The organism is Enterococcus silesiacus (assembly GCF_001886225.1).
GTDB lineage: Bacteria > Bacillota > Bacilli > Lactobacillales > Enterococcaceae > Enterococcus_L > Enterococcus_L silesiacus.
On the sequence record NZ_JXLC01000027.1, the window covers coordinates 1 to 57,671 of the forward strand.

56 protein-coding genes, 1 CRISPR repeat array and 1 other annotated feature (1 of these 58 running past the window's edge) are annotated in these 57,671 nt (G+C 35.6%); of the genes, 45 read left to right on the forward strand and 11 right to left on the reverse strand.

Features of this window, described 5'->3' with window-relative positions:
- Nucleotides 1-169: 169 nt before the first annotated feature.
- Together RV15_RS15120 and murB are read left to right on the forward strand one after the other, a co-directional pair.
- Nucleotides 170-1,084: a Gfo/Idh/MocA family protein gene (locus RV15_RS15120; RefSeq protein WP_071878851.1), complete on the forward strand. Its 915-nt coding sequence runs from the start codon at nucleotides 170-172 to the stop codon at nucleotides 1,082-1,084.
- Nucleotides 1,085-1,155: 71 nt separating this feature from the next.
- A complete protein-coding gene (murB, locus tag RV15_RS15125; protein WP_071878852.1) occupies nucleotides 1,156-2,058 on the forward strand; it encodes a UDP-N-acetylmuramate dehydrogenase in 903 nt (300 codons plus the stop codon).
- A gap of 42 nt (nucleotides 2,059-2,100) precedes the next feature.
- Here murB and cbpA read toward each other — a convergent pair whose 3' ends face one another.
- Nucleotides 2,101-2,745 (reverse strand): cyclic di-AMP binding protein CbpA, encoded by a 645-nt coding sequence (gene cbpA, locus RV15_RS15130; RefSeq protein ID WP_069654322.1) that lies wholly within the window; start codon nucleotides 2,743-2,745, stop codon nucleotides 2,101-2,103.
- Between the two features lie 148 nt (nucleotides 2,746-2,893).
- Here cbpA and rpmG point away from each other — a divergent pair, with 148 nt between their 5' ends.
- The 11 genes from rpmG (at nucleotide 2,894) to RV15_RS15185 (ending at nucleotide 11,395) form a co-directional block, all read left to right on the forward strand.
- Entirely contained in the window at nucleotides 2,894-3,046 is a 153-nt protein-coding gene (rpmG, locus tag RV15_RS15135) for a 50S ribosomal protein L33 (RefSeq protein ID WP_010760564.1), read from the forward strand.
- Nucleotides 3,047-3,063: 17 nt separating this feature from the next.
- Entirely contained in the window at nucleotides 3,064-3,234 is a 171-nt protein-coding gene (gene secE / locus RV15_RS15140; protein WP_010760565.1) for a preprotein translocase subunit SecE, read from the forward strand.
- Nucleotides 3,235-3,408: 174 nt separating this feature from the next.
- A complete protein-coding gene (nusG, locus tag RV15_RS15145; RefSeq protein ID WP_071878853.1) occupies nucleotides 3,409-3,954 on the forward strand; it encodes a transcription termination/antitermination protein NusG in 546 nt (181 codons plus the stop codon).
- Between the two features lie 88 nt (nucleotides 3,955-4,042).
- A complete protein-coding gene (locus RV15_RS15150) occupies nucleotides 4,043-4,909 on the forward strand; it encodes an alpha/beta fold hydrolase (RefSeq protein ID WP_071878854.1) in 867 nt (288 codons plus the stop codon).
- A gap of 36 nt (nucleotides 4,910-4,945) precedes the next feature.
- Nucleotides 4,946-5,962 carry a LacI family DNA-binding transcriptional regulator gene (locus tag RV15_RS15155; RefSeq protein ID WP_071878855.1) on the forward strand — a complete coding sequence of 339 codons (1,017 nt, stop codon included), beginning with the start codon at nucleotides 4,946-4,948 and terminating at the stop codon, nucleotides 5,960-5,962.
- 143 nt (nucleotides 5,963-6,105) lie between these two features.
- Nucleotides 6,106-7,026 carry a ribonucleoside hydrolase RihC gene (rihC, locus tag RV15_RS15160; protein WP_071878856.1) on the forward strand — a complete coding sequence of 307 codons (921 nt, stop codon included), beginning with the start codon at nucleotides 6,106-6,108 and terminating at the stop codon, nucleotides 7,024-7,026.
- A 15-nt stretch (nucleotides 7,027-7,041) separates the two neighbouring features.
- The gene (dcuC, locus tag RV15_RS15165; RefSeq protein ID WP_071878857.1) at nucleotides 7,042-8,415 is read left to right on the forward strand and encodes a C4-dicarboxylate transporter DcuC; all 1,374 of its coding nucleotides are present in this window, start codon (nucleotides 7,042-7,044) and stop codon (nucleotides 8,413-8,415) included.
- 38 nt (nucleotides 8,416-8,453) lie between these two features.
- The gene (locus RV15_RS15170) at nucleotides 8,454-8,921 is read left to right on the forward strand and encodes a GNAT family N-acetyltransferase (RefSeq protein WP_071878858.1); all 468 of its coding nucleotides are present in this window, start codon (nucleotides 8,454-8,456) and stop codon (nucleotides 8,919-8,921) included.
- A 16-nt stretch (nucleotides 8,922-8,937) separates the two neighbouring features.
- Nucleotides 8,938-9,837 carry a ribokinase gene (rbsK, locus tag RV15_RS15175; RefSeq protein ID WP_071878859.1) on the forward strand — a complete coding sequence of 300 codons (900 nt, stop codon included), beginning with the start codon at nucleotides 8,938-8,940 and terminating at the stop codon, nucleotides 9,835-9,837.
- 176 nt (nucleotides 9,838-10,013) lie between these two features.
- Entirely contained in the window at nucleotides 10,014-10,874 is an 861-nt protein-coding gene (locus tag RV15_RS15180) for a sigma-70 family RNA polymerase sigma factor (RefSeq protein WP_071878860.1), read from the forward strand.
- A 74-nt stretch (nucleotides 10,875-10,948) separates the two neighbouring features.
- Complete coding sequence (locus RV15_RS15185; protein ID WP_071878861.1) at nucleotides 10,949-11,395, forward strand: carboxymuconolactone decarboxylase family protein; 447 nt, start codon at nucleotides 10,949-10,951, stop codon at nucleotides 11,393-11,395.
- A 185-nt stretch (nucleotides 11,396-11,580) separates the two neighbouring features.
- Here RV15_RS15185 and sdaAA read toward each other — a convergent pair whose 3' ends face one another.
- Nucleotides 11,581-12,468, reverse strand: coding sequence for an L-serine ammonia-lyase, iron-sulfur-dependent, subunit alpha (gene sdaAA, locus RV15_RS15190; protein WP_071878862.1), 888 nt, complete (start codon nucleotides 12,466-12,468; stop codon nucleotides 11,581-11,583).
- A gap of 25 nt (nucleotides 12,469-12,493) precedes the next feature.
- Nucleotides 12,494-13,162, reverse strand: a complete 669-nt coding sequence (gene sdaAB / locus RV15_RS15195) for an L-serine ammonia-lyase, iron-sulfur-dependent subunit beta (RefSeq protein ID WP_010760575.1) — start codon at nucleotides 13,160-13,162, stop codon at nucleotides 12,494-12,496.
- Nucleotides 13,163-13,462: 300 nt separating this feature from the next.
- Here sdaAB and rplK point away from each other — a divergent pair, with 300 nt between their 5' ends.
- The 12 genes from rplK (at nucleotide 13,463) to RV15_RS15260 (ending at nucleotide 25,428) form a co-directional block, all read left to right on the forward strand.
- A complete protein-coding gene (rplK, locus tag RV15_RS15205; protein ID WP_025872839.1) occupies nucleotides 13,463-13,885 on the forward strand; it encodes a 50S ribosomal protein L11 in 423 nt (140 codons plus the stop codon).
- Nucleotides 13,886-13,996: 111 nt separating this feature from the next.
- Nucleotides 13,997-14,686: a 50S ribosomal protein L1 gene (gene rplA, locus RV15_RS15210; RefSeq protein ID WP_071878863.1), complete on the forward strand. Its 690-nt coding sequence runs from the start codon at nucleotides 13,997-13,999 to the stop codon at nucleotides 14,684-14,686.
- A gap of 188 nt (nucleotides 14,687-14,874) precedes the next feature.
- Nucleotides 14,875-15,002: a sequence feature (ribosomal protein L10 leader region), on the forward strand.
- A gap of 142 nt (nucleotides 15,003-15,144) precedes the next feature.
- Nucleotides 15,145-15,645 (forward strand): 50S ribosomal protein L10, encoded by a 501-nt coding sequence (rplJ, locus tag RV15_RS15215; RefSeq protein ID WP_071878864.1) that lies wholly within the window; start codon nucleotides 15,145-15,147, stop codon nucleotides 15,643-15,645.
- 61 nt (nucleotides 15,646-15,706) lie between these two features.
- Complete coding sequence (gene rplL, locus RV15_RS15220) at nucleotides 15,707-16,072, forward strand: 50S ribosomal protein L7/L12 (RefSeq protein ID WP_025872833.1); 366 nt, start codon at nucleotides 15,707-15,709, stop codon at nucleotides 16,070-16,072.
- A 900-nt stretch (nucleotides 16,073-16,972) separates the two neighbouring features.
- Nucleotides 16,973-17,716 (forward strand): signal peptidase I, encoded by a 744-nt coding sequence (locus tag RV15_RS15225; protein ID WP_071878865.1) that lies wholly within the window; start codon nucleotides 16,973-16,975, stop codon nucleotides 17,714-17,716.
- Nucleotides 17,717-17,779: 63 nt separating this feature from the next.
- Nucleotides 17,780-18,985, forward strand: a complete 1,206-nt coding sequence (locus tag RV15_RS15230) for a hypothetical protein (RefSeq protein ID WP_071878866.1) — start codon at nucleotides 17,780-17,782, stop codon at nucleotides 18,983-18,985.
- Nucleotides 18,986-19,007: 22 nt separating this feature from the next.
- Entirely contained in the window at nucleotides 19,008-19,760 is a 753-nt protein-coding gene (locus RV15_RS15235) for a hypothetical protein (RefSeq protein WP_071878867.1), read from the forward strand.
- 15 nt (nucleotides 19,761-19,775) lie between these two features.
- The gene (locus RV15_RS15240) at nucleotides 19,776-20,597 is read left to right on the forward strand and encodes a hypothetical protein (RefSeq protein WP_071878868.1); all 822 of its coding nucleotides are present in this window, start codon (nucleotides 19,776-19,778) and stop codon (nucleotides 20,595-20,597) included.
- Between the two features lie 15 nt (nucleotides 20,598-20,612).
- A complete protein-coding gene (locus RV15_RS15245; RefSeq protein ID WP_071878869.1) occupies nucleotides 20,613-21,194 on the forward strand; it encodes a hypothetical protein in 582 nt (193 codons plus the stop codon).
- A 13-nt stretch (nucleotides 21,195-21,207) separates the two neighbouring features.
- Nucleotides 21,208-24,276 carry a hypothetical protein gene (locus tag RV15_RS15250; RefSeq protein WP_071878870.1) on the forward strand — a complete coding sequence of 1,023 codons (3,069 nt, stop codon included), beginning with the start codon at nucleotides 21,208-21,210 and terminating at the stop codon, nucleotides 24,274-24,276.
- 514 nt (nucleotides 24,277-24,790) lie between these two features.
- On the forward strand, nucleotides 24,791-25,054 hold the full coding sequence (locus tag RV15_RS15255) for a hypothetical protein (protein WP_071878871.1): 264 nt from the start codon (nucleotides 24,791-24,793) through the stop codon (nucleotides 25,052-25,054).
- A 131-nt stretch (nucleotides 25,055-25,185) separates the two neighbouring features.
- On the forward strand, nucleotides 25,186-25,428 hold the full coding sequence (locus RV15_RS15260) for a GlsB/YeaQ/YmgE family stress response membrane protein (protein ID WP_071878872.1): 243 nt from the start codon (nucleotides 25,186-25,188) through the stop codon (nucleotides 25,426-25,428).
- 70 nt (nucleotides 25,429-25,498) lie between these two features.
- On the opposite strand, the gene RV15_RS15265 is transcribed toward RV15_RS15260, so the two are convergent.
- Nucleotides 25,499-27,397 (reverse strand): BglG family transcription antiterminator, encoded by a 1,899-nt coding sequence (locus RV15_RS15265; RefSeq protein ID WP_071878873.1) that lies wholly within the window; start codon nucleotides 27,395-27,397, stop codon nucleotides 25,499-25,501.
- A gap of 192 nt (nucleotides 27,398-27,589) precedes the next feature.
- Between RV15_RS15265 and RV15_RS15270 the strand changes: the two genes are divergently transcribed.
- Genes RV15_RS15270 through RV15_RS15285 form a run of 4 tightly spaced genes read left to right on the forward strand, consistent with a single transcriptional unit; the run spans nucleotide 27,590 to nucleotide 30,977 of the window.
- Nucleotides 27,590-27,910 (forward strand): PTS sugar transporter subunit IIB, encoded by a 321-nt coding sequence (locus tag RV15_RS15270; RefSeq protein ID WP_071878874.1) that lies wholly within the window; start codon nucleotides 27,590-27,592, stop codon nucleotides 27,908-27,910.
- A 21-nt stretch (nucleotides 27,911-27,931) separates the two neighbouring features.
- A complete protein-coding gene (locus RV15_RS15275) occupies nucleotides 27,932-29,185 on the forward strand; it encodes a PTS sugar transporter subunit IIC (RefSeq protein ID WP_071878875.1) in 1,254 nt (417 codons plus the stop codon).
- 4 nt (nucleotides 29,186-29,189) lie between these two features.
- Complete coding sequence (locus tag RV15_RS15280) at nucleotides 29,190-29,534, forward strand: PTS lactose/cellobiose transporter subunit IIA (RefSeq protein WP_071878876.1); 345 nt, start codon at nucleotides 29,190-29,192, stop codon at nucleotides 29,532-29,534.
- A gap of 18 nt (nucleotides 29,535-29,552) precedes the next feature.
- Nucleotides 29,553-30,977, forward strand: a complete 1,425-nt coding sequence (locus RV15_RS15285; RefSeq protein ID WP_071878877.1) for a glycoside hydrolase family 1 protein — start codon at nucleotides 29,553-29,555, stop codon at nucleotides 30,975-30,977.
- A 64-nt stretch (nucleotides 30,978-31,041) separates the two neighbouring features.
- On the opposite strand, the gene rlmD is transcribed toward RV15_RS15285, so the two are convergent.
- Nucleotides 31,042-32,412, reverse strand: a complete 1,371-nt coding sequence (rlmD, locus tag RV15_RS15290; protein ID WP_071878878.1) for a 23S rRNA (uracil(1939)-C(5))-methyltransferase RlmD — start codon at nucleotides 32,410-32,412, stop codon at nucleotides 31,042-31,044.
- 137 nt (nucleotides 32,413-32,549) lie between these two features.
- Here rlmD and recX point away from each other — a divergent pair, with 137 nt between their 5' ends.
- The 3 genes from recX to bph all read left to right on the forward strand — a co-directional run bounded on the left by recX (nucleotide 32,550) and on the right by bph (nucleotide 37,535).
- Nucleotides 32,550-33,350, forward strand: coding sequence for a recombination regulator RecX (gene recX / locus RV15_RS15295; protein ID WP_071878879.1), 801 nt, complete (start codon nucleotides 32,550-32,552; stop codon nucleotides 33,348-33,350).
- Nucleotides 33,340-34,515: an A/G-specific adenine glycosylase gene (mutY, locus tag RV15_RS15300; RefSeq protein ID WP_071878880.1), complete on the forward strand. Its 1,176-nt coding sequence runs from the start codon at nucleotides 33,340-33,342 to the stop codon at nucleotides 34,513-34,515. The genes recX and mutY overlap by 11 nt, the downstream gene beginning before the upstream one ends.
- 165 nt (nucleotides 34,516-34,680) lie before the next feature.
- A CRISPR array of direct repeats spans nucleotides 34,681-36,729; the repeat unit is 33 nt; unit sequence GTCTAGCTCTGTTTAGAGCTAGTGGATTGAAAT.
- Between the two features lie 272 nt (nucleotides 36,730-37,001).
- Entirely contained in the window at nucleotides 37,002-37,535 is a 534-nt protein-coding gene (gene bph / locus RV15_RS15305) for a biofilm phosphatase Bph (RefSeq protein ID WP_025872814.1), read from the forward strand.
- An 83-nt stretch (nucleotides 37,536-37,618) separates the two neighbouring features.
- On the opposite strand, the gene RV15_RS15310 is transcribed toward bph, so the two are convergent.
- Complete coding sequence (locus RV15_RS15310) at nucleotides 37,619-38,053, reverse strand: GNAT family N-acetyltransferase (RefSeq protein WP_071878881.1); 435 nt, start codon at nucleotides 38,051-38,053, stop codon at nucleotides 37,619-37,621.
- A 160-nt stretch (nucleotides 38,054-38,213) separates the two neighbouring features.
- A complete protein-coding gene (locus RV15_RS15315; protein ID WP_071878882.1) occupies nucleotides 38,214-39,746 on the reverse strand; it encodes a C40 family peptidase in 1,533 nt (510 codons plus the stop codon).
- 307 nt (nucleotides 39,747-40,053) lie between these two features.
- Here RV15_RS15315 and RV15_RS15320 point away from each other — a divergent pair, with 307 nt between their 5' ends.
- Both RV15_RS15320 and RV15_RS15325 read left to right on the forward strand, forming a co-directional pair.
- Entirely contained in the window at nucleotides 40,054-41,199 is a 1,146-nt protein-coding gene (locus RV15_RS15320) for an AI-2E family transporter (RefSeq protein ID WP_071878883.1), read from the forward strand.
- 244 nt (nucleotides 41,200-41,443) lie between these two features.
- Nucleotides 41,444-42,823 carry a hemolysin family protein gene (locus RV15_RS15325; protein ID WP_071878884.1) on the forward strand — a complete coding sequence of 460 codons (1,380 nt, stop codon included), beginning with the start codon at nucleotides 41,444-41,446 and terminating at the stop codon, nucleotides 42,821-42,823.
- Nucleotides 42,824-42,912: 89 nt separating this feature from the next.
- Here RV15_RS15325 and RV15_RS15330 read toward each other — a convergent pair whose 3' ends face one another.
- Complete coding sequence (locus RV15_RS15330) at nucleotides 42,913-44,403, reverse strand: helix-turn-helix domain-containing protein (protein WP_071878885.1); 1,491 nt, start codon at nucleotides 44,401-44,403, stop codon at nucleotides 42,913-42,915.
- Between the two features lie 510 nt (nucleotides 44,404-44,913).
- Between RV15_RS15330 and RV15_RS15335 the strand changes: the two genes are divergently transcribed.
- Both RV15_RS15335 and RV15_RS15345 read left to right on the forward strand, forming a co-directional pair.
- Nucleotides 44,914-46,491, forward strand: coding sequence for a peptide chain release factor 3 (locus RV15_RS15335; RefSeq protein ID WP_071878886.1), 1,578 nt, complete (start codon nucleotides 44,914-44,916; stop codon nucleotides 46,489-46,491).
- Between the two features lie 217 nt (nucleotides 46,492-46,708).
- Nucleotides 46,709-47,368, forward strand: a complete 660-nt coding sequence (locus RV15_RS15345) for a CatB-related O-acetyltransferase (protein WP_071878888.1) — start codon at nucleotides 46,709-46,711, stop codon at nucleotides 47,366-47,368.
- A gap of 55 nt (nucleotides 47,369-47,423) precedes the next feature.
- On the opposite strand, the gene RV15_RS15350 is transcribed toward RV15_RS15345, so the two are convergent.
- Together RV15_RS15350 and RV15_RS15355 are read right to left on the reverse strand one after the other, a co-directional pair.
- Nucleotides 47,424-47,738, reverse strand: coding sequence for a DUF1827 family protein (locus RV15_RS15350; RefSeq protein WP_071878889.1), 315 nt, complete (start codon nucleotides 47,736-47,738; stop codon nucleotides 47,424-47,426).
- 202 nt (nucleotides 47,739-47,940) lie between these two features.
- Nucleotides 47,941-50,184: an ATP-dependent Clp protease ATP-binding subunit gene (locus RV15_RS15355; protein ID WP_071878890.1), complete on the reverse strand. Its 2,244-nt coding sequence runs from the start codon at nucleotides 50,182-50,184 to the stop codon at nucleotides 47,941-47,943.
- A gap of 330 nt (nucleotides 50,185-50,514) precedes the next feature.
- On the opposite strand from RV15_RS15355, the gene RV15_RS15360 reads away from it, so the two are divergent.
- From RV15_RS15360 to RV15_RS15385, 6 genes are all read left to right on the forward strand, one after another.
- Nucleotides 50,515-50,706, forward strand: coding sequence for a hypothetical protein (locus tag RV15_RS15360; RefSeq protein ID WP_071878891.1), 192 nt, complete (start codon nucleotides 50,515-50,517; stop codon nucleotides 50,704-50,706).
- A gap of 173 nt (nucleotides 50,707-50,879) precedes the next feature.
- The gene (locus RV15_RS15365; protein WP_071878892.1) at nucleotides 50,880-51,146 is read left to right on the forward strand and encodes a phosphocarrier protein HPr; all 267 of its coding nucleotides are present in this window, start codon (nucleotides 50,880-50,882) and stop codon (nucleotides 51,144-51,146) included.
- The gene (ptsP, locus tag RV15_RS15370; protein WP_071878893.1) at nucleotides 51,146-52,873 is read left to right on the forward strand and encodes a phosphoenolpyruvate--protein phosphotransferase; all 1,728 of its coding nucleotides are present in this window, start codon (nucleotides 51,146-51,148) and stop codon (nucleotides 52,871-52,873) included. The genes RV15_RS15365 and ptsP overlap by 1 nt, the downstream gene beginning before the upstream one ends.
- Before the next feature lie 850 nt (nucleotides 52,874-53,723).
- On the forward strand, nucleotides 53,724-54,692 hold the full coding sequence (locus RV15_RS15375; RefSeq protein ID WP_083429216.1) for a DUF1002 domain-containing protein: 969 nt from the start codon (nucleotides 53,724-53,726) through the stop codon (nucleotides 54,690-54,692).
- A gap of 137 nt (nucleotides 54,693-54,829) precedes the next feature.
- Nucleotides 54,830-55,249, forward strand: a complete 420-nt coding sequence (locus RV15_RS15380) for a GNAT family N-acetyltransferase (protein ID WP_071878894.1) — start codon at nucleotides 54,830-54,832, stop codon at nucleotides 55,247-55,249.
- A gap of 32 nt (nucleotides 55,250-55,281) precedes the next feature.
- Complete coding sequence (locus RV15_RS15385) at nucleotides 55,282-55,542, forward strand: AbrB/MazE/SpoVT family DNA-binding domain-containing protein (RefSeq protein ID WP_071878895.1); 261 nt, start codon at nucleotides 55,282-55,284, stop codon at nucleotides 55,540-55,542.
- Between the two features lie 50 nt (nucleotides 55,543-55,592).
- Here the strand turns inward: RV15_RS15385 and RV15_RS15390 are convergent, their stop codons facing one another.
- Nucleotides 55,593-55,865: a hypothetical protein gene (locus RV15_RS15390; RefSeq protein ID WP_071878896.1), complete on the reverse strand. Its 273-nt coding sequence runs from the start codon at nucleotides 55,863-55,865 to the stop codon at nucleotides 55,593-55,595.
- Nucleotides 55,866-56,808: 943 nt separating this feature from the next.
- Between RV15_RS15390 and RV15_RS15395 the strand changes: the two genes are divergently transcribed.
- The 3 genes from RV15_RS15395 to RV15_RS15405 all read left to right on the forward strand — a co-directional run.
- Nucleotides 56,809-57,090, forward strand: a complete 282-nt coding sequence (locus RV15_RS15395) for a TIGR04197 family type VII secretion effector (RefSeq protein WP_071878897.1) — start codon at nucleotides 56,809-56,811, stop codon at nucleotides 57,088-57,090.
- Nucleotides 57,091-57,217: 127 nt separating this feature from the next.
- Entirely contained in the window at nucleotides 57,218-57,592 is a 375-nt protein-coding gene (locus tag RV15_RS15400) for a DUF3958 family protein (protein WP_071878898.1), read from the forward strand.
- On the forward strand, nucleotides 57,582-57,671 hold part of the coding region annotated (locus tag RV15_RS15405; protein WP_071878899.1) for a T7SS effector LXG polymorphic toxin (this coding region is incomplete at its 3' end). Its footprint extends 529 nt past the window's final position; 90 of 619 annotated nt are visible. The genes RV15_RS15400 and RV15_RS15405, both read left to right, overlap by 11 nt.

The window sequence follows — 57,671 nt, forward strand, 5'->3', positions numbered from 1 at the left end:
GATTTTCTGAATTGAGAATAAAGAACTTAATCATTAATCGGAACTAGGATAGTGCAGAAATAGAATCCTGATTTCAATTTGGTTTGATTATAAAGTGCTTTAATTTCAGACATTTCCTCCCAATCAATAGTATAATAATCGTATCAACTATTGATTGTGAGGAATTCATATGAAAATCGGAATCATCGGCTTAGGAAATATTGCGCAAAAGGCGTATCTACCTGTATATGCCAAGCTAAGAGATCAAGCAACATTTGTACTCTCTACTCGAAATGAACAAACCAGAAAAGAAATCAGTGAAAAATACGGTTTCAACGAAATCGTTGCTTCAACAGAAGAATTGATTCAAACAGGCGTATCCGCTTGTTTTGTCCATGTTGCCACTAAAGTGCATGGTCAGGTGGTGAAACAATTGCTGAAAGCGGGAATCCATGTGTTTGTGGATAAGCCTTTAAGTGAAAACTTAGCAGAAGTCAAAGAAATTCAAGCTTTGGCAGCAGAAAAAAATCTCCAGTTGATGCTAGGATTTAATCGTCGTTTTGCGCCTTTTGTAGAAGAATTGAAAGCCGTTGAAAATAAAAATATGCTACTGATCCAAAAAAATCGAATTGCATCAGAATCTACTGCTAATTTTGTAATCTACGATTTATTTTTACATGTAGCCGATACACTTGTTTATCTACTTGATGATGATATTCGTCAGGTTCAGACAAAAATCATCGAAGAAAACAATATGCTGAAAAGAGCATTACTTCATGTTGAAACAGAAACAACAACAGCAATCGCCTCAATGAATCTCTATGCTGGGGCAAATACTGAAACCTATCAGTTAACAAGCCCAGAGGGGACATTAGTTTTAGAAAATTTAACGGATCTAACAATCAAAAGTCAACAAGTAATTCAACAAAAGACCTTTAGCGATTGGACAACAACTTTAGAAAAGCGTGGTTTTGAGCAGATGGTTGATGAGTTTATCAAAGCAGTTCAGACAAATGACGGCTCTCATTTAAGACAAGAGAAGGTCTTCACTAGTCATGAGCTATGTGCCCAGATGTTACACAAGCATCAAGAACATATTTTATAGACTCAGACTAGAAAGTTTCTCTTTGGCATGCTAGAATAAATAGGATGTTTGAAAGAAAGGAACGACTTTCGATGAATAAAATTGAAATGATGAATGAATTAACGGATATAACGTTACTATTTGATGAACCTTTGATGAATTTTACCTTTACTAAAACGGGTGGACCGGCGGATGTCCTAGCTTTTCCAAAATCAAAAGCTGAAGTGGCTACTTTGGTCGAATACTGTAAAAGTCATGAGATTCCTTGGCTAGTTTTAGGCAATGCCAGTAATTTGATTGTCCAAGATGGCGGAATTCGGGGAATGGTAATCATGTTGGAAAACATGAAGCAAATCTCTGTTTCTAAAAGCCGAATCGTTGTTGAAGCGGGAGCCAAGTTGATTGATACAACTTATGTTGCTTTAGAGCATGATTTAACTGGCTTCGAATTTGCTTGTGGGATTCCAGGAAGTATCGGTGGTGCTGTCTACATGAACGCTGGTGCTTATGGTGGAGAAATTAAAGATGTTTTCACAAGTGTTGATGTATTATTGGAAGACGGAACGATCAGAACGTTTACAAATGAAGAGATGGCATTTTCTTACCGTCATAGTGTGATTCAAGATATGCATTGTATTGTGCTAGAAGCAACTTTTTCTTTAAAAGAAGGAGAAAACAGCGTAATCAAGAGTCAAATGGCTGAGTTGACTGAACTTAGAGAATCTAAGCAACCATTAGAGTATCCATCATGCGGTAGTGTCTTTAAACGACCAGAAGGACACTTTACTGGAAAATTGATTCAAGATGCCGGATTACAAGGACTGAAATGGGGCGGCGCTCAGATTTCAGAAAAACATGCTGGTTTTATCGTAAATATCGATCAGGCTACAGCGACTGATTATGTAGAATTGATTGCGCATATCCAACAAGTGATTAAGGAAAAATTCGATGTGACATTAGAAACAGAAGTCCGGATTATTGGTGAAGAGCGTTAAAAAAGAAGCCTTTCAAATTGGAAGGCTTCTTTTTCTAATACTTTATTCAGCATTCGCTTGTAAATCTTCAATCTCAACGACTTTAAGATTCTTACGCTCTAAATTCTCAACGATAACTGCACACGTTTCTTCAGTTGTTTCAGCAGGCAAAGTAATCAAGGTGCGGCGGATAAATTCATCTTCACCGATATCTAGTGTAATACAGCTGGCAATACTGCTGTGTTTGGCAATAATCTTTGTCATAGCGGCTAGATCCCCTTGTTTACCTGTTGTAGCAATTGTCAAAACATAACTACCACGTTGAATATTCCAAGATTGAGCAAGGATATTCAATAACGTGCTATGCGTTAAAATTCCATAAAAATAGTTATTTTCATCCAACACGGCAATGTAAGGTAATTCTTTGATCGTAAAGAAAACCTTGAAGAATGACGTGTTCACGAAAATAAATTTTGTTGCATTTTTTAATAAATAAGTTACTGGTAAACTCATGTCTCCACCGTTCGCTTTGTGGCGGTAGATGTGCATTTTATAGATGTTTCCTCTAAAAATCTTTTCCGATTCATCTAAGATCGGTACACAACGATAACCAGAATCTTCTAGGATTGTCAACGCCTCTTCTAATGTGCAAGATTCATTGACCGTTGTAAGATTTTTCTTTTTGATAACAACGGATTTTAATAACATATTTTGACCCCCCGTAGGTTAAATTCGTCTGACAAGCTAATGATAACATAATTTGAAAGAAAACCATAGTTTATTGAGTATCCATTGACATTTTGCCAAAAGAATGATAATGTTATTGAGTAAATTTGTGAATAGAGGAGGTTGAACAATGGCAACAAAAAAATCAGCACTTGCTTGTTCAGATTGTGGCTCCAGAAACTATTCTAAAGCCGTCAGTGAAGGAAAACGTGGAGAGCGGTTAGAAATCAAAAAATTCTGTAAATACTGTCAAAAATACACGTTACATAAAGAGACGAAATAGATATTGGAGGAGTTCAAATGAAATTTTTACGTAGTGTTAAAGATGAGATGAAACAAGTTTCATGGCCATCTAAAAAACAATTACGCAAAGACACGTTGGTTGTTATCGAAACATCAATTCTTTTTGCAGCATTATTCTTTGTAATGGATACAGTGATCCAAACTGCTTTTGGCTGGATTCTTAAGTAATTCAAACTAGTATTTCATTATAAACAGTGCTATAATAACAAGTGAGGAAAAAACTTCGGGGAACTGAGGTTTTTTTATTTTCACATAAGAAAAAGAAGCTGAGTACAAGGCATTACTTGTTACTCTTAATGTATTGTGTCACCAACTACTAAACCTAAAGGAGCCGAAGCAGAAATGGAATCATTTGAGAAAAATTGGTATGTATTGCATACATACTCAGGTTACGAAAACAAGGTAAAAGCGAACATTGAATCACGTGCGCAAAGCATGGGCATGGGAGATTTCATTTTCCGTGTCGTTGTTCCAGAAGAAACAGAGACAGAAGTAAAAAACGGTAAATCGAAAGAAATCGTTCATAAAACTTTCCCAGGTTATGTGTTAGTAGAAATGACGATGACAGATGATTCTTGGTATGTAGTGCGGAACACGCCAGGTGTTACTGGCTTTGTTGGTTCCCATGGTGCCGGAAGCAAGCCTGCGCCTTTACTACAAGAGGAAATCAATCACATCTTACGTTCAATCGGTATGAGTACACGTCAATCTGATTTGGATGTTGCTTTAGGCGATACAGTTCGTATTATTGAAGGAGCATTTTCTGGTCTTGAAGGTGAAGTAACAGAGGTCGATGAAGAACGCCAAAAACTAAAAGTTAATATTGACATGTTTGGTCGTGAAACAAGTACAGAACTAGATTACGAACAAGTAGACTCAATTCAATAGAAGTTGTAAAATAAGAGAGTGGAGCAAAACTAACTTTAGTTTTGTCCTGCTCTCTTATTACTATAGTGATGATTGAAAAGGGGATAAAATGAAAAATAACAAGTATTCTTTGCTAATAACTGTCTGTCTCTTATTGTTTTTGGCTGGCTGTACTAGTAAAAAAGCAGCCCAACATGAAAATCAACCAACCACTAATAACACAGCAACCAGTGAAATAGCTCAAAAGTCATCCATTCCCACACTGTTTATTCACGGTTATAGTGGCGGCAATAATTCCTTTGGGCGTATGATCAAAAGGATGGAGAAAAATGATCTTACTAAAAAAGAGCTAGTTTTAACTGTTAGTGTTGATGGGGCAGTCAAAGCAAAAGGGAAACTGACAGACAAAGCCAATAACCCGAGCATTCAAGTTCTTTTTGAAGATAATAAAAACAATGAATGGAATCAAGCTGAGTGGATCAAAAATTGTTTAACGTATATTCGAGATAATTATGGTGTAACACAAGTTAATTTGGTAGGTCATTCAATGGGTGGCGCGAGCTCTTTGCGTTATCTAACGACATTTGGTGACGATCCAAATCTTCCTAAAATCAACAAGTTTGTCGGTATCGCAGCACCGTTTAATAATTTTGTGGAATTATCTGATGGGGAAACATTAGATGATGTTATCAATAATGGCCCTGTGATTCAGAGTGAACGATATGCTGACTATGTTAATGGAATCGAAAAAGTATCGAAAGATATGGAAATAATGATCATCGCAGGAGACGTGGAAGATGGCAGTTTAAGTGATGAAGCTGTTCCTGTTGCAGATGCACTGAGTGTTGTTTCGTTGTTTAAGATACATGGTAATGACGTACAAGAAAAAATATTTTATGGAAAATCAGCACAGCATAGCCAGCTGCACGAAAATACCGAAGTAGATCAACTTGTGGCAGATTTTTTATGGAAATAAACGATTAAAACAAGTGAATTGATAAAGGAGAGAGCCATGAAAATCAGAATGAAAGACATTGCCAAAATGGCTAATGTATCTGAAGCTGCGGTTTCTTTAGTGTTAAATGATAAACCTTCAAGAATCTCTGATAAAAAGAAGCAAGAAATAAAAAAGATCGCCAAAGAATTAAACTACATTCCAAATATTGCAGCTCAAATTCTTGCCAAAAATGCCTCACGAACCATTGGTGTCGTTATTCCAGATATTGAAAATCCATTTTTTTCAAAACTTTGTAAACAATTAGAAGAACAATTTAGAGTGTTGGGCTATTTAACCATTATCGTTAATTCCAATGATGATTTTACTGTGGAAAAAAATCTGATTCAAATGCTCTTGAATCGTGGAGTTGATGGACTAATCATTGCGTTATCGAATGAGTCTTTCTCATTCAAAGAAGAACAAGAACATTTCTTGAAAGAAATCGATGCACCCTTTGTTTTAGTGGATAGACAGGTTTCATTTTCTGGGGTTAATCAGGTCTATTTTGATAGCCAAGCTGGTGGTCAACTTTCAGCAGAGTATCTTCTGGAGAATGGGCACCAAAATATTGCTTTTATGACAGGAGATTTTAAAGTTCCAAGCACGCTTGATCGAATCAATGGTTATAAGCAAGCGTTAGAAAGTTATGGTATAAAAGTAAGAGAAGAGTACATCATTGAAACCGGCTACCGTTTTAACTACGGTATGGAACAAGCAAATAAACTTTTTGCGCTGACAGATGTAACGGCTGTGCTCACAGCCAATGATATGGTTGCCTTTGGGGTGTTAAAACAAGCAGTTAGTAGCGGAAAATTGATACCAGAAGATCTATCGATTATTGGATATGATCGTTTAGAGATAGCAGATATTCTAGGGATTTCATTAGCTACAGTAGAGCAAAATATCTCATCATTAACAGAACAAGCTGTTGCCTTATTGAAGAATACATTGATCAAGCAAAAGCAAAAAACGGAGTCGATTATTTTGAGACCAAGCCTATTTAAAGGTGACAGTGTTAAAAAAATAAAATAGTTATTGACTAACCAAAAATAAAACGCTATCATAATAGCTAGATGGATTAAGCGGTTAATCTAAAGATACTTTTTTAACTATTGAAAAGGTATTTTTTTATACCATTTAGGTAATGCGCTTAACCTTAGAAGGAGGAAGGACTTATGGCAAAAGAAAAAAGACCAATCATCATCGACACAGATCCAGGAATTGACGACGCAGTAGCTTTATCGATCGCCCTTAATCATCCAGAATTAGACGTTAAGTTATTAACTACTGTTGCAGGAAATGTAAACGTAAACAAAACGACTGTGAATACATTGAAACTCGTCTCATTTTTTGATAAACAAGTACCGGTTGCTAAAGGATGCGACAAACCTTTGTTGATCCAGCTTGAAGATTCAGCTGAAATTCATGGAGAAAGTGGTATGGACGGATACGATTTTCCGGAAGCTACAGCCAAAGCGCTCGATGTCCATGCTGTTGAAGCAATGAGAGAGTGTATCCTTGAAAGTACAGAGCCAATCACATTAGTTCCAATAGCAGCATTAACAAATATCGCCTTACTTTTCAGTATGTACCCAGAAACAAAGCAAAATATTAAAGAAATCGTCATGATGGGCGGTTCATTATCAAGAGGAAATACGAATACCAGTGCAGAATTCAACACGTATGTCGATCCACATGCCGCACAAATCGTGTTCCAATCTGGCGTTCCGATCGTGATGGTTGGCTTGGATGTGACCAGTACAGCAGTCTTGACTAAAAATGAAACTGAAAAAATCAAAGAATTCGGTAAAGTTGGCAATATGTTTTACTCATTATTCCAACATTATCGTGGTGGAAGTTTACAGACTGGTTTAAAAATGCATGATGTATGTGCTATCGCCTATTTAACGGACCCAGAATTATTTACAGTTCAAGAAACATTCATCGAAATCGCCTTAGAGGGCCCCGCAGCTGGTGCTACAGTCGCTGATTTAAAAATGAAATATCACGATACGACGAATGCAGTTGCTTGCTTAGATATTGATATTCCAGCGTTCCAAAAATGGGTTGTTTCAAATTTAGAAAAAATAAATTAAAAAAGGAGCCGTACTATGATTGAGTCTTTGTTAGTGTTAGTTGTTTTAGCTCTTGTTGCTTATTTGATTATTAAAAATTACCATCCTGCTCTAAGTTTGATCAGCGGGGCGTTGATTTTGTTACTATTTGCAGTTTTGTTAGGTCACCCTCTTTATCCTGCGGGCGAAGGAACAGGTTTAGCCTTTTTCGATATCTTTTTAAAGTTTAAAGATACGATCATTGCTCAAGTTAGTTCAGCAGGAATCGTGATCATGATTTTGTTTGGTTACTCTGGGTATATGAATGTCATCGGTGCTAATCAGGTAGCTGTCAACATTCTGGTAAAACCACTACAAAAAATTAAATCAAAAGCCTTGTTTGTACCTCTTGTTTTCTTGATAGGAAATTTAATGTCTTTGGTAGTGCCAAGTGCTTCTAGTTTAGCGATTATTTTGATGGCGATTTTGTATCCAATGTTGTCTAGTATGGGGATTTCTTCACTGACGGCTGCAGGAGTAATTGCGATGACAGCTACGATCATGCCGTCGCCACTTGGAGCGGATAATGTGATTGCTGCTGAAACGTTAGGTTATGATCTGTTAACATATGTTGCTTGGCATGCTAAAATTTCACTGCCAACTTTATTGATTATGGCAATAGCTCACTATTTTTGGCAAAAATATTGTGATAAAAAAGAAGGAGCCTCAGCGTTTGTAACGATTGAAGATGATGGGCTAACTAAACAAGAAGAATCAGATACGCCGAAAATTTATGCATTATTGCCATTGTTGCCCTTAATGTTGATTTTGATAGTTGGGATTACAGGAATGTTTGTTGAAGGGATCCAAATGGATATCTTTGTTTTGACCTTTATTTCATTTTTTGTTGCTGTAGCATTTGAAACAATCAGACATAAATCATACAAAAAAATTCAAGATTCAGCGGCTGAAATGTTCAAAGGGATGGGGCAAGGCTTTAGCCAAGTGGTTATGTTAGTTGTTGGTGGCTCATTGTTTACAACTGCGATCCAATCGTTGGGCATCATTGATAATATTATGTCGTCTGTCGAATCTTCAGCTTCAGCTGGTCTTGTAACAACGCTGATTTTCAGTGGAGCAACAACGGTTTTTGGCATTTTAAGTGGTGGCGGTCTAGCAATGTTTTATGCGGTGATTGAATTGATTCCTGATATTGCCACAAAAGCTGGTATTGATGGTATTCTGGTCGCATTACCAATGCAAATGATTGCAAACTTAGCAAGAACGATTTCACCCGTTGCAGCAGTTGTAATGATCGTAGCGTCAACGGTTGGGGTCAGTCCAGTTCGAATTTTAAAACGGACGAGTGTTCCAACCATTATAGGAATTATTTGTGTGGTCGTATTATCTATTCTCCTATTACCGTATTAATGACGAGTATAATCAGTATTTTGTGGAGATGAGTATAAATGAAAATAACCTTGGCTGAGCCAAAAGATTTAAAAGAAATCAATCAGTTATTTGAAGCAGCAAAAAGGCAGATGATTCAAGCAGATATACACCAATGGACAACGGCTTATCCAAATGAACAAATCGTTCAAAAAGATATTAATGATCATCTGTTATATCAATTAGTGGATGGTGATACAATAGTTGCAGTTGCAACGTTGAATAAGACAAGGAAAGCTGAGTATATAGTAAGACGAATTGCAACAGATCCAAACTATCTGTCAAATGGTTATGCTTCAATTTTACTGAATGATATAATAAATAGAGCAAAAGAAAAAAATGGAAAATATATTTATTCAAGTACAAATCACTCCAATCTCAAAATGCAGCATTTTTTTAAAAAGCACGGTTTTGAAAAGATTTCAGAGTATACTGAAATTGAAAGAGAGCATCTGGGTTCTTTCTATAAGTATTTGAAGAAAATATAAGTAAGGAGAGTCCGTGGTGAACAAAGTAATCGTTTTAGGAAGTATCAATATGGATATGGTCATGGAAACAGATCGACTGCCCAAAGTAGGAGAAACCCTTTTGGGCGAAAGCATTGACTATTATGTTGGAGGAAAAGGGGCCAATCAAGCAGTTGCTGCTGCCCGTATTGGAGCGGATGTGTCTTTGATTGGTAAAATCGGTGACGATACATTCGGGTCAAAAGTTTACAAGCATTTGGAAAACGAAAAAGTTGATGTTAGTGCAGTGACTTCTGAAAAAAATATTTTTACAGGTGTTGCCTCTATTTTTAAACTAAAAGAAGACAATGCGATTGTTGTTTTACCAGGAGCAAATATGTTGTTGAGTGATATCGATGATGCATTAAACGGAAAAATCAATGCTGAGGATGTACTATTGGCTCAGCTAGAGATTCCAATTGAAACAGTGAAAAAGGGCTTAGTACTGGCAAAAGACAAAGGAGCTATAACGATTTTAAATCCAGCGCCGTATAGTGAGAGTGTCATTGATATATTGCCCTTTGTGGATATCATCACACCCAATGAGACGGAATTTGAAGGTTTATTAGGTCGCTCAATCACGGATGCTGCACAATTTGAAAAGGAAATGTTGAATTGGTCAAAAACCAATGATACTCAGCTGATTGTGACGCGTGGCGGGCACGGAATTTCATACACAACGGAGAATGATGTCATTACGATTCCAGCCGAGAAAGTAAAAGTTGTGGATACAACAGGTGCAGGAGATACGTTTAATGGGATTTTGGCAGCATGTTTAGCAAAAGGAATCACTGTTTCAGAGTCAGTTAAGATTTCTGGAAAAGGCGCTACCCTTTCTGTGACCAAACTAGGGGCACAAACTGGAATGCCGACTTTAACCGAAATTGCTGCTTTTTAATTTTACAAAAAAGGACACTGTTTTCTTCATTCAATGTAATGGAGAGAACAGTTTTTTTGAATAAAAACAAAGTGTAGAAAAATATCTTCATTGTTTCAAGGGGGAATAGCAATTATAATGAATACCAAGCTGTATGTTCTAACTAATCGATTAGTAGAAATGAGGAGAAAAAGATCATGGATGAAGCCATTTTGATTTTTAATAACTTTAAATCTTTATTATATTCAATTGCGTATCGAATCTGCCACTCGAAAGAAGAAGCAGAAGATATTTTACAAGAAGTTCAACTGAAATGGTTAGATCAAAATATTGATTCAATTGAAAATCCAAAAGCCTTTTTATCAAAACTAGTTGTCAATCGTTCAATTAATTATTTGAATTCTGCTCAAGCTCAGCGTGTGGATTATTACGGGCCATGGATCCCACAGCCAGAAATAGAACGAACTGAAGATCCGTTGGTTGGCAAAGAAAAAATCACATATGCTTTATTAGTTGTTTTAGAACAATTAACACCGCAAGAACGTGTCGTCTTTCTAATGAAAGAAGTATTCGATTATTCTCACAAAGAGCTGAGTGAATTACTGGAGATTACACCTGAAAATAGTAGAAAGTTATTAAGTCGGGCGAAAAAAGCAATTCAAGCAACAGATATTTCAGTGGAGCCTTCAAGCAATTTAGAAAATCAAAAATTTATTGATCTTTTTAATAGAAGTATAGAAAAAGGGGATTTAACCCCTTTATTGGATTTCTTGACTGCTGATGCAAAGATGTCGATCGATGGTGGGAAAAAACGTCGTGCACCACTAAGAACATTGATCAAACCAACACGTATTTTTGCCTTTTTAAAAGGTGTTTTGCCTCATGGCTTTTTTGGAGATGAACGGTTTGTAACTGAAATTAATGAGCAGCCATGTTTGCTCATTAAAGAAAAACAGCAATTAATAAGTATTTTATTTTTAGGACTAAATCCAGAGAAAACAAAGGTTCAGCATATTTTTATTATCAACAACCCAGATAAATTAAAAAATATTTCTTGAAAGGTGTCACGTTTTGTTAAGCTGTCTGGTCTTAATTAGTGCAACAACAAATAGTAATCAAAGGAGATAGTTTAATGACTAAAACAAGATTTTTATTACACAAAGAAAACAAGGAAGCTTATGGAAAAATTGCGGAACTGGATCAAATTGGTAAATCCGGCAGTATTAATGAAAATTTACAAGAATTGATCAAAATTTATGCGTCTCAATTAAATGGTTGTGTGTTTTGTATTGATATGCACTCAAAAGATGCCTTAGCTAAAGGAGAAAATGTGCAAAGAATCATCGGTTTGACTGCATGGGAAGAAGCAGCATTTTATACAGCAGAAGAACGCGCGGTACTTGCATTCACAAAAGAAGTGACACTGATTCATCAAGGTGGGGTCAGTGATGAAACCTATCAAGAACTGCAGCAGTATTACAGTGAAAAAGAAATTGGTGAATTGCTTATTCTGATTGGAACGATCAATATCTATAACCGTATTGGAGTTACTACGTTATTGCAACCGAAAATAGATTAATAGAAAAGAACCTGAGACAAAACTAAAAATCAGTTTTATCTCAGGCTCTAAATCCGAATAAACGGCGAGAAAAAAGCAGCTCCTTCGGAAATAAGCTGAAATTCACAAAAATTTGAAGGGCAATTTTCGTGAATTCCTTCTTATTTCTCGGAGCTAAACGCTTTTGTCTCGTCCTCTTTTAGCTATTATTGATTTGGATTTTCTGTTTGATTATCTAGAATCTCTTTTGCTAAGCGTTGTGCAGTTGGCGTCATAGCCAGACCACCTTCAGCGGTTTCTTTAAAGATTTGTGGCATTTGACGGCCAACTTGATACATTGCAGCTACAACTTCATCTGGTGGGATCACGCTACGAATGCCAGCTAAGGCCATATCAGCTGAAATAAAAGCCTGGGAAGAGCCTAAGGCATTACGTTTTACACAAGGAACCTCCACTAGACCTGCTACCGGATCACAAATCAAACCCATCATGTTTTTTAAGGTGATCGCAATTGCTTGTGCGGCTTGATCAGCGGAGCCGCCAGCAGCACAGACTAAAGCGGCACTAGCCATAGCACTGGCTGACCCAACTTCGGCTTGACAACCGCCTTCAGCACCACTGATTGATGAGTTGTTGGCGATCACTAGCCCAAAAGCACCAGCAGTAAAAAGAAAATCTAATTGCTGTTGATGTGTGAGCTGCAATTTTTCAATTGCTGCCATCAAAACACCTGGCACTACACCAGCACTTCCAGCAGTCGGCGTTGCACAGATCAAGCCCATATTGGCATTGACTTCATTGACGGCCACTGCATTTCTAACCGCTGTTAAAATTGTTTCTCCACTTAAAAAGTTTCCATTTTTGATATATTCATCGAGTCGAGTAGCATCACCGCCAGTAATTCCTGTGACAGAGGTCACACCATCGACACCTTCTTCGATCGATTGCTTCATGACCGCAAGATTACGTTCCATTGTTTCGATGATCCGTTCGCGGCTATGACCGTGATTTTCTATCTCAGTTGCGATCATTAATTCAGCAACTGATGGAAATCCTGCGGCTTGTTGCACTAATTCTTCTATAGATAGAAACATAACTGATTTGCTCCTTTAATTTAGATTAATCAAAATAATTTACACTATAAATATGAGGGATTTGGACTAATTTCATCGTAATATCACCGATATCTGCATGGTCGATTTCGATGATCATGATCGCTTTTTCACCTTTTGATTCCCGTGTTACAGTCATCGTTCCAATATTGATGTTTGTATCAGATAACAGATTGGTAACTTTAGCGATCATTCCTGGTACATCCTGATGTACGATAATAAATGTGGGTGTCCCCATCGTCAGAGAAATTTTGAAACCGTTCAGTTCTGAGATTTGAATATTACCGCCGCCAATCGATATTCCTGTAACTGAAAGTTTGCGATCTCCTTTAGAGACAAGTAATTTGACTGAATTTGGGTGTTCAGCTTTTTCTTTAAGCGGAACAAATAGAACCTCCATATTTTGTTCATGAGCAATCTTTAACGAATCAGCAAGGCGTTCGTCATCTGGTTCCATATCTAGTAAACCGCCAACCAAGGCAATGTCTGTTCCATGACCGCGATACGTTTTTGCAAAAGACTCATATAAGTAGATATCAACAGTATCTGGTTGTTCACCAAAGATACTACGGACGATTTTACCAATACGAGCAGCGCCAGCAGTATGCGAACTACTTGGACCAATCATTACCGGACCAATGATGTCAAAAACACTTTTATAACGTAAATTTTCCATTGTTTATTCACCTATCCTTTTGTTTGAATCAGGATTTTTCTAACGAAAGTCTATCATAATTAAAGAGAATAAACTAGAACAGTAATAAAAATGCGAGAAAAACTTATCTTTCTCTCATTTCTAAACAGAAATCTATTGGAAAAAAGAATAGAAAGCTATTGAAATTTCAAGAGAAGCAGAGTATACTATTTAAGTGTGCATTTTTGCATGCAGAATTTCTTTGATTCGTCAAAGAATGACGTGGGAGGAGAAATCTTCATCTCCAATTAACCACATCACGGACCCAAGGAGGTATGTCTCGTGGCAAAAAAAGTAGAAAAATTAGTTAAATTGCAAATTCCTGCAGGTAAAGCAACACCAGCTCCACCAGTAGGTCCAGCATTAGGTCAAGCGGGTATCAACATTATGGGATTCACTAAAGAATTCAACGCTCGTACAGCTGATCAAGCTGGTTTGATCATTCCAGTAGTAATCTCTGTATATGAAGACCGTTCATTTACATTTATTACAAAAACACCACCAGCTGCAGTATTACTTAAAAAAGCTGCAAAAATCGAAAAAGGTTCTGGTGAGCCAAACAAAAATAAAGTAGCGAATGTTACTAAAGATCAAGTGAAAGAAATCGCTGAACTTAAAATGGCAGACCTAAACGCAGCAGACGTTGAAGCGGCTATGCGCATGGTTGAAGGAACTGCAAGAAGCATGGGAATCACTGTAGGATAATTTTTTATTCAAGGAAACCCAAAGAAGTAGCTTCTCAGTTTATTTCATATTCAAAGATATGAATTACGTGGGAGGTTCGACCGTTATAACCACAATCAAGGAGGAAACAAAATGGCTAAAAAAAGCAAAAAAATGCAAGATGCATTAAAAAAAGTTGAAGCAACAAAAGTTTACCCTGTAGCAGAAGCGATCGCTTTGGCTAAAGACACAAATATTGCAAAATTCGACGCAACTGTTGAAGTTGCTTACCGTTTAAATGTAGACCCTAAAAAAGCAGACCAACAAATCCGTGGTGCAGTAGTATTACCAAACGGAACTGGTAAAACACAAAGCGTTTTAGTTTTCGCTAAAGGCGATAAAGCCAAAGAAGCTGAAGCAGCTGGTGCTGATTACGTAGGTGACGCTGACATGGTTCAAAAAATCCAAGGTGGCTGGTTTGGGTTTGACGTAGTTGTAGCAACTCCAGACATGATGGCTGAAGTTGGTAAATTAGGTCGTGTCTTAGGTCCTAAAGGTCTTATGCCTAACCCTAAAACTGGTACTGTAACAATGGACGTAACAAAAGCTATTAATGAAGTAAAAGCTGGTAAAGTAACGTACCGTGTTGACAAAGCTGGAAACATCCACGTACCAATCGGTAAAGTTTCATTCGATAATGAAAAATTACTAGAAAACTTCAATACAATCAACGATGTATTGTTGAAAGCTAAACCATCAGCAGCAAAAGGTCAATATATCAAAAACATTTCAGTAACAACTACATTTGGACCTGGAATCCACGTTGACCAAGCTTCATTTTAATTTGAAAAGTGTAATAGACCGGTTAGATTGTGAGCAAATTAGGAAACTTACTCAAAGATGATTTTTATCTTTGAAGGAAGTTTATCTATTTGCCGAGCAATCTGGTCTATGGAACTAGATCAAAAGAAAAGCTGAATAATTTAAAAAAATTATTGACTCAACTACCTTCCCCATGGTAAGGTAGTTGAGGTTAATAATTAACTGTACCGAAGACAGTAGGTGACGCAAGTCTTAATTTCCTACCGAGGACAATTGTTGATACATACAATTACGTCCCTCTATGTCAACGGTGGCATGGAGTTTGTTTGCTGTGAAACACAATTTTTCATAAAAATTGATGTTGAACAGTACTAGAGGAGCAAAGCGACGGTAGTTTCATCACGAGCGAAGCGAGCCTGTACTTATCTTCAATCACAACAATTGAGCTCTACCCATCAATAATCAGGAGGTGAAAATAAATGAGTGAAGCAGCAATCGCTAAAAAAGAAACCTTAGTCGAAGAAGCAACAGCTAAATTCGAAGCAGCAGCTTCTGTAGTCATTGTTGACTACCGTGGTTTAACTGTAGAGGAAGTAACTAGCTTACGTAAACAATTGCGTGATGCAAATGTTGAAATGAAAGTTATCAAAAACTCTATCCTTTCACGTGCAGCTAAAAAAGCTGGACTAGAAGGTTTGGACGAAGTATTTACAGGACCTACAGCAGTCGCTTTCAGTAACGACGATGTAGTAGCACCTGCTAAAATCATCGACGAATTTGCAAGTACTGCCAAAGCATTGGAAATCAAAGGTGGCGTTATTGAAGGTAAAGTATCTTCAGTAGAAGAAATGACATCTTTAGCAAAACTTCCAAGTCGCGATGGACTACTTTCTATGCTATTATCTGTATTGCAAGCGCCAGTCAGACAAGTGGCTTACGCTGTCAAAGCAGTGGCAGAAAAAGAAGAAGAAGTTGCATAATTGCAGCCTAGTAACAAACTAAACTAAAAAATAATGAATTATTAAAACGGAGGAAACCATAATGGCATTGAACATTGAAAACATTGTTGCAGAATTAGAAGGCGCAACTATTTTAGAATTAAACGACTTAGTAAAAGCTATTGAAGAAAAATTTGACGTATCTGCAGCAGCTCCTGTAGCAGCAGCAGCAGGACCAGCAGCAGCTGGCGAAGAACAAACTGAATTCACTGTAGAATTAACTGCAGCTGGAGACCAAAAAGTTAAAGTTATCAAAGCAGTTCGTGAAGCAACTGGTCTTGGCTTGAAAGAAGCTAAAGCAGTAGTTGATGGCGCTCCTGCACCAGTTAAAGAAGGCGTTTCTAAAGATGAAGCAGAAGCTTTAAAAGCTGCTTTAGAAGAAGTTGGCGCTTCAGTAACAGTAAAATAATTCTTTACTCTGTAAAGATTCGCTCGATTCCTTATCTAGTAAGGGATCGAGTTTTTTTGTGTTTAAAAATGTTAAAAGAGAATATTCTTCTAAATATTCTCTTAGCCAACATACTGTAAATTGGGCATAAATCTACGAATGAAACTTAGACAAAATAAGCGTCTTTCCATATGCACATTCAAATGTTTTAAGTGAACTTTTTGTAAATTTCATATGTTTTGAATCTTATTAAACTGCAAGGTAGGATTATTTGTAAGATACAAGTTTGTTGTTAATAAAATTGATAGCTAATTTTTTAGTATTTCAAGTCTAGATAAAATATATTCAACCGCTTGGATCTTGATTACTTATGTTTATAATTATAATGTTTAGATTGTTGTCAAAATACTAATATTGAACGGTGAAGTTAAAATTGCCGTCTGTAAATTTGGATGCTTACTAGAGTCTAAAAGGCGTGATAAGTGTTATTGTAAAATAACGAAGGTTATTTTAGGTTTAACAATTATATAGAAAATTTTCCTGTTAATTATAATTATATGTTTATATCGCAATTTAATCAGTCGTTATATTGTTTTTAAGTTATATAATTTTTGTTATTATGTTATTTTTTGTAATATTAGTAATTGGTTAGATATTTAATTTGATTAAATATCATTTTTTGCTATGGTTTTAAAGTGACTTTTAAAGCTATTTTTGTATGTGTTTTATAAAAGAGGCCTTAAGGTATTGCTTTTTTATATAGTGGTATGTATAATACGTTTTGTGTTAGTTAGTTATTTTATATTAAGTTTTAATGTATTTTATATAGCTTGTATATGGTATGCGTTTTTAAAATGTTGTTTTTATTTAAATAGTATGTGGAATAAGTTTTAAATGAGTATGGAAAATAGGGGTGTAATTTTGTCTAAAAATTTAGAAGTGAATAAAAAGAAGAAAACTCCTCCTAAAGGTGTACAAAAGCGAACAGCTAAAAAGATTGAGCAAAGTAGAGAAAAAACAACTCGAGTTTCTACTACAAAAAAAATGAAGAAAAAAAAGCTGAGTAAAAAAGCTGTTCTTCCGCCCTCTCCTTGGAAAAAAAGAATTGCTATCGTGTTTGATGTTGCTTTTTATGGCTTAATGTTAGCGATTGTTTTGGGTGCAACCTTGTTTGTATTAAATAAAGATCCAGAAAAATCATTTTGGGGCTATCGGTTTTATACAGTTAAAACCAATTCTATGGTCCCAAAAAAAGATTCTTTGCCTGGTGGATTTTATGCTGGGGATATAATTATAGTGAAAAGTGCAACCTACGATCAGGTAAATGTAAATGATATTATTACTTATCGTGTTGGAGAAGATGCAAATCTGACTCACCGACTTGTAAAGAAAGCAGATCAGTTGGAAGGTAAAGAAGGTCAATTTGTAATAACAAAAGGGGATGCAAATAATAGTGATGATCCGCCGATATCAGCGGAGCGCATCGTTGGTAAAACTTTGTTTGTGATTCCCAAAGTCGGAGAAGTACTGAAATTTGTACAGGGGCATTTTGTTGTTAGTCTGGTGTTTTTATTCTCATTATTTGGTTTTATATGGGTACTAAGAGTCTTTGCAGATCAACCAACAATTGTCACAAAAAAGCGTTCTGTGAGGCAGCGCCGTTAAGCATGGTATGATTCAATGATCCATTCATTGATTTATATATTTAGAATATTAGGAGGAAGAAAAATGAAAAAAGTATCAATCAAAAAAAAGAAAAAGCTTTTAACAGCTAGTGCTGTTGGGTTGGCAACGTTAATGCTGTTAGCAGGAACATTTGCCTGGGTTCAAATAAGAGATGAACGAATCAATAGAATGAATACAAAAACAATTACAGATGGTTCTGTAAAATTGGATGAAAAATTCATCCCAAATGAGAACTGGGAAATTGGTACTGAAAACCAAAAAGAAGTTAGCGTTAATAACTTAGGTGATCAGCCTGTATTTGTCCGTGTATCATATGAAGAAGTATTAAAAGTTTATAAAGACAATGCGCAACAAAAAGAAAATAGTGCTGCATGGAAAAAAGGCGACAGTGATTTTCCAGTTTCATTTGAGGCTAATAAGTATTCAGACACTAAATGGACAACTTTAACTGCTAAAAATATTACGCCAGCCTTACCAGAAGGTGTCACTATAAAAGTTAAAGCAAGTAAAAATGAAAAAGGTGTTAGCGTTGAATCTGTTGCTTATTATGAGCATGAGGACTTAGGGGATAAATTCCAAAAAGTGTCACTAAATCTATCTGCTACTGATTATTCTGAAGAGAATGTTTCTGATTGGACGTTTAACGCAACTGACTTTAAGTATTTTGTTTATTCAGGTATAGAACACAAAGCCAAAGATTGGGCTGGAAATAACGTATTACTTGGTACAAAAGGTGAAAAATATGGAGTTGCTTATGACTATGAATATACAACCTTAGGAGTATCAGGTGCATCAGTTCCTAAAACTCTGGCAACAGGAAATCAAATTCCACAAGTTGATTCAGCTGATGCTTCTCGTTGGACATCAAAAATGCAGGCAGACAATGAGTTAGACTCAGCTTTGTATGCAGTATATGATGCTGCAGCAATGACAGATACTGCTACTCTTGAACAAGGAAAATGGGTTTATAATACAGAAGATGGCTATTTCTATTATCTGAATGCTTTAGAAAGTGGTAATGAGACCCCTGTATTTTTACAAGCCTTAGGTTTTGCTAATAATGCTTCAGGTTCTTATTCAGATATGCAATTTGATCTAGTCGTGAACTTAGAAGCGATTCAAGCAGTAAAAGCTGCATTAACTGATGCTGCTGGCGATAATGGTGGTTGGGCAATGAGCACTGAAGAAGGTACAACAACTAAAAAAATTGTCGATTTATTAACAACATTTGCATCTAAAAATAATTAATTAAATTAGGGAGGGAAGAAAAATGGGGCAGCTTAACACCACGAATAAGAAGGGGTGGCACCTATTGCTTCTCTTCCTCTTTTCGATTCTTAGTGTAGGAATTGAGGAAGTATCTGTCCATGCAGAAGCGTTGCCTCCCGGAATGGTTATTGGAGATAGTGAGGGACTGTATGCTACAAGTGAAGGTGAATATTTTATTGATTTAGTAGATGTTATGCCTGGTTATTCATTTACTAAAGAAATCACGATTAGAAATGTCGATGTAAAAGAAGGATTTAAGTTGAGTCTATTAGTAAAAGCAGGAAAAAATACTGGGCCTATCGATTTTACAGATGCAGTAAAGGTTGAATTGGAACATGAAGGAAAGATAATTTATGCAGGTGGACTTTTAGGGAATGACCAGCACGACTGGACATCTGATCCATTGCCTTTAGGAGTCTATGAATCTGGTGGCGAAAGTGTTTTGAAGGCAAGGTTTACTGTGTCTAGCAGTCTAGGGTTAGAGGATTACAAAGAACCAAGTGAATATCAATTTCATTGGATTTTTGATGCTGAATCAAAGGCAAAAGGAACGACTGAAATCGAAGCACCTATTTTTAAACCAGAGCCTTCAAAAAAAAAGGATGAAAAAAAATCATTTTGGGATTATCTACCTAGAACTGGTGAAGAGATAGAAAATTTTTTATACAAAGTATGCGCAGCTTTCTTTGTACTTGTAATTATTTTATTACTTAAAAGATTTAATAAAGACAATCAAAATGGAGAGGCAGGTTAAGGAGAGAGGGAGAGAATGATTAAAAAGAACAAGAGTAGACTAAGACGTTATCATGGAAAAATTCATGTTCTCATCTTTACACTGCTTTATGGACTGCTAATGATTGCTGGAGGCACATATGCGTGGGTAACAATGGCTGATCAACGAATTAACCGTATGGATTCAAAACGCTTGGAAATTAGACTTGAAGGACAAAAAAATAGTGTCATTGTCGCACCAAATTACAAAGCTGAAAAAAATATCGCTGTCAGAAATGATGGAACATCGTTAGCTTTAGTGCGGGTATCATTACACGAAGTGGCGTTATCTTTCAAGATCGACTTACAGGATCAAACGGGGAATGGCCACTTGGAACTTGTTAAAACAGCAAGTGTTAATCCAATTCAGCTAACTGATAGTAAAACTTGGTTACCAAATGAAACGTATGAAAAACAGCCAAGTGACTTTTTAACAGGCAAAATACGCACAGAAAATGAGAAGCTAACATGGCCTTTAGACGATGGGGGGCGGCCATTGCTCCTTCAAAATACAATACATCCACAATTTACAACAGAGCTAACAAAGACAGTTCTTGATAAAAAAACACCTTACTGGTTGTTTTATAAAGACTTCTTTTATTACTCAGAACCTTTAAAACCAGGCGAATGGACAATTAGCCTGATATCTCATTTAGCAGTTTCAAAACAACTTTCAAATGAATTAAAAGGAAGCTTGTATGAAATTACTGCTAACGCACAAGCTTATTCAGCATCAAAACTTGCAATCAGTGAAGCACCTGGTTTTGAATTGGGCAAAAATAACCCTGTATATGAAATGTTGAAAGATAAAGTAGATTAAAAAGGAGAGGGCAAGATGAAAACTAAATTGTTTGTTAGCTCTTTTGTTCTTTTGACTACATTTGTCTTGCTTGCAAAGGGGACGGGGGAAACAAATGCTAATTTTTATTCTAAAGATGAGCGGTCTTATTCTGTTCAAGCTGGTGATTTGAAGGTTTTAGTTCTTGATAAAGATCCCGTTGAATCTAAGTTAACCATTGATAAAGAACAAGCTAGAGTAATACAGGTCAGAAATAAAGCGGAAGTAAGCCAGTTTGTTCGGCTAATGATTCATCCAACATTAATCGATTCAAAAGGAATTTCACATGTAGTAGCATTAAATGAAATTGCTGTGGGTCTAAATCTGATTGATTGGATAGACGGCAAAGATGGCTATTACTATTATAATAAGAAGTTGAAAGAAGGACAAACAACTGCTGCATTAGTTGAGAAAATCAAAGTTCAAAATAATACGCAAGGTAAATTAACGCTTGGAATAAAAGCTGAAGCAGTTACTGCTGAAGATCAAACTTATGTTAATGCATGGTGGCAATCTCAAATACCTGAGTCAGAACCATTGAAAAGTGTGTACGAAGTATTATACGGTGAAAAAGAATGAGGAGGAACCTAACATGAAAATAAAAAATACTAAAAAAAAATCCTCTAAACTGCCTAATAAAAAAAGTCTTTTCAAATGGAAGCTGTTACTGTTTACTGCAGTGTTTATGATTGCGGTAGGTATTAGTTTGTCTTTCTATCAAAAAGTAACAAAAAAATTTTTAATTCAAGCAACACCATATAGTGACCAAACGATTATTTTAGACAAGGGAACAGAGAATGAGTTTGAAGTTCCAAGTGATGGGAAAAATGTATTCGAAAAAGATTTATTGCCTAAATATGCTGATTATAAACAAGGAAGCCAAATCAAACTAAATTTAAATCGTGAAATGTTTAGCGGATATAGCACAACTTTAAATGATAGAGTAATTCAAGCGGTAAAAACAAAAGAAAATAAGGTGATTGAATTGCGTTTATTTGGTAATTATGGCTTTGAAGGAATCAATAATACCAAAGAAATGACTTATGGACAGCTAGCATTGATTGATGCCAATGGAAATGTGGAGAAAACAATTTGGGTAGCTGAAAAAGCACCTGAATGGATGCCATCGAGAAACGATCCTTCCCACAGCGCACCAAGTGGACTTTATGATAATCAAAATGGAACATTTTCTATTTACTATACAGGTTCTTCTTCTAGAAGAATGAGCTTGCTTATAGACAATAATCTGAATGTCGTCAGCCGAGAAAAAATTAATGAAAATGGTCATGATCGTCAAGGACAAACCAATAATCGAACCTCTGTAGATTATGAAGGGAATCGTTATGCGTATGTTTTTTTTAATGACTCTGCTGCTGTAAAAGAAAAAACGAAATATAATGTTTTTACAATAGATGCACAAGGCAAATACATTTTGAATTTTAAACTAAAAGCAATGAATGCAGCTTTTGATTATGGCGCTTTGATTGGTGAAAACCAAAAGCCTGATGGGTGGCGTGATGGAATTGATTCAGATTCATTAATTCGTGGTACAAATGAAGAATTTGTTGGGATATCGGAACTTAACACAACGACCGGACTAGCTCCCAAATTGAAATTTTTGAATATTTGGTCAGCTGCTGGAGATTTACTTTATACATATCAACCTAATGATGGTAAAGGGTCAGCAACACTAAATTTTATAAGAGCAATCTCTTCGCCCAGGGAATATTATTTTACTGAGACACTATCCTCAGAGGTAAGTCTAAAAAAATTAGATATTGCTACTAAAAAGGTTGAAACAATCAAAGTATTTCCGAAAGGCACTAAAATTGATTTTGTTCAAAATGACAATGGAGAGTATTCATTTTACGGCTATATCACAGAATTTAACGGAATCTTTCGCGGATATGGTGAAAAGCCGGCTTTAGTTGTCGGAAGGATGGATAAAAATTTTACGATTATTTCACTTAGTGGTATCGCATCAGCTGATAAAATTTCATTAGTAGTGATTTTATCTCTAAATAATGAAAATTACTATGTTGGTGGCAATATTTTGGGTGGTAAAGAATTTGTTGAAAACAGTTTTCCTGATGGGGCGAAAGAAAAACAATTTTCAGGGAAGATGACTAATTCTTTATATGGTATTTTGAAAGTAGTGGATGATTATAGCCCTATAATTAAAGGTGATGATTTAAAAATTAACGTTTCAGATCCTAGATTCTCTGACGTAACTTTTTTGAATAATATGCTAATTTATGGAACGGATAAAGTCGATAGAACCCATAAAGATGCTATAAAAGTCTATGATCAACACGATCTTGTACGGAGTTTGGATTTAAAGGATGAAGAATGGTTGTATGATCGAATTAACCGTAATCCACTAAATCCGACCGAAATTAATTGGCATGCACTGGGCTTAGATTTAGCGATGCTTGGACCACAAAGAATTACGTATTTTATCACCGATTCTCAACTGCAAACAACAAGTACATCAAGATGGATTAATAAAATAGATGATGGTATGGCTGTTACCGATGAATATTTATTGAAAGCTAGTAATTTCCATGTGTCGATAGATGATGTAGCTACTTTGGATGCAGTAAAAGTTAAAAATGCTAGTGGCACTAAGTTGTGGGAATTATTTGATCAACATGAATTGATCGATGATGGAACTAGCCAGAAAGATAAAGCGCTAGTCGATGAAAATCAACTGACAACAATAAAACAGGCAAAAAAAGGCTATGATCTGAAAAGAAGTCAATCTAAAAGTCCGGAGTTAGAAGATTATTCGGAATTTATCAAGCCTTATCCTCTAACGATTTACTATGAATATAAAGATAATAATGACCAAACCAAAAAACTGCGACAGGATTTGACGGTTTTCGTAACTAATGGAACAACAAAAGTTGATATCGAAAAAAAACAAGTTATCTACGGATTTGGCTTTTCTTATCCATTGAAAAAAGCGTATTCTTTAACCGATGAACAAATTATTGAACTATCTAAAGCGACTGTATGGAAATACGATAATATTTGGGATCAAAATGTGGCAGAGACTGATTTTTCAACGAATAGAAACGATGAGTACCTAACAGGGACAAATGAATTTAAAACTGGTATAAATAATGCACGAAACCCAAGGGAAGATTATCAACTTAAGTTGACTACAAATTTAATTCCGGACAACGTGACAAATGATTTAATTCAAGTAAAACTTTATGAAGATGAAGTGACTCTTCATGTTCGTCAACTTGTTCAAAAGTCTGCTGAAGGGCTCATTGTACCAACAGAAGGTTATTTTTACTTAGATAATATCAAAAATGTTGACGAACAGGCTGTTCAGCGTTTTCAATCTATTGGCAAATCCGGAACACAAATTGATGTAGAATATACAACGGTCAAATTACCTGTTTCATTTGATCAGTATTTTTACCAAGCATTAGTGATTTTGCCTGAATATTATAAATATGATGGTTATCAGCTAGCATCGACTGAAGCAAATTTAGAGCAAATTCAGATTGGATTGCCTAAGATAGATTTTCGTGATGATAATAATGAATATTGGCTGACATTGTTGATATCACCTTCAATCACTGAAGGCGACAAGCTAGGTCTATATGGCTGGAGTTATGGTCAAAAAGATAGTTATCTGGTGGAATAAAGAGTAACATCTCAAAAGAATCATGAAACTTTCTTTTAGTAAAAATAGAAAGTTTCATGATTCTTTTTTATGTGCTCTATTTTGACAGATTAACTAAGCACTTTTATTAGTAGGCATGGTTTCATAAAGGATAAGACATAGCAATCGAATTGTTTTACAAAGACATTTAAAATTATTTATTTGATTATGAGAAGGCTAATAATAGGGGGAAAACAGTCTTGAGGGGATTGGTAAAGATCTTTTATAAACGCAAGAACTGACAAAAAAATCATCAAAGACTGAATATCACTTTGAAGTAACTAGCTCTACAAGGTAATGAAATTGATTAATTTTGTAGATGATGAACTGGATTGACACCATTTTTTTATGATCGATAAAATGAAAAACCTGTTATCATACTTTTTTTGTTTTACCAAACGAAGTTCAAAGCATATCAATCGAATTTTTTGACGGAGGCGTTTAAAATTATAGATATATAATCGTCTATTGATCAAAATAAGAGGGAGAGCTTACGATGGAAAGAGAAATCAGTGTTGCAGTAACTTGTAAAAATTGCGAAAATGACGTGATAGGCAAATTTTTATTGAATACGAGAACCGACAAAGCAGATCATCAAAGAGTAAACATTCCTTTAGGTGAATTGACACTTTCAGAAAATGAAATTGAATTAGTTTGTGATGATATTTTAGTGGATGATGAAATAAATCTACACTATGATTGTAAAAATTGTGGGACTAAAAATCATGTAACAATTTTAGTGATAGATGAGATGAAATGAAAATGGCAAAAAAATGAAAAATAAATGATATGAATTTTAAGTGCATTTCTTTCGCAAGAAAATAAATAATCTGTTAGCATAATTAAGTAATCATTATTACTTTTATTCTATTTGTAAGGGAGGTCATTTATATGCATTGGTTATGGGTTTTAATCGTAGGTGGTGTTATCGGAGCAATTGCCGGAGCAATCACAAGTAAAGGAAAATCAATGGGCTGGATCTTCAATATTGTTGCAGGTCTTGCAGGCTCATCAATTGGTCAAGCACTTCTAGGAAGTTGGGGACCTCAAGTTGCCGGTATGGCATTGTTTCCATCAATTATTGGTGCTGTGATTTTAGTTGCAGTTGTATCATTTTTTGTAGGTAAAAATTAAACTAATCCATAGAAAAACCGCTTAGAGTTTAAAGACTCTTAGCGGTTTTTTATTGTTTTGATTTGTATATCTATTTAAATAATTCATCAATAAATTCTTCATAATTTTCCACGCTTAAAAGTTTAGCTAATTTCTCCTGATTTGAAAAAGTGTCGATCATAAAATCAAATAATTGCCGGAATTTTTTCATATCCTCTTGATTCATAACAATCATAATAATCACCTGAACATAGTGGTTCCCCCATTTTACAGGCCAATCGTTCAAAATAATAGAGATCCCCGTTTTTTCAGCACTCATTTCAATCGCATGTGGTAAAGCGACGGAGTTGTTGAATGAGGTAGCAGACATTTTCTCTCGTTCTTTGATCAAGTCAATAAAATGAGCATCAATGTATTTTTTTTCGATCAATTGAGCACCTAGATGATCAATGTATAGATCTGGAGTTTTTAAATAAATGTTTCGTTCAAACCGTTCTGGTGTTAAGTATGTTTGGACACTTTCTTTTAAAGTTTCTAACAATTGCTCTTGCTTTACTAGCTGAATGGATTGTTGGATTTTTTTTATATCTTTTCCTGATAAAAAGGGAGAAATCTGAATGACATGCGCCAGCTCTTTCATTTCTATCGTCGATAAAACCAAATCAGCTTGTTGTATTTCGGTCAGATCGTTCTTGTCTAATCGATAAAAAGTTCCGATAATATTTAAGCTAGATTTGAATGCATCCCCGATTTTATAGATCAAACGTTTGTGCATATCATAATATTCTGGCGTATAGATCACACAACTTAATTTATTCTCTGTCTCAAATTTTTCTTCAAAATAAGAGCCGATGTGAAGTGCAATAAAAGTAATTTCATCATCTGAAATTGGAATATTGATCTGTTTTTGGATTTGTTTGGCAATGAAGACAGCAACCTCATAAATAAAAGCATAGGATTGCTTGATTTCTTCAGATAAAGGATTGTGAACTTGCTTGCCATTCTGTGCTCGTGAGATCAAATTAGACACGTGCAAAGCTAAATTCAACACTAGCTCGCCTGAAGTATGAGTAATAAAATACTTTTCAGAGACAGTTTCCATCAGGGTCGAAATAAAGGTATAGATAGAAGTGCCCATGTAATCTTTTAAGAAAGCATCATTCGATGGTGAGATTTTAGTCATTAATAAAAGGGTCAAATTGTTGATTTCATAAAGATCCATTTTGATAGTAAAAGCTTGATCGATATCTTTTCCAATCTGCGTGGCAATTTGATATTCAATTTGATCGTTAGTAAATAGTTCAGGGATAAAATCGACTTCAGATCGTTGATGATGCTGAAGTCGATTGATGGCGATAGCGATATGAAGCAATAGGCTGTTAATAGCATAGCCATTTATATAGAGATGTTGACTGCTCAAACGATCGATCACGATTTTTTGGATCGTTTCAATCGGAAGATCTGGGAATACGGTTTGAATGTAATCTACGGATTGAAAATTTTGCAGAGCCTCATCCTGTAGCATGTCACTAGTAAGCTTTCGAAAGTTTGCTTCGTCGCCTTCCATACTTAGAAAATGCCTATGCTTAATGATTTTTAAATGATATTTATTCATTTTCTTGCGTAGCCGAATGGTATCTTTTTCTATAGTAGGAATACTGACAAATAACGTTTCTGCAACCTCAAAGTAATCGACATTTTTGTGTTTGATCAATAAGTTCATCAAATAATTCATTCGTTCGACAGGTGTATTCAATTCCCGTTTATTATGAGAAAAAAATTCGTCGATCTGAACACTACTATCGATCTTGTATCCTTTTCTGGAAGCTTGGATCATTTCAAAATTAGCATGTTGATTGATTCGAGCGACATAGTTACGAATTGTTCTTGTTGACGTGGATAACGCTTCAGCTAGAAAAGTCGAAGATAGCCAATTGTGATGTTGAATCAACAGCTTTACTAGTGCTGCCTCTTTCTTATTTAAGGACACAATACCCGCTCCTCTCCACTTTTTGATATCTCTTATTATTCTTTCTTTTAAAAAGCAAATCAAGTACAGTTGCTTCCGCCAAAGCAGCCAGATGAGGAAAGAATCATATTTGATAGTGATGAGTAAAACATAGATGATAGGAGTGTAATAACTGAGTGAGCTTGTTCGGCTTTTAAATTTAGGAGGGAAAAAATGAGTGAATTAAATGTATTATTAGTCTGCGGATCGGGTGCCAGCAGCGGATTTATGGCTGCCAATATGCGTAAGGCAGCAAAAGTGAAAAATTTAGATATGAGTATTGTAGCAAGAAGTGAATCGGAAATTGAAAATTATATTGAGGAGATCGATGCCTTGATGGTGGGGCCTCATCTTGAGTATATCATTGATGAAATCGATGAAATTATTCATGGGTTTCCAGTAAAAGTTATTCTGATGAAAAAAGAGTATTATGCAACACTGAACGGAGATGCTGCTATCGAGCATTTGCTAAGTTCGTTAAAAGAAGATGAATAACGTGAAAAAGGAGACGTAAATATGAATAAGTTGATCTTTTGGTTGGAAAATAGCTTCTCACCTAAAATGAATAAAGTGAATAATAATCCTTGGATCGTCAGTATCAAAGATTCAATCATGCAGACATTGCCGTTTATTTTCCTAGGTTCGATTTTTTCGATGTTGGCCATTTTGAATGAGTATTTTCCAGCTCTTCCAAGCTTTTGGGTACCATTCGGCTGGACGATGGGAAAAATTTCGCTATTCGTCGCTTTCTTGATTCCGTTTAATTTAATGGAGAAAAAAAGATTGCGCAAGCAAAGAATCGTCGCTGGAATGAGCGGATTAGTTTTGTTTTTGATGATTATTTCACCGCAGATCGAGAAAGACGGTGTGATTGGTTTTGGTCATGATGCATTAGGAGCTGGCGGGATGTTTGTTGCGATAGTTGCCGGATTGATTGCTGGATTTGTCTTGGTTACGTTAGGAAAATTCACATTCTTTAAGGAAGAATCAGTGATTCCAGATTTTGTCAGAGCTTGGTTTGATTCTATGCTGCCGATTGGGCTTATTATCATTTTTGGCTGGGTCGTTGTTTTGATCATGAAAGTGGATCTATATAACATTGTTTTAAGTATTTTTATGCCATTATCAAGCTTTATGGAGTCTCCTGGAGGCTTTGTGGGGATGATGTTTTTAATTTGTTTCCTGTATTCAATGGGGATTTCTACTTGGGTTTTGACACCTGTCGTTCAGCCGGTTTTGCTAAAAGCAATTGCCGAAAATATCGCACTCGTTCAAAATGGCACAGCCTCTGTAGAAACGTTAAATTTAGTTACCAGCAGTACTTTATACTCAGCGTATCTGTGGATCGGCGGAATTGGTTGTACGATGCCACTGGTTCTAATGATGATGCGGGCTCAATCTAAGAAAATTAGTGCATTAGGCAAAGCGTGTATCGTACCATCTATTTTTAATATCAACGAACCTGTGATTTTTGGTGCTGTTGCTTGGAATCCATTATTGATGATTCCAATGTGGCTTCAAGGGATTATTTTGCCGATTGTGATTTACATTTTTACAAAGGTGATTCCATTTGCACCGATTCCTAAAGTTCAATTTGAATTGTGGTATTGTCCGTTTCCATTTGCTACTTGGTTTACGACTGGGACGATTACAGGAATTATCTTGATGCTAGTCATTTTTGCGCTATCTACCGCTATTTGGTATCCATTTTTTAAAGCATATGATGATCAAGAAACAAAAGCTGAAAATCAAGCGTTGAAGGAGGTTTAAGCATATGGACGATGTATTGTCACAACAAGCGATGAAAATTATTTTATTCGCAGGAGATGCCAGAGTCAATTGTAAAAATGCCCTTGTTGCAACTGAAAAGAATGATTTTGAAACGGCTGCAGCAGAAATGAAAGTTGCCAAAACGAATATTACTGAGGCACATAAAATTCAAACGCAAGCGATTCAAAGTGAAATGGGCGAAGAGGTAACCCAGCATGAGCATTCTTTGCTATTTACACATGCGCAAGATACATTGATGACGATCTATAGCGAAATCAATCTGGCTAATCACTTAATCAAAATAGCCAAACAACTCAATGATCGTTTAATATTACTCGAAAAAAATTAAAGAAAAGGGGCAAAACATATGTATCAAGTACCAACTGGGTTTCCAAAAAACTTTTTATGGGGCGGAGCTGTGGCTGCTAATCAATGTGAAGGAGCGTATGAGTATGAAGGTAAAGGCACAAGTGTTGCTGATATCAATGAATTTAGAGCAGATCTCCCATTAGAAAAAAGATCGAACGCAGAAATTTCCACTAGCTACATTGAAGAAGCCTTGAATAGTAAAACAGGGATTTTTCCTAAAAGATGGGGAATTAATTTCAAAGAAACTTATCCAACGGATTTAAAATTATTAGGAGATATGGGCTTAAAATTATTTAGAACCTCAATCGACTGGTCGCGAATATTCCCAAATGGTGATGAACTTGAACCAAACGAAGCGGGATTGCTTTTTTATGATAAAATGATCGATGAAATTATCGCAAACGGTATGGAACCAATGATTACACTTTCCCACTATGAAATTCCGCTGAATCTTACGTTGAATTATAAGGGATGGTATTCAAGAGAGGTCGTTGATTTCTTTGTTCGTTACTGTAAAGTTATTTTTGACCGCTATCAAGGCAAAGTAAAATATTGGATTGTGATCAATCAGATCAATTTGATCGGTCATGAATCATTTAATCATTTAGGAATTGCTGAAGATAAGGTAGATAATCTTGCGGAAGCGAAATATCAAGGGGTTCATCATATGATGGTCGCATCAGCTTTAGCGACTGAATATGCACATCAAGTCGACGGAAATTATGAAGTAGGGATGATGCTTTGTGGCGGTCCGGAATATGCGGCAACCTGTGAGCCAGAAGATGTTTTGGCAACACTGAAAATCAATCAAATGCAGTATTTTTTTGCTGATGTACTATTAAGAGGCTACTATCCAGGGTATGCGTTTCGCTATTTTGAAGAACATGATATTAAGCTAGAATTTGCTGATGGGGATGAGGCTATTCTGAAAAATACGGCAGATTATCTGTCATTTTCGTATTACTATACACAAATTTGCGATGCAAAACATGATGAACCTTATCGAAATAAAGCTCTACCAGCAAATCCTTGGGGCTGGACGATCGATCCACTTGGGCTAAGAACATTACTGAATTCTTTTTATGACCGCTATCAATGTCCGATCTATATCACCGAAAATGGTATTGGCTGTTATGATAAACTAGAAGAAGACGGAAGTATTCACGATGATTATCGGATCGATTATTACAAAGCTCATATCGAACAAATGAGAGAAGCAATCAGAGATGGTGTTGATCTTAGAGGCTATTGTGCTTGGGGGCCGATCGATATTATTAGTTGCTCTTCTTCTGAAATGAGTAAAAGATACGGATTTATTTATGTAGATCAAGATGATTATGGAAAAAGGAGTCAAAAACGTTATTTGAAAGATAGCTATGATTGGATGAAAAAGGTGATAGCTAGTAATGGGAAAGTACTTTAGTATTGATTTAAAAAGATCCAACACCCAGATTTTATTCTGAGTGTTGGATCTTTTTCATATCAAATTATCTTTTAGTCAATTTCACAACAACTTCACATCTTGCTGTTTGCGGAAACATATCAACTGATTGCATATAGTTCACATCAAAGACTTTGGCTAGATCAACTAAATCTTTTGCAAGCGTCGACACATTACAAGAAATATAAACCATTTTTTTAGGAGGCTGCTTTAAAATAGCTCTCAGTAGTTTTTGATCTAATCCAGTTCTAGGAGGGTCAACAATGATTGCATCGGGTTTAAAACCGCTCTGAAGCCATTTAGGCAGTAATTCTTCAGCTGTTCCCACTTCATAATGGGTATTTGTCACACCTAAGCGCTCAGCATTCATCTTAGCATCTTCGATCGCGGCTGGAATAATATCCATTCCTCGAACTTCTTTGGCTTGTTTAGCGATACTTAAACCAATTGTTCCCACACCACAATAGGCATCAACGACTGTTTCATTTGGCTGTAGGTCTAAAGCTTTCAATGCTTCATTATATAAAACTTCTGTTTGTTCTGGGTTTAGTTGGAAAAAGGCTCTAGGAGATAAATCAAAGGTAACTTCGTTGATTTGCTCTTCAATGCTTTCTTTACCCCAAACGTGAATCGTTTCATCACCCATAACAATCGATGTTCTTTTATTTTGAACGTTTTGCATAATCGAAACAACCTCTGGAAGCTGTTGTGTGATTTCTTCGATCAGAGCTTTTTTCTGTGGAAATTTTACGGATTGCGTAATAAAAACAACTTGAACTTCGTTTGTTTTAACACCGACACGAACCATTAACGTTCGGAAGATACCACTATTTTTTCGTTCATTATAAATCGGTAATTGGTATTTGTTCAATAACTCCACCAAAGCGTTCATTACTTTAGTTGTAGCGGGTTGTTGAACAAGACAATCGTCAATGGGAACTAAACGATGAGAATCTGCTTGATACAGTCCAGCTTCAACTTCTCCCTCGATTTTCCGTAATTGAAATTGCGCCTTATTACGATAATTCCAAGGATTTTTCATTCCAATCGTTTTAGGTAGCTGATAATTTTCATAGTTTCTGGGTCTGAACTTATTTAGCGACTGTTTTAATAGATCTTTTTTAAAGAGTAGTTGTGCTGGGTATGCTAAATGTTGCAGCTGACAGCCACCGCAAGCTTCATAAACAGGGCAAGGCGGCACGACACGTTCAGGAGCTGCTTTTATGATTTTCTTTAGCTGCCCTTCAACAAAACGAGGAGCTATTTTTGTGATTTCTACAGAGATATCTTCTTTTGGTAAAGCACCAGGTACGAATACGATCGTTTTTTTGTAATAACCGATCCCTTCACCATTGATGCCTAAACGTTTTATTTTTAAAGGAATCGTTTGTCCTTCTTTTAATAGTTGTGTGGTCATAATTCCATCCTTTTGATCCGTAGATCTATTAATCAAATATATCGATAGTTCTTATTTTAGCACAATTTGCCTAGTTTAGCTTCTGCCAAATATATGTTATAGTAGAATATATGTTCTCACTAGAAAGGCGGAGAAAGATGGAAACAATCACGAAAATTACAAAAGACAAAGGTCAGTTTTATCTTATCTGGCTGTCTTCAGGAGAAAAATTACGTGTATCTGAGGATACTTTAGTCCGACAACGGTTGTTAAAAGGACAAGAACTATCAGATGAAATGGTCGAAAAAATAAAAAAAGCTGGTTCTTATGATGTGGGCTTGCAAATGTCCTTAAATTATTTAAGCTATCAGCTACGTTCAAAAAAAGAAATTTTAGATTATCTGAAGGAAAAGGAAATTTTACCCGAAGATCGAAAAAGCATCGTGATCCGCTTAGAAGAAATGAACCTTTTAGACGATAAAATATTTAGTGAAAGCTATGTCCGCACCTTGATGCGCACAAGTGATAAAGGACCCAAAATGATCGAACAACAACTAAAACGAAAAGGCTTGAATGACGAAGACATTCAACATGGGTTAACTTTTTATATTATGGATGAACAAGTTGAAGTAGCAAAAGCGACCGCTGAAAAAGCAATGAGACGTTACCGGACAAAGAGTTTCAAAGATGCCTTGCAAAAAGTTCAAATGCACTTGATGCAAAAAGGCTTTAATCGCGAGGTCATCGATTTGGCTTTAGAAGAGCTATCTTTTGAAAAAGATGAAGACCAAGAATTAGATGTGATCAGAAAAGAAGGCGATAAATTATGGGAGAAACATCGTAAGTTAGACCCTTATAAACGCCTAATGAAAGTCAAACAAGGATTATTCCAAAAACGTTTTGACTCAGATTTAATTCAGCAATATTTTGATGAAAAGGAATTAGAGAATGAAGAATGAAAAATATTGGGAGACGTGGAGTGATGATAAACTCCAGTCATTTCAAGAAGAATTTATTGCTTGGTATGAAAAGGAAAAGCGAAATTTACCTTGGCGTGTCAATCTAGATCCATACCGTATTTGGATCTCAGAAATCATGCTGCAGCAAACCCGTGTTGATACAGTGATCGATTATTATTATCGTTTTATGGAATGGTTTCCGACGATCAAGGATTTAGCTGAAGCTCCAGATGATCGATTATTAAAAGCTTGGGAAGGCTTAGGGTATTACTCCAGAGCAAGAAATTTAAAAGTTGCAGCTCAGCAGATCATGGCAGAATTTAATGGTCAGATGCCTGAAACGATCGAAGAAATCCGTCAATTAAAAGGAATCGGACCTTATACAGCTGGTGCAATCGGCAGTATTGCGTTTCAACTCCCAGAACCTGCAATCGATGGCAACGTTATGCGTGTTGTAAGCCGTTTGTTTGAAATCAGTGATGATATTGCCAAACCTAGCAGTCGTAAGGTTTTTGAAGAAGCAATGTATAAAATCATTGATCAAAATCGTCCTGGGGACTTCAATCAAGCGATGATGGATCTAGGCTCTTCGATTTGTACACCCACCTCACCAAAGTGTGAGGAATGCCCGATCCAGCCTTATTGTTTGAGTTATAAGAATAATACAATGACAAATTTTCCAGTTAAATCCAAAAAAATGAAACCAAAAGATGTCTACTATATCGGTGGAATCATCGAAAATAAAAAACAGGAATTTTTATTAAGTCAGCGTGATTCAATAGGTTTATTAGCGAATATGTGGCTGTTCCCGATTACTGAGATAACAAAAGAACGCTTCGATTTTTTACAAAAAAATTGGGCTAAAGAAGATCAGCAAATGTCATTCGATTTTGAAGAGCAAAATAAGGTGGCAGAAGATACAACAGAAATTTTTGAAGAGTATCCGGAAGTTGTTTGGCAAAAGCGAACATTAGGTGAAGTAACTCATATTTTCAGTCATTTAAAATGGCATATTCTTGTGTTTTACGGACGCCAGACAGGCCTATCAGAGTTGGCTAAAAATCAGCGCTGGGTACAAGAAGCGGATTATTCAAATTTAGTTTTTCCAAAGCCTCAGCAAAAAATGGTAGAACTTTATAAACAAGAATTTAAAATAGATGAATAAATTGTGGTGCGAACCCTAAGTGCACATAAAATCCCTAGGAGATCCGCACCACAATTTAGCTGATTTAAGCTGGAAAAACAGGAATTTTCTCATCTTAATTTAATGTTATACTGTGATTAAAGGTGGAATAGTGGAAATATGTCAGGTATTTCAACTATTTTCACAGTCTAGCTCTGTTTAGAGCTAGTGGATTGAAATATTTTGAGTGCTGTTAGGTTGGATGGTTTTTTAGGTCTAGCTCTGTTTAGAGCTAGTGGATTGAAATTTTGTTAGATAAATCATAATTCATCGGTGCAGTTAGTCTAGCTCTGTTTAGAGCTAGTGGATTGAAATAAGTCAATGCCTTGTCTCAAAATGTTCTTGAGCTGTCTAGCTCTGTTTAGAGCTAGTGGATTGAAATTTATCCACTTCCACACTGTCATTAATCGCTATATCGTCTAGCTCTGTTTAGAGCTAGTGGATTGAAATGCTTTTGCTGATTCCTTTTGATTTAGCCAACCCATCGTCTAGCTCTGTTTAGAGCTAGTGGATTGAAATTCATATAAATCTTTATATTCAATCGTATTTTCTGTCTAGCTCTGTTTAGAGCTAGTGGATTGAAATATCATAGGAAGGATTATAGAGCTTGATTCCCTTAGGTCTAGCTCTGTTTAGAGCTAGTGGATTGAAATCATCGATAAAGCCGATTTTAATTAATGAGATAAAGGTCTAGCTCTGTTTAGAGCTAGTGGATTGAAATACCTTTAACATGCCGTACGAATGACTGGACAAAATGTCTAGCTCTGTTTAGAGCTAGTGGATTGAAATCTCGGTTGCTAATGACGTGGCAGGACTCGAACCGTCTAGCTCTGTTTAGAGCTAGTGGATTGAAATACCCTCGACCATTTTCTCACTCATTTTATATTTGTCTAGCTCTGTTTAGAGCTAGTGGATTGAAATCCCTAAAATGCTGACTACAAAAACACGTTCTCGGTGTCTAGCTCTGTTTAGAGCTAGTGGATTGAAATCAACTGCGGTACCACTACTTGTATAGCGCAAATCGTCTAGCTCTGTTTAGAGCTAGTGGATTGAAATCTTTTTTGTTTAGTTCGAGCCTTTGTTCTACATGTCTAGCTCTGTTTAGAGCTAGTGGATTGAAATATCGATACACCAGCTTCAAACAGCATGGAAGCATGTCTAGCTCTGTTTAGAGCTAGTGGATTGAAATCTCAACCCATTGTTGGAAGTACCTTAGAATCTCTTGTCTAGCTCTGTTTAGAGCTAGTGGATTGAAATTTCGTTTGCAGCTGGTGACCCTACTTTAGATCACCGTCTAGCTCTGTTTAGAGCTAGTGGATTGAAATATATTAGTTAAATAGGTTACTAACCCCTCAATGAAGTCTAGCTCTGTTTAGAGCTAGTGGATTGAAATTCCAATGGCCCAACCAGCAATTAATGGATAAGCGTCTAGCTCTGTTTAGAGCTAGTGGATTGAAATTTTGCATAAAAAGAAAAAAAATCATACTTAACTGTCTAGCTCTGTTTAGAGCTAGTGGATTGAAATAAGCATGGGGGAAAGATGCAAGCACGTTGGCAGATGTCTAGCTCTGTTTAGAGCTAGTGGATTGAAATAGATCCGGATCAGGAATTGATTGAGCAGCGTTTGGTCTAGCTCTGTTTAGAGCTAGTGGATTGAAATCATGACAATTTTGAAGCAGTACAAGAAGCAAGAGTCTAGCTCTGTTTAGAGCTAGTGGATTGAAATATCGACAGAGTTTTCCAAATTCCCCATAACGTTCGTCTAGCTCTGTTTAGAGCTAGTGGATTGAAATTTCTGGAACCTTGAAAACACGTTGAATGGCTACGTCTAGCTCTGTTTAGAGCTAGTGGATTGAAATTTTTGTTTCCATTTCGTTAACTACCATTGATTCATGTCTAGCTCTGTTTAGAGCTAGTGGATTGAAATTCAACCAGTTGCCCTCATAATTTTGGATAAAATGTCTAGCTCTGTTTAGAGCTAGTGGATTGAAATTTGTTCCTCCTCAGTCTTTGCAAAATACTTCTCTGTCTAGCTCTGTTTAGAGCTAGTGGATTGAAATCGATTGCGCCGTTGATCCCTGGGGGTGCTGGCGTAGTCTAGCTCTGTTTAGAGCTAGTGGATTGAAATTGATAGCTGCCTCCCTGTATACCCAGCTTCAACCAGTCTAGCTCTGTTTAGAGCTAGTAGATTGAAAAAGTAAGCTGTTTGTTTATCTGAACTTAAAATTTGTTGAACTTTTGTTAAAGAGCCAGCCATTCTTCAAAATCACCCTATTTAACTTTCAAAAAACTAAAATCAAACCATTTATTTTAATAGTTCCTCCTCATTCTGACAAGAAAGCAAACTCCTTAGTATGCAAAGTTGAAAATTATGATATAATTATATTGATATCGGTGTAATGAACACCCAAACGAAGAGCAATCAGCTGTTAGAAGCGATTTTTCGTACTAGGGAAAGTTGGGGGACTATGGCAATTCCAAAAGAAGGTGAATTTGTAACGATCCAAAGTTACAAACACGATGGGCATTTGCATCGAACATGGCGAGATACTATGGTATTAAAAACAAGTGAGTATTCTTTGATCGGCGTAAACGATCATACTTTGGTGACAGAGTCTGATGGACGTCGTTGGGTTACTCGGGAACCAGCTATCGTTTATTTCCATAAAAAATACTGGTTCAACATAATAGCGATGATTAGGGAAAAGGGGGTTTCTTATTACTGCAATCTAGCGTCACCATATCTTTTAGATGATGAAGCATTGAAGTATATTGATTACGATTTGGATATCAAAGTTTTTCCTGATGGTGAAAAACGTTTATTGGATGTGGATGAATATGAATTCCACAGTAAAATTATGGATTATCCAGAAGATATTGATTTTATTCTAAAAGAAAATGTCAAGACGTTGGTCGATTGGATTAATAATGAAAAAGGCCCATTCTCTGAAGCCTATGTAGATATCTGGTATAAGCGATACCAAGAGCTATCAAAGAAATAGCCAATGTAAGATGTTAAGTGAAAAAGAAACCAAAGCAAGATTTTGTTAAGTCTTGCTTTGGTTTCTTTATTTTCGCTAAAAAACTAAAATTGTTTACTCATCTGATAATGTTCAATAGCTGCATCAAGGAACATTTCGCCTTCCTTGATATACCCCATTTTTTCATAAAATCCAAGAGCTGTGATTTGTGCGCCTAAAGTGATAGCGTTGTACCCTTGCTCATTGGCAAACTGTTCAGCACCTTCTACAATCAAGCGACCATACTCATTACCTCTAAACTCTTTTTGAACAGCCATCCGTTGTAATTTTATCAAACTATCTTCTAACGGCAATAAGCGGCAAGTAGCAATAGCTTCGTTGTTATCACCGTACAAAATAAAATGGATACAAGCCGCTTCGTATTTATCGATTTCAATCTCACCAGGAACACCTTGCTCTTGCATGAACACTTGACGGCGGATTTTAACAGCATCCAAGTAGATATCGCTCATGGTATCTTTTGTGTGGACGATTTTCATTTAGCACCTCAGTTATAATTATTTTGTTTATTATATATCAAGAGTAGGAGAAAAATTATTATTTTATTTAAATAGCAGTTTTTTACTATTTTTAATTCGGATCTGGAGCCCAAAACATATCTGAAGTAATTTTTGAATTTTATAATAACTAAGTGATAGGTCAATGTTTAATTGATACGCCTGTTTTATTGACATAACCTATCCACTTCTGAGTGTTGTCATATAAAGAATAGTAAACTTCCTCAGAAAAATGATTGTATCGACCTTGCGCATGATAAGTTTTTTGATAAAGACTGTTAGTACTGCCTTTTTTAGCAGAGAAATCATTGATATTGCCCCAAATAGTGTAGTCCTTTTTTGTAATCGTTACGTATTCATTGTTACGCATCCAAATACCTTGTTTACCGTCCGCTTTTGCGACATCTTTTTTATTAACGTACCCAATCCAAACATTTTTATTATCATATAAGGAATAGAAGACCTCACCAGAAAAGTGATTGTACTTCCCTTGTGCATGATAGGTTTTTTGATAAAGGCTGTTAGTATTACCTTTTTTAGCAGAGAAATCATTGATATTGCCCCAAATAGTAGAGTCTTTTTTGGTGACAGTAACGAATTCATTATTATACAACCAAAGACCTTGTTTTCCGTCTACTTTTTTTACAGCTTTAGCATTTATATAGCCTTGCCAAGTTCCTTTACTATCATATAAAGAATAATAAGTATCACCATTAGAATGATTATATCTGTATTTGGCTTGGTATGTATTAGTGAGTAATTTATCAGAAGTATTTTTCTTAGCCCAGTTAAATGAACTAAATAGATTGTAGCCTTTTTGGGTGATTGTGACATAGCTACCGTCATTAATAGGATTTCCTTGTGGATTAGAATTCCCAAGGTTCATTTTTAGTGCAAAACTTGGCGGAAATGCTGACCACCAAATCGGTGATTGTTCAACATTCGTGTCAAAATTAGGTGCGTGGATATATTGCTCATTACCAATATATATCGCTACATGATAAGTTGCGCCTGAACTTCCCCAAAAAAGTAGATCACCTGGTTCTAATTGAGAAATATTCGCTTTAGAAATATTGACTTTAGTACCCGATTTTTCTTGAGGTACAGTCCAGTCCCCAATGTTTTTTCCAGTTACTTGTAAAAATACATAACGAGACAGACCTGAGCAGTCGAATTTATTTGGTCCTAAGCGGTCAGGATAATTTTGTGTATAAGGTTTACCTATATGTTTTTTTGCCTCAGCTACAATTTGATCTCTTTGATTGCTTGCTTTAAATAGCGAACGCACTTCAGGTGCAGTATATTGAGAAGGCGAAGGCGATAAGCTGGCTAATGTTTCAATAAATGACTTGTATTCTTCAAAAGATAAGACTTGATTGCGAGAATCAGTTTCAAATTGTTTTCTTAATTCATCTTCATTGTTATAAAGAGGAGAAGGGCTTGTGGTGGTACCTTCTTGATCACTTTGACTAGACTCAATTGTTTGTTCAGGACTTGTGATAGTTGCTTCTGTACTAAGGGATGATTCACTAGTACTTTCAGTTGTTGAGTCGCTACCTAGACTTGCATTTTGGGACATATCAGTTGAAGTACTGTCAGCAAAAACGGTAGTACTGCTTGTCATAGAACTGAAAGCTGTAATTAATGCCAAATTGACAATTATTTTTTTTAACATTAAAAAACTCCTTTTTACATTTGTGGAAATAATATCATTATACCACTGTTTTGTAAACGGTTGTTGATTTAAAAAGCAGTGATTGGCGATATGATGCGATCATTTTTTTCATACTAGTTCCTAAGTGAAACTAGCATGTGATAGGAAACGGCTAATATGTAACTGTAAAAAGTATTGCTATACTATTATATGGTTTTTTATGCTAAAATCTATAAATAAAGACGTATAGATTTCTAATGATGAAAATTTTTTCGAAAGAGATAGCATCTAAATTAGTTCGTTATGCTCTATTTAAGGAGGAGAATCTGTGTTTGAACGTTTAAGACAGTCAAAGTTATTTTTTTGGTCAGCAGAATTACTGGTTATTGCCACATTGATTTTTGTATCATCAAAGATTAATTTCATTTTCACGCCAATCGGAACATTTTTTTCAACATTATTTGCGCCAGTCTTAGTAGCAGGATTTTTGTATTATATTTTGAATCCAATCGTCAATTTATTGATGAAAACGAATATGAAGCGAATTTTTGCGATTTTAATTGTATTCTTACTCTTGATTGTAGCGCTTGTGTTGATTTTAGTTAGTGTGATTCCTAGTTTAGTATCCCAATTATCCAGTTTGGCTTCTAACATGCCGGATGTTTTTAAAAACGTGGAAGCCTGGGTTTACCAAATGGCTGGATTGCCTATTTTTAAAGATTTTGATTTGACGAACTATATTGATCAATTGGATATTTCTTATGGCAAAATTATTCAGCAGTTTATTACTGGATTATCCAGCAGTTTAGGTTCGATCGTATCGACAGTTGCTTCAACGACGATCATCATTGTCACAGCACCATTTATTTTATTTTACATGTTAAAAGATGGGGATCGGATGGTCCCAGGAATTAAACGTGTTTTACCTGAAAAACGACAAGATGATATTGTTGAATTATTAGGTAAATTGAATAAAACATTATCAAGTTATATTAGCGGTCAAGCGATTGAGTGTTTGTTCGTTGCAACGTTTACTGTTATTGGTTATTCATTGATTGGTGTCCGGTATGCATTTTTATTCGGTGTCATTGCTGGTGTGACCAACTTGATTCCTTATTTAGGACCTTATATCGGTCTAGCTCCAGCAGTTTTTGTCACAGTTTTTGATGAACCAGTTAAAGCACTACTTTGCTGTCTGGTTGTGTTGATTGTACAACAAATCGATGGCAATATTATCTATCCAAACGTGATCGGTAAATCATTACAAATCCATCCTTTGACCATCATTCTTATTTTACTTGTAGCCGGAAATATCGCTGGGCTCTTAGGGATTTTCTTAGCAGTGCCATTTTATGCAGTGTGTAAAACAATCGTTGTATATGTTTTTCAAATGGTTCGTAAGAATAAAATGGAAGAACAACCTATCCTCGATCTTCCCGACGAAATAAATTCGCCACAAAGTAAGGAAAAATAGTTAATGAATATTGAAATCATATCTCGTTTGTGATACGATTTTAACGTGACTACCTCATGTAGTCACGTTTTTTTAAAACAAAGAAAGTAACCCTTTCTAGATTTGGGAATTGTCAGTTATACGAACTAAATTTTTGAGAGAAATAGCATGAATAAGATAACAAAAATCCTATTCAGCAATCCCTATTTTTTATTGAAAAAGCTCGATTGTCCATTCCCGCAAACATTTAAGGAGAGAAAACATTATGAATAATGCTGACCCCGAGAGTCAGTCGCTTATCGCGCAAATTTTACTATTGGTTGTTTTAACATTGATCAACGCTTTTCTTGCAGCATCAGAAATCGCGGTAGTTTCTGTAAATAAGAATCGTGTCGAACAAAAGGCTGAAGAAGGCGATGCAAAGGCTAAGAAATTATTAAAAGTTTTGCAAGATCCTACAAGCTTTTTATCGACGATCCAAGTTGGTATCACTTTAGTCAATATTTTATCTGGTGCCTCATTAGCGGATTCATTATCAGCCAAATTAGCACCTGTCCTTGGCGGTGGCGCTGCAGCGAAAAATATTGCAAATATTATTATTTTAGCTTTATTGACCTATGTCTCGATCGTTTTTGGTGAGTTATACCCAAAACGAATTGCAATGAATAAATCAGAAGAAGTAGCTCAAGCTACATCAGGATTTGTGCGTGTGATCGGCGTTGTTGCTAAACCGTTCGTATGGTTATTATCTGCTTCAACGGATTTGCTTTCAAAGATTACACCAATGAAATTTGATGATGCTGATTCAAAAATGACGCGTGATGAAATGCGTTATATGTTGGAGTCAGAAGGTGTTTTAGATAATGATGAGCTGGAAATGCTCCAAGGTGTCTTTTCTTTAGATACAAAAGTGGCACGTGAAGTCATGGTTCCACGTACAGATGCATTTATGATTGATATTTCCGATGATATCCAAGAAAATATCGATGCAGTGTTATCAGAAAATTATTCAAGAATTCCAGTATATAACGAAGATAAAGACAAAATCGTTGGTGTTCTTCATACTAAGAACTTATTAAAAGCAGCCCATAAATTAGGCTTTGATAAGATTCAACTAAAAAATATTATCCAAGAACCGCTGTTTGTTCCAGAAACGATTTTTATTGACGATCTATTGTATGAACTAAAACGAACGCAAAATCAAATGGCCATTTTATTAGATGAATATGGTGGTGTGGTTGGTTTAGCTACATTAGAAGATCTACTAGAAGAGATTGTTGGAGAAATTGATGATGAGACAGATGAAGTCGAAAATTTATATGCTAAGATCGATGATCACGAGTATTTAGTTCAAGGAAGAATGCTGATTGATGAATTCAATGAAGTGTTTGGAACAGATTTACACATGAGTGATGTTGATACAATGGCAGGGTATTTAATAACGGCATTAGGTACGATTCCTGATGAAGAGGAGAAACTGTCGTTTGATGTTGGTAATCTTACATTGACCTCAGAAGAAATGGAAGGAACACGTGTTTTAGCGTTAAAAGTTGTTTTCCATGATGAAGATATCGTTGATGAAGAACCAGAAGAATACCGTCGTTTCTTCCGTAAAGAAATGGAAGATGACGAGCCAAGAAGATAAAAGAACTACTTTTACTCCAGCAGTTTATCTGGAGTTTTTGAGGCTGGGATGTGACTCGTAGAGTTACGTCCCAGCCTTCTTCTTTTTTCTTAGCTTGGATTGACACCTTTGGTATTATGCACCGCTTTGATCGCTTGGTAGAGACCAATGTATTGTTCATCATTATTTGCTGAGAAGCGAAAAACAAATGATGGTAAATGGCATTCTTCTGGAATTAAATAAGATGAGGTAGCCACAATAAAATCTAAAGAAGAAAATTTATTCTGTTCATAGGCGACTAATTGAACAAATGGCAACTCCTCAATAAATTGCGTCAACGGTTGAATAAGTAAGTAGTTCGACTCAGCGATTAAAGCAATACGTACGACCTTGTTTGCTTGAAATGATTCATAAAGCGGAACGAGTAAAGCAGCCAGAGTATCTGATAATTGCTCAATGTTATTTTTGAGCCAAGCAAAGTTCTTTCTTTTGGCAATTTTTTGAAACAAAGCTTTAAAATGCGTTAACAATTGATAGTAGTATTCATTTTTTGAATATAAAGAATGGTTGATCAAGTGAAATAATGTTGGAAATGGTTGTTCACTGATCGCTGTTGAGAAAATAATATTAGCTGTATTCCCAAAAAGAATCGGAGCATCATCCCAAGAAAAGTCGTTAGGCATAAATTTTTCACCAAATAACGTACAAAATTCTTCAAATAGTTTAGTAGCCGAATTGATATGAGTGTCTAAATAGGTGCCCAATAGTGAAAGACGGTGGTCATTATTTCTAAAAAAGTTCGGCGTAGCAATCAACAAATAAGCTGCATATTGGGCTTCAGCTGCCAATTGATTTGTTTCACTGATTAAATCACCAAAGAAAATTTTTGCATAAATGGGACTTGTTGGAATATAAGGATCGATCGTTGTTTTTTCTGTCAATACATTACCTGACAATACTCTTAGATAAATGATATCCAGTATCAGAGTGATTTGTTTATCCGCAGAATAGCTGTAGCTATCAGGGAAATACGGACTGATTACTTTGGTAATGTCTTCATAAGCGATTGGATTGTTTGGGATTTTTGGTAGATGGGTCCCTTGAGAAGCGAGCCAAATTAATGTATATAACGTTATTCGAATAACGCGTTCATCACCATAAAGAGTTAATTGAGACGTGTTCATCTTAATATTGAATTGTTTAAAGTAGTCACTTAATAACTTAGATTTTCGAACTACAGTCGCTTTACTATGGTAATTTTTCTCGCAAAACTTAGTTAAATCATCCGTTGGATAAAAGAGAATCGAAATTAGCAATTGATAAGGAATACTTTGAGTAATTAAATACTGATAGTATCTATCATAGGACATATCTTGTTTATAGCAAACCCCACTGTCATGAAGTATTTCAATCTTTTCATGAGCTAATGTTGTGAGATCTTGTTGAAGCAATTCTAGCAGATAAACGACTCGACTGTATGAGTAATCGAGCTTATTTTCAAAAAAATTGATACTGTGTTCTTTATCAGAAAATCGAGTTAATAATTTAAATAAAATCAATTTTCGTTTGGCGGTATCTTCTAACATCATGGCTTCCAGCATTTTTTTCTCCTTTAAAGTAAATTTATCAATAAAGTAAAAAGTATGGACTTAATTTGAATAATTTATTAAAAAAATGATTATTTAATAACGATGGTATTGGCGATAATGTTGAAATATAAGTTATATATGATTGAAAAATAACGTATATAAAAAATGAATAACTGCTTTAGTCACGAATTTACGACATTTGCACTATTGGAGAGCTGACTTTATACTTGATTTAGTTAAGTGTAAAACAATTCTTAGTAATAAAGCTAGTTTTTTTAGTTATTTAATCTAAGGTTTATTTCTTCCCCAATTAATAGAGATCAAGACAAAATTCATTGAGTTTTGTTTTGATCTCTTCGATTTTTTTCTGAAACTTAGCTAAAGACTTTGAAAACTACGGTAATTCCATGATATACTACACTAGTTGAATAATAAAGAGTAGGGAGAATTTTCCGATGTAGAGATCCTTTAAATAAAAAATGATGTTTTTTCTTAGAAAATAATAATAGATTGGAGTAACAAATGAATAATCCACATTTAAAAGAACAAGTAGATAGCCGTCGTACATTTGCGATTATTTCCCATCCAGATGCTGGTAAAACGACGATCACAGAACAGCTTTTATTATTTGGGGGAGCGATCCGCCAAGCTGGAACTGTTAAAGGTAAGAAAACAGGGAACTTTGCAAAATCTGACTGGATGGAAATTGAAAAACAAAGAGGAATTTCTGTAACCAGTTCTGTGATGCAGTTTGATTATGATGGAAAACGTGTCAATATTTTAGATACACCTGGACACGAAGACTTTTCAGAAGATACGTATCGGACTTTGATGGCCGTGGATAGCGCCGTTATGGTAATTGATAGCGCTAAAGGGATCGAAGCCCAAACAAAGAAATTATTCCAAGTTGTTAAAAAGCGTGGAATCCCGATTTTTACCTTTATCAATAAATTAGATAGAGATGGTCGTGAACCGTTAGAGTTACTTGAAGAATTAGAAGAATTGTTAGATATTGAATCTTACCCAATGAATTGGCCAATCGGTATGGGAAAAGGGCTGCATGGGTTATATGATATCTACAACAAACGTGTAGAAGTTTATCGACCTGAAAATAATAATGGTGAACGCTTTATTCCATTAGTGGATGGTGATATTCCAAGTGATTTGCCATTACACCAAGACAGTGTTTATAGACAAGTATTGGAAGAAGTTGAGCTATTAGTCGAAGCAGGCGATGAATTTGATACGGAGAAAATCGCACGTGGGGATCAAACACCTGTCTTCTTTGGTTCAGCCTTAACCAATTTTGGGGTACAGACAATGTTAGAAACTTTCTTACAGTTTGCTCCCGCGCCTTATGCTCATAAGACTGAAGCTGGGGAAGAAGTTAGCCCTTATGAAGAAGAATTTTCTGGCTTTGTGTTTAAGATCCAGGCCAACATGAATCCTGCTCACCGAGATCGGATTGCTTTTGTCCGGATTTGTTCAGGCACATTTGAACGTGGCATGGACGTTATTCTTGGTAGAACAGGTAAGAAAATCAAGTTAAGTAATGTAACACAATTTATGGCTGATGCCAGAGAAAATGTTGAGGAAGCCGTAGCCGGAGATATTATCGGAATCTATGACACTGGTAACTATCAAATTGGTGATACGCTGTACGAAGGAAAATTAAAAGTTCAGTATGAAGAACTACCATCATTTACGCCAGAACTATTTATGAAAGTCAGTGCTAAAAATGTGATGAAACAAAAATCATTCCATAAAGGTATTAATCAACTCGTTCAAGAAGGTGCTATTCAACTATATAAAACCTATTTAACAGAAGAATATATTCTGGGGGCTGTTGGACAATTGCAATTTGAAGTGTTCCAACATCGTATGCTGAATGAATACAATGCTGAAGTGATCATGACACCAATGGGCTCAAAAATCGCTCGTTGGATCGATCCAGCTGATTTAGATGAACGAATGAGTTCTAGTCGAAATATTTTAGCTCGCGATCGTTTTGACCAACCATTGTTCTTGTTTGAAAATCAATTTGCTATGCGTTGGTTTGCGGATAAATATCCAGATGTTGAATTGAAGAGTTTGATGTAAGAGTATATTTAAATGAATGATCATAACCGTTTTTATCGATTCTGAATTGATAAAAATGGTTTTTTTATTATTTGACATTAAAGTAAGTTATACGTATAATCAACAACATTATTGGAGTGATAAATATGAGTCGTCGTTTAAGACAATTAAAAAATGTTTCAGTGGTAATACGCTTCTAAGTCAAAAGAAAAATCAAACTTAGAAGCGAGGAAGAAAAATGACAAATAATCATAATTTTGAAAAATGGTCAGACACAATGTACTTAAAGGATTTGGTGACGAATCCATTGATCGAGGTAGGCGAGTGTTCTTATTACTCTGGCTATTATGGCAGTCAAGAGTTCGAGAATGGTTGTGTTCGTTATCTTTGGGGAGATCCATCGACAAGAGCAGCCTTTGATCCGGTAAAAGACATGGGTTGGCATCTAGATAAATTGATCATTGGAAATTATGTGTGTATTGCGGCTGGTGCCACGATTTTGATGGGTGGTAATCATAATCACCATCCAGACTGGATTACTGTTTATCCTTTTGCGAGTCATGTAGAGAAATCTTATGAGCCAAAAGGGAATACAGTTATTAAAAGTGATGCGTGGATTGGGATGAATGCGATGATCATGCCAGGTGTTACGATTGGTGAAGGAGCTGTGATTGCAGCTGGTTCAATGGTGGTAAAAGATATTCCACCGTATACGATCGTTGGTGGTAATCCAGCGAGAGTGATTAAACAGAGATTCTCTAATGACGAAATCAATATGCTATTAGAGCTGAGATGGTTTGACTGGACAAAAGAACAGATCGAAGGAGCACAGGATATTTTGATGAGTGGTTCTGTCGATAAATTGTATCTTTACTATAAAAAACACATCCTAAAGTAAATAAAAAAAGCCAATTTATCCTATCACTGATAAATTGGTTTTTTATTATAGTTATCTAATTTTCAACAAGGCTAGAAGTCATCGGAATCGAAATTTCTATCACATCTTTTAATTCAATGATCGAAATTTGATTGCGGTCATATTTTTCTTTTGGAATGCGTTTCAAGAAATAAGCTAAAACCTCATTGATTTCTGTCTTTCGAACGGCGCGTTTCTTATTTACAATCAATATTTCAGCATGTTGTGCAGCTTCTGTATAAACGACGGTCGTGTTACCCGCTGAATAAACTTTAACAAAGTATGCATCGGTATTTTCTAGTTGTTTATTGACTAACTGTTTGTAGCTATTAGTTACATTGACTAATTTCATTTTTTTCACCTCAACTTCGTTCTTTTTTACATTAATAATAAAAAGCAGAGTACTCACAGAATTAATCGGGCTGGAATAAACTTTCTTAAAATTTGATATAAATCTACTCATCTTTATTATAAATTTTTTTAGCTCAAATAAAAAGAAATTTGTCTTAAAAAACACAAAAAAGTCAATCAGTTTGCCTGATTGACTTCACTTTTTATTCTTTTTCTGTAGTTGCTTCGTTGATATCACTAGGATCTGTGGTTATTTCGCCAGTGACAATAATTTTTCCATCATCATCTAGTTTAGCGATCAATTGATGTTCTTCTGGATGATCTAGGAAGTATTCGGCAATGCCGTCTTCAATTTGTTCTTGGATCGTCCGACGTAGTGGGCGAGCCCCCATTGAAGGATCATAGCCTAAATCAACTAATTTTTCTTTAACATCCGTTGGCACATTGATATGGATTTTTTGATGAGCAAGTAAACCATTGACTTCATCCAGCATCAAACCGACGATGTTCATTAAGTTTTCTTTACTCAATGCTTTAAATTCAACAATACCATCAAAACGGTTCAAGAATTCTGGTGTGAAGAAGTTATTCAACTGTCCTAAAACAGATTTTGTAAGACCATCGCGGGCAGCACCGAAGCCGACATTTGCCTCTGCATTACCTGTTCCAGCGTTACTTGTCATGATAATAATTGTATCTTTAAAGCTAACTGTTCTGCCTTGGGCATCAGTTAGGCGTCCATCATCAAGAATTTGCAAGAACATATGCAAGACATCTGGATGAGCCTTTTCGATTTCATCTAATAAGATCAAGCTGTATGGATTACGGCGAACTTTTTCAGTTAATTGTCCTGCTTCATCATAACCAACATAGCCTGGAGGTGAACCAATCAATTTAGAGACACTATGTTTTTCCATGTATTCACTCATATCAAAACGAATCATTGAATCTTCTGAACCGAATAATTCATAAGCTAATTGTTTGGCTAATTCTGTTTTACCAACACCAGTCGGCCCTACGAATAGGAAGGAGCCAATTGGACGATTTTGTTTCCCTAAACCAACGCGATTACGGCGAATGGCTTTGGAGACTTTATCAACTGCATTATCTTGTCCAACGACATGAGCTTTTAGGTCCACAGCTAGGTTTTTCAGTTGTGTTTGTTCTTTTTCTTTTAAATCACCGACAGGAATCCCTGTTTTTTGTTCAATGATGGCTTCAATATTTTTCTCACCGATCACAGGTGTTTCTTCGTCGCTGATTTGTTTTTCTTTCATTGTTTGTAATTTATTGATTTGGTCACGATAGTAAGCCGCTTTTTCAAAATCTTCCTCTGCAGAAGCTTGTTGTTTTTGTTGTTCAGCATCCGCAAGTTTTTTCTCGATTGTTTTAGGATCGACGATTTGGATGGTCAAGTTCATTTTAGAACCAGATTCATCTAATAAATCGATCGCTTTATCTGGTAAGAAACGATCTTGGATATAACGATTAGATAAAGTTGCAGCGGCTTTGATTGCTTCATCTGTATATTTCACATGATGATAGTCTTCATAGCGTTTTTGCAGACCTTTAAGAATCGCAATCGTTTCGTCTACGGTTGGCTCATCTACACGAACGGGCTGCATCCGGCGTTCTAAGGCAGCATCTTTTTCGATGATGCGATACTCATTTAAAGTCGTTGCACCAACCATTTGTAGCTCACCACGAGCGAGTGCTGGCTTTAAAATATTACCAGCATCCATGTTACCATCACCTGCAGCACCTGCACCGACGATTTCATGTACTTCATCAATGAATAAAATGACATTTTCAGCTTGCTTGATTTCTTCAATCAATTTTTGCATACGCTCTTCAAATTGACCACGAATACCAGTTCCTTGAACTAATGAAACAACATCTAGACGAATAACTTCTTTGTCTAATAGTTTCTGCGGAACATCGCCATCAACGATTTTTTGAGCTAAACCTTCAACAACTGCAGTTTTACCAACACCAGGTTCACCGATCAAGACAGGGTTATTCTTTGTACGACGATTTAAAATTTCAATCACTCGTTTGATTTCCTCGTCACGGCCGACGACTGGATCAACATCACCATTTTTAGCAGCTTGTGTAATATTGATACCGTACTCGCCTAATAAACCATTCGATTGACCAGCACCACCTCTTGGAGGCTGACCGTTGCCGTCACCAAATTGAGTAGGAGGGGTCTGACCGTTAGGATTCCCTTGTTGTTCCTGCATTTGACGAGATAAAGAGCGGTATAAATCATCTAAACTTCCAAAACCAAATGGATCTTGTTGAGACATTGTTGGTTGATTATCGTTTGCTTGTGCTTTTAATTTTTGATAGCAACTTTGGCAATAGTCCAATTGTTTTCTTTGACCATTAACATTTGCATATAAGTGGATCGTTGCTGGATTTTGTTGACAATTTTGACAAATCATAGGATAAAACACGTCCTTTCAAAGTAAGACTAATGATAGTTCAAAGTCATTTAAATAGGTCGAATAGTCTGCTGACCATTTTTGACCTTTGAGAATATTATAGCATCTTTTGGACAAGAATCAAGCAATTGAACTCTGGAATGGTTCAATAAATTAAGTGAAAAAATCATATTGATAAGAATGTTACTTTTCCTATAATGAAAATTATTATGTTTTTATAAAAATAGCAACTTTTATTTATATGAACAATGATAATAATTTAGACAAATATCTATTTTTGTCATACAATATCTTCAGTCTAAAAATAAAAGTGAAAGCTGTGATTAATCAATGTATGAAAATCGATTTGAAGAACAAATCAACGCCTTAAAAGAAGGAACTATTACTGAACTCATTATCGAACCAAAAGATTTTACAGCCTTTAGAGAAGTTTGGAAAAATTTACCCGATCGAATGTCTTTTGTCGGAGAAGCTGGATTAAATGGACGAATTATATATCATTATATGAAGGAAGAAAAATAATTGATCGTTTCATTTGATAAAAAATAGGTGAAAAGTGTTGTAACTACTCACAAAAAATGGTAATCTTAAAAATTGAAAGGGTATTATCCAGATTCTAGTTTCACTTGAAACGTATCAAGAAAGGAAAACCCTAACATAAAAAATTATTTTACTTACGAAGGAGACCGATTTATATGGAAAAGAAAGATTTTCACATCGTAGCAGAAACAGGGATTCACGCTCGTCCAGCTACATTATTAGTACAAACTGCAAGTAAATTCAACTCAGATATTAACTTAGAATACAAAGGTAAATCTGTTAACCTTAAATCAATCATGGGCGTTATGTCTTTAGGCGTTGGCCAAGGTTCGGACGTAACAATCTCAGTTGATGGTGTTGACGAAGCTGATGCATTAGCAGCAATCGTAGACACAATGCAAAAAGAAGGATTGTCAGAATAATGTCTGAAATGCTAAAAGGAATTGCCGCAAGTGATGGTGTTGCTATCGCTAAAGCTTACCTGTTAGTTCAACCTGATTTATCTTTCGACAAAAAATCTGTAGATGATATATCTGCTGAAGAAGGCCGTTTAGATGATGCTTTAGCAAAATCTACGACTGAGTTGCAAGCAATCAGAGAAAAAGCAGCGCAAAGCCTTGGTGAAGAAGAAGCACAAGTATTTGACGCACATTTAATGGTTTTATCAGATCCTGAAATGATCGGTCAAATCAAACAAAACATTCAAGATAACAAAGTTAATGCTGAATCAGCGTTAAAAGAAGTAACTGATATGTATATCGGTATGTTCGAAGCTATGGATGATAATGCCTACATGCAAGAACGTGCGGCTGATATTCGTGATGTTGCAAAACGTATTTTAGCTCATTTATTAGGTGTTACTCTTCCTAATCCTTCAATGATTAACGAAGAAGTCGTTGTGGTTGCCCATGACTTAACACCAAGTGATACCGCTCAATTAGACCGCACGTATGTAAAAGCATTCGTAACAGATATTGGCGGACGTACATCACATTCAGCGATTATGGCTCGCTCTCTTGAAATTCCTGCAATCGTAGGAACAAAAGAAATCACTGCCAAAGTCAAAGAAGGCGATATTTTAGCTGTTAACGGAATCGATGGCGATGTGATCGTTCACCCAACAGATGCTGAAAAAGCTGAGTTTGAAGCAAAAGGCAAAGAATACGCTGATCTTAAAGTTGAATGGGAAAAACTTAAAAATGCTGAAACAGTAACTGCTGATGGTAAACACATCGAGTTAGCTGCGAACATTGGTACTCCTAAAGATTTAGAAGGCGTACACAACAATGGTGCTGAAGCTGTTGGTTTATATCGTACAGAATTCCTTTACATGGATTCTCCAGATTTCCCAACAGAAGATGAACAATATACAGCTTACACTGCAGTACTTGAAGGCATGAACGGCAAACCTGTCGTGGTTCGTACAATGGATATCGGTGGAGATAAAGAATTACCGTATCTTCAATTACCGCATGAAATGAACCCGTTCTTAGGTTATCGTGCATTACGTATCAGCTTATCTGAACGTGGTGACGAAATGTTCCGTACACAAATGCGCGCATTATTACGTGCTTCTGTTCACGGTAACTTACGTATCATGTTCCCAATGGTTGCAACGTTAAAAGAATTTAGAGCAGCGAAGAAAATCTTTGAAGAAGAAAAAGCAAAATTAGTCTCTGAAGGAACTAAAGTTTCTGATACGATTCAAGTCGGTATCATGATTGAAATTCCTGCAGCGGCTGTAATTGCGGATAAATTCGCCAAAGAAGTTGATTTCTTCAGTATTGGAACAAATGATTTGATTCAATACACGATGGCAGCAGACCGTATGAACGAACGCGTTTCTTACCTTTACCAACCATATAACCCATCAATTCTACGTTTGATTAAAAACGTGATTGATGCATCTCATGCAGAAGGTAAATGGACTGGTATGTGTGGAGAAATGGGTGGCGATCAAATGGCTGTACCATTATTGGTAGGAATGGGCTTAGATGAGTTCTCAATGAGTGCGACATCTATTCTTCAAACTCGTAGCTTAATGAAACGTCTAGACACTAAGAAAATGGCTGAACTTGCGGATCGTGCGTTGAATGACTGCGATACAATGGAAGAAGTTATTGACTTGGTTAAAGAGTATACGAAATAAATAGTAATTAGAAGCTTTCGCTGTTCAGAATTTATTCTGAATTGCGAAAGCTTTTTTGTCCAAAAAAATAATAGATAAGTATGTTGAATGTATTTCGTTCTAATGGTAAAATAAATTAAATTTAGTTGCGATAAAAATAGAGATCAAGTAGTTATTTTAAACATGGCTTAGGCGGTAGTGTATAAGGTTAAGTCTTGGCAAAGCTAGAAAGATGGAGAATAGTTATGCTAAATTTATTGTCTACATTATTTTCAATAGTTATGCTTTTTGTGTCAGCTCTTTTTGTTTATTTGGATCTCAAGAAGAAGTTGACCGTAAAAGATAGAATAATTTTCATCGTTTTAGTTTTAGTATATTCTTTATCGATTGTAGTAAAACTGATTTTATAAAAAGAGCATTAGCGTAGTAATGAGGTCATTTTTGTTTTCTTCAGTTTTATGGAATAGAAAAGAACCTTATTAGAAAAAAGCCAACTTCTGTTTAGATGTGGCTTTTTTGTATAAATTGAATTGTAATGACTGCTATCATTTCAGTAACGTTGTCTACTAGAATACAAGCAAAAACTTTAATCATTGCGATTATTGGTGTGGTTCAGAATTCTTGATTGCCAAATTTACAAAGTAATTCCATTCATTAGTTCAGTGTTTGTTTTAGGTATTTTACGATTTTTCACTCGTTGATTAGAAATTGTCATTTAGGATGCTTTTATAAGCTGTAAACCTTATGAAGATGGTAGAATGAGAGTGTTAAAAGAAAATCAATAAAAATTTCTTAAACCTGATGTATCTTAAGAAATAACTAAAACTATTGTTGTATAGTAAGGAACTAGTAAATCTTTTAGGAGGCTTCTATGAAAAACAAACAAAAAAAACTCACTGTAGCGATGACAGTATTGTTGATCTCTACAGGTTTATACACTGGAAAAACAGCATTGGCAACACAAGGTAGCGCAGCAGAAAGTACTTCAGTAAGTACTAGTAATACAGAGACTACGCAAAGTTCTGAGCAGACTCTACAAATCAACGCAGTTGCCTTAGGTAACGCACTGACCCAAGAGCAAAAGGACTTTACGTTAAAAGAATTAGGTATTAAAGGTGAAACACCACAATATACAACGACAGGAAAAGACCTTATGAGTTTTATCCCTGATGGTGGTTTTACACCAGAATGGGCGGTGTATAGCTCTGTTCGGATGGAAACTCAGAAAAAAGGGGCTGGAATCTCTGTAGATATCGCTACACCTAAAAATATTACCAAAATTACAGAAGCTCAGTATCAAAATGCAGCATTAACTGCTGGGATAACAGATGCTAAATTAACCGTTGCATCCGCTGTGCCAATCGATGGTTCAGGTGCTTTAGCAGGTGTTTATAAAATCGTCGAAGAATCTGGTGGGATAATCAATCGAGACCGTGTAGGCGTTGCACAGGACGAAATGGATGTACTATCTAAGATCACAGAAGAAAATAAAGACAAAGATGGCTATTCCGATGAAGCCTTGAATGCAGCACAAGAACAAGCGAAAAAAGAATTGGCTGCCAAAACTGCTGATGGCAAAAACTTGACCCAAGCAGATATTCAAAAAACAGTTGAAAATGCCTTGCAAAGTCAAGGGATCAAAGATGTGATGTCATCAGATCAGGTGAAAGAATTGACGACATTGATGAGTGATATGAAAGATAAAAATATTTTTGAAGATTTTGTAAATCAACTCGATTTGTCTAAAACGAAAGAACAAATTCAAGAGAAATCTAAAGGACTTTGGGAGAATATTAAAGGCTTCTTTAGTGGACTTTGGGATTCGGTTACTGGGAAATAAAATAAGCAAAGATTGATGAGTTAAAACTATTGAATAGTTTTAGCTCATCTTTTTGTAGGTGTGAATAATTAAGAAATGAAACATACTTTTTATTGTATAATCAATCTATAAAGGCATATGAAAGAAGGTTATCAAGGATGATACGTTATGCAACATTAATGGATCTAGATTTTTTAAAGATGCATGATGCTCACATACCTCAGGAAAGACTTCGATTAGCCATTGAGGAAAATAGAATTCTGATTATTGAAGAAAACGAAATGATTGGTTGGCTTAGATTTAGTTTCTTTTGGGAGTCTATTCCATTTGTGGATATGTTGTTTATCTTGGAACCTTTTAGAGGTAAACAATATGGGACAGATGTAATGCATTTTTTTGAACGTGAAATGTTCGTTCAAGGGTTTAAAGAACTTATGCTATCAACTTCCAGTGAAGAGTACTCGCAGCATTTATATCTTCAATTAGGGTTTAAAACAGTGGGTGGATTTTTCCCGATAAATGAGCCTTATGAAATAATGATGGTAAAAAACTTGATTGGGAAAGTTGAAAAAAGGTGATTTTAATAAATAAAATCATGGAGGAACTAAAAATGACTAAAAGAATAAGAAAATCTGAGCGAATAAGAAAGCATGGTAGTACATATGTTATATCTTTACCTAATGAAGTAATTCAAGCATTATCCTTAAATGAAAGTGATAAACTAGATTTTATTATTCGTGATGGACAAGTCTCATTAGAAAAATCTTTAGTGATTAAATCGGAAAATCTATTAGGAACATTTTCATCTGATATAGATTTTTTTATGGATAAGCATGATCAAGTTTTTAAAAAAATGGCAGAGAATAAGTAATTATATAATTTAGGGGCTGATTTATAGAGCCCCTGTTATTGCATAAGTAATTATTTTACATTTACTTCTTGAATTTTTGATGCTTGTTTTTCAGCAGTTAAGTTGAGCTTTTTAAACTCTGTATTAAAAGTTTGGAAAAGTTTTGAACAAGCATAATAATCTTTCACAACCTGTTTCTTATTAATCGGCGTATTTGGATTCGTAAAATACTTCTCCAAAACCGCCAACGGTTCTTGCCATGATTGCAATCGTTCAAGCGTATCTCTAAGATCAATAATATCCTGATAAGGAACAGCTTTAATACAAAGTGCAGAATTTTTCATAAGTAAGTTCTCCTTTTTATTGTTTATTTAAGCAACAATCAACAATTGAGAAAAAGAAAAAACGATAGAGATTGCCGTCTCTATCGTTGGGATGACTAAAAGACTATAGCGCGTTTCTTAGCCCAATTTGAAGAAATTTCAAAAACTGTCTAGAAATTCTTACAAAAATTAGGTACAATAAAGAAGCTAGTGCTACGGTACTAGTAATCAGGCAACTTGGATAGATAGGTCGTTCTGTCTATTCGGGGCTTCATTTACTGGGTGGTACCAGTAGATGAAGTGCCTATTTTTTTTATTCTTTTTCTCAAATTTTATAGGATAGCAACAAAAAAACGATCACAGACTCCCTGCAATCGTTGACAATAGGCAAGTCAAAGAACGTCTATTTTTACTCGTCTGTACTTGAAAGGAGAAGGTTGGTAGTCTTCTAGCATACAAAAGAATGTAAAAATAAGAAAATGACATACACTATTGGCGATTTGCTTAAGCAGGTCGTTCTGTTTAATCAAAACTTCACTAGTTTGGTTGGTAGCCAGATCAGGAAGTGCCAATTATTTAGTTTTATCGTTAAGAGAAACTACATCTAATTCACTCATTTCGTGCTAAGTGAATGATTACTATTTCCCTTGTTAATTATTTCTATCCTATGGCTATTAGTATACCGAAAAAAACAGCTGTTCGCAATAAAAAATCTTACATTTCACGATTAAATAACACCCAAAACCCTCTCTCTTATATATAAGGAAAAATAACAAATTTTTTTCTAACCCCTCCAACTATAACTCACTTTGAAACCTCATTTCGTATTATTTGTTATATAATGAATCCTAAAAGAAATCCAAGATGTTTAAAAAGTTTTTTTAATTACCTAAAAAGTTATTTATTTTTAAATTTATGTTCGCTATAATTGTAATATAATCACAAAGATGAAGGGTGTTTATATATGGCAATTTCAAGTAACACAAGCATTGCAGCAGGAATTTCAGCTTCTTTCAGTCAATCAGCTAGTGCATTAAATAGTATCAGTGCATCAACCGTTTCATCAGGAACCAACGTCTTGGGCAACGCAAATGCAAAACAAGCAATGAATAAATATGAACAGGGATTAAAACTTCTATCTTCTAGCGTCGTTTCAGCTGGAAATAATATTCATTCTGTTGCGAAAGAATTTGAAAAAGTTGATCAGAACATCACTCAACTAACAAATTTAAATAATTTGATCTAGCTATACGAGCTAATTCCTCGGGAAAAAGATAAAAATAGTTTGTGGTAAAAAGCACCACAAGCGATTTTTCCTATTTTCCAGTCGGAGTTGAACGAGCTCGTTTCACTTTCATATTAGGAGGTTTTCGATGAACGAAGTTGAATATGACCAAAAAAATTATCAATTCCGCATGCGTATTGAACAGTTGCAAGAAGATCAGCTAAGTATCAAGAAAGAAAAACGCAAAGTAGAAGAGCAACAAGAAGCTTTTTTCTACTTACAGCAAAAAGAGCAACAAGCGTATGAATTTGTTTTGAATAGTTGTGAGGCAGAGGAACGTGCTTTTTACCAAGACCGAGGAGACGAAAGTCTTTATCTAGCTAAAAAAGTGCAACGAGAACTTGAAGAGCAACAAGTTGAGCTAGAAAAAGAATATCGATTGTTGTTAGATCAAGAAGAATCAGTAAGTGCAGAACAAACTTCTTTTTGGAAGCAAAAGGAGGGAGAGTCAAATGGGACTTAATTTTTATATCGGTGAAGTTCAAGCACAAGCTAATCAAGCTTCTCGAATGAACAATCAAGCAAGTCAAGCCATTGCTTCA

Bases quoted from the DNA above. Each gene is read 5' to 3' on its own strand.
- RV15_RS15120 (WP_071878851.1), top strand. From the start codon at position 170: ATGAAAATCGGAATCATCGGCTTAGGAAATATTGCGCAAAAGGCGTAT.
- murB (WP_071878852.1), top strand. From the start codon at position 1,156: ATGAATAAAATTGAAATGATGAATGAATTAACGGATATAACGTTACTA.
- cbpA (WP_069654322.1), bottom strand. From the start codon at position 2,745: ATGTTATTAAAATCCGTTGTTATCAAAAAGAAAAATCTTACAACGGTC.
- rpmG (WP_010760564.1), top strand. From the start codon at position 2,894: ATGGCAACAAAAAAATCAGCACTTGCTTGTTCAGATTGTGGCTCCAGA.
- secE (WP_010760565.1), top strand. From the start codon at position 3,064: ATGAAATTTTTACGTAGTGTTAAAGATGAGATGAAACAAGTTTCATGG.
- nusG (WP_071878853.1), top strand. From the start codon at position 3,409: ATGGAATCATTTGAGAAAAATTGGTATGTATTGCATACATACTCAGGT.
- RV15_RS15150 (WP_071878854.1), top strand. From the start codon at position 4,043: ATGAAAAATAACAAGTATTCTTTGCTAATAACTGTCTGTCTCTTATTG.
- RV15_RS15155 (WP_071878855.1), top strand. From the start codon at position 4,946: ATGAAAATCAGAATGAAAGACATTGCCAAAATGGCTAATGTATCTGAA.
- rihC (WP_071878856.1), top strand. From the start codon at position 6,106: ATGGCAAAAGAAAAAAGACCAATCATCATCGACACAGATCCAGGAATT.
- dcuC (WP_071878857.1), top strand. From the start codon at position 7,042: ATGATTGAGTCTTTGTTAGTGTTAGTTGTTTTAGCTCTTGTTGCTTAT.
- RV15_RS15170 (WP_071878858.1), top strand. From the start codon at position 8,454: ATGAAAATAACCTTGGCTGAGCCAAAAGATTTAAAAGAAATCAATCAG.
- RV15_RS15180 (WP_071878860.1), top strand. From the start codon at position 10,014: ATGGATGAAGCCATTTTGATTTTTAATAACTTTAAATCTTTATTATAT.
- RV15_RS15185 (WP_071878861.1), top strand. From the start codon at position 10,949: ATGACTAAAACAAGATTTTTATTACACAAAGAAAACAAGGAAGCTTAT.
- sdaAA (WP_071878862.1), bottom strand. From the start codon at position 12,468: ATGTTTCTATCTATAGAAGAATTAGTGCAACAAGCCGCAGGATTTCCA.
- sdaAB (WP_010760575.1), bottom strand. From the start codon at position 13,162: ATGGAAAATTTACGTTATAAAAGTGTTTTTGACATCATTGGTCCGGTA.
- rplA (WP_071878863.1), top strand. From the start codon at position 13,997: ATGGCTAAAAAAAGCAAAAAAATGCAAGATGCATTAAAAAAAGTTGAA.
- rplJ (WP_071878864.1), top strand. From the start codon at position 15,145: ATGAGTGAAGCAGCAATCGCTAAAAAAGAAACCTTAGTCGAAGAAGCA.
- rplL (WP_025872833.1), top strand. From the start codon at position 15,707: ATGGCATTGAACATTGAAAACATTGTTGCAGAATTAGAAGGCGCAACT.
- RV15_RS15230 (WP_071878866.1), top strand. From the start codon at position 17,780: ATGAAAAAAGTATCAATCAAAAAAAAGAAAAAGCTTTTAACAGCTAGT.
- RV15_RS15235 (WP_071878867.1), top strand. From the start codon at position 19,008: ATGGGGCAGCTTAACACCACGAATAAGAAGGGGTGGCACCTATTGCTT.
- RV15_RS15240 (WP_071878868.1), top strand. From the start codon at position 19,776: ATGATTAAAAAGAACAAGAGTAGACTAAGACGTTATCATGGAAAAATT.
- RV15_RS15245 (WP_071878869.1), top strand. From the start codon at position 20,613: ATGAAAACTAAATTGTTTGTTAGCTCTTTTGTTCTTTTGACTACATTT.
- RV15_RS15250 (WP_071878870.1), top strand. From the start codon at position 21,208: ATGAAAATAAAAAATACTAAAAAAAAATCCTCTAAACTGCCTAATAAA.
- RV15_RS15255 (WP_071878871.1), top strand. From the start codon at position 24,791: ATGGAAAGAGAAATCAGTGTTGCAGTAACTTGTAAAAATTGCGAAAAT.
- RV15_RS15260 (WP_071878872.1), top strand. From the start codon at position 25,186: ATGCATTGGTTATGGGTTTTAATCGTAGGTGGTGTTATCGGAGCAATT.
- RV15_RS15270 (WP_071878874.1), top strand. From the start codon at position 27,590: ATGAGTGAATTAAATGTATTATTAGTCTGCGGATCGGGTGCCAGCAGC.
- RV15_RS15275 (WP_071878875.1), top strand. From the start codon at position 27,932: ATGAATAAGTTGATCTTTTGGTTGGAAAATAGCTTCTCACCTAAAATG.
- RV15_RS15280 (WP_071878876.1), top strand. From the start codon at position 29,190: ATGGACGATGTATTGTCACAACAAGCGATGAAAATTATTTTATTCGCA.
- RV15_RS15285 (WP_071878877.1), top strand. From the start codon at position 29,553: ATGTATCAAGTACCAACTGGGTTTCCAAAAAACTTTTTATGGGGCGGA.
- rlmD (WP_071878878.1), bottom strand. From the start codon at position 32,412: ATGACCACACAACTATTAAAAGAAGGACAAACGATTCCTTTAAAAATA.
- recX (WP_071878879.1), top strand. From the start codon at position 32,550: ATGGAAACAATCACGAAAATTACAAAAGACAAAGGTCAGTTTTATCTT.
- mutY (WP_071878880.1), top strand. From the start codon at position 33,340: ATGAAGAATGAAAAATATTGGGAGACGTGGAGTGATGATAAACTCCAG.
- bph (WP_025872814.1), top strand. From the start codon at position 37,002: ATGGCAATTCCAAAAGAAGGTGAATTTGTAACGATCCAAAGTTACAAA.
- RV15_RS15310 (WP_071878881.1), bottom strand. From the start codon at position 38,053: ATGAAAATCGTCCACACAAAAGATACCATGAGCGATATCTACTTGGAT.
- RV15_RS15315 (WP_071878882.1), bottom strand. From the start codon at position 39,746: ATGTTAAAAAAAATAATTGTCAATTTGGCATTAATTACAGCTTTCAGT.
- RV15_RS15325 (WP_071878884.1), top strand. From the start codon at position 41,444: ATGAATAATGCTGACCCCGAGAGTCAGTCGCTTATCGCGCAAATTTTA.
- RV15_RS15330 (WP_071878885.1), bottom strand. From the start codon at position 44,403: ATGCTGGAAGCCATGATGTTAGAAGATACCGCCAAACGAAAATTGATT.
- RV15_RS15335 (WP_071878886.1), top strand. From the start codon at position 44,914: ATGAATAATCCACATTTAAAAGAACAAGTAGATAGCCGTCGTACATTT.
- RV15_RS15345 (WP_071878888.1), top strand. From the start codon at position 46,709: ATGACAAATAATCATAATTTTGAAAAATGGTCAGACACAATGTACTTA.
- RV15_RS15350 (WP_071878889.1), bottom strand. From the start codon at position 47,738: ATGAAATTAGTCAATGTAACTAATAGCTACAAACAGTTAGTCAATAAA.
- RV15_RS15355 (WP_071878890.1), bottom strand. From the start codon at position 50,184: ATGATTTGTCAAAATTGTCAACAAAATCCAGCAACGATCCACTTATAT.
- RV15_RS15360 (WP_071878891.1), top strand. From the start codon at position 50,515: ATGTATGAAAATCGATTTGAAGAACAAATCAACGCCTTAAAAGAAGGA.
- RV15_RS15365 (WP_071878892.1), top strand. From the start codon at position 50,880: ATGGAAAAGAAAGATTTTCACATCGTAGCAGAAACAGGGATTCACGCT.
- ptsP (WP_071878893.1), top strand. From the start codon at position 51,146: ATGTCTGAAATGCTAAAAGGAATTGCCGCAAGTGATGGTGTTGCTATC.
- RV15_RS15375 (WP_083429216.1), top strand. From the start codon at position 53,724: ATGAAAAACAAACAAAAAAAACTCACTGTAGCGATGACAGTATTGTTG.
- RV15_RS15380 (WP_071878894.1), top strand. From the start codon at position 54,830: ATGATACGTTATGCAACATTAATGGATCTAGATTTTTTAAAGATGCAT.
- RV15_RS15385 (WP_071878895.1), top strand. From the start codon at position 55,282: ATGACTAAAAGAATAAGAAAATCTGAGCGAATAAGAAAGCATGGTAGT.
- RV15_RS15390 (WP_071878896.1), bottom strand. From the start codon at position 55,865: ATGAAAAATTCTGCACTTTGTATTAAAGCTGTTCCTTATCAGGATATT.
- RV15_RS15395 (WP_071878897.1), top strand. From the start codon at position 56,809: ATGGCAATTTCAAGTAACACAAGCATTGCAGCAGGAATTTCAGCTTCT.
- RV15_RS15400 (WP_071878898.1), top strand. From the start codon at position 57,218: ATGAACGAAGTTGAATATGACCAAAAAAATTATCAATTCCGCATGCGT.